This is a genomic window from Paraburkholderia sp. (assembly GCF_035501035.1).
Taxonomy (GTDB): Bacteria; Pseudomonadota; Gammaproteobacteria; order Burkholderiales; family Burkholderiaceae; genus Paraburkholderia.
On sequence record NZ_DATJWR010000278.1, the window covers coordinates 1 to 56,851 of the forward strand.

General features: G+C 64.8%; 51 protein-coding genes (1 of these 51 cut by a window edge). 23 read left to right on the plus strand and 28 right to left on the minus strand.

Annotated elements, in window-relative coordinates:
- Window positions 1-28 precede the first annotated feature (28 nt).
- The 10 genes from VMJ11_RS20405 (at window position 29) to VMJ11_RS20450 (ending at window position 10,983) form a co-directional block, all read left to right on the plus strand.
- Entirely contained in the window at window positions 29-697 is a 669-nt protein-coding gene (locus VMJ11_RS20405; protein WP_325621265.1) for a haloacid dehalogenase type II, read from the plus strand.
- A 91-nt stretch (window positions 698-788) separates the two neighbouring features.
- Window positions 789-2,063 carry an FAD-binding oxidoreductase gene (locus VMJ11_RS20410; RefSeq protein ID WP_325621191.1) on the plus strand — a complete coding sequence of 425 codons (1,275 nt, stop codon included), beginning with the start codon at window positions 789-791 and terminating at the stop codon, window positions 2,061-2,063.
- A gap of 82 nt (window positions 2,064-2,145) precedes the next feature.
- Window positions 2,146-3,774, plus strand: coding sequence for an ABC transporter substrate-binding protein (locus VMJ11_RS20415; protein ID WP_325621192.1), 1,629 nt, complete (start codon window positions 2,146-2,148; stop codon window positions 3,772-3,774).
- Between the two features lie 69 nt (window positions 3,775-3,843).
- Complete coding sequence (locus tag VMJ11_RS20420; RefSeq protein WP_325621193.1) at window positions 3,844-4,800, plus strand: ABC transporter permease; 957 nt, start codon at window positions 3,844-3,846, stop codon at window positions 4,798-4,800.
- Window positions 4,797-5,753: an ABC transporter permease gene (locus VMJ11_RS20425; RefSeq protein WP_325621194.1), complete on the plus strand. Its 957-nt coding sequence runs from the start codon at window positions 4,797-4,799 to the stop codon at window positions 5,751-5,753. The genes VMJ11_RS20420 and VMJ11_RS20425 overlap by 4 nt, the downstream gene beginning before the upstream one ends.
- On the plus strand, window positions 5,750-7,615 hold the full coding sequence (locus VMJ11_RS20430; protein WP_325621195.1) for an ABC transporter ATP-binding protein: 1,866 nt from the start codon (window positions 5,750-5,752) through the stop codon (window positions 7,613-7,615). Before VMJ11_RS20425 ends, VMJ11_RS20430 begins: the two co-directional genes overlap by 4 nt.
- Window positions 7,612-7,932 carry a (2Fe-2S)-binding protein gene (locus tag VMJ11_RS20435; RefSeq protein ID WP_325621196.1) on the plus strand — a complete coding sequence of 107 codons (321 nt, stop codon included), beginning with the start codon at window positions 7,612-7,614 and terminating at the stop codon, window positions 7,930-7,932. The genes VMJ11_RS20430 and VMJ11_RS20435 overlap by 4 nt, the downstream gene beginning before the upstream one ends.
- Window positions 7,911-9,464, plus strand: a complete 1,554-nt coding sequence (locus tag VMJ11_RS20440; protein ID WP_325621197.1) for an NAD(P)/FAD-dependent oxidoreductase — start codon at window positions 7,911-7,913, stop codon at window positions 9,462-9,464. The genes VMJ11_RS20435 and VMJ11_RS20440 overlap by 22 nt, the downstream gene beginning before the upstream one ends.
- Window positions 9,461-10,630, plus strand: coding sequence for an FAD-binding oxidoreductase (locus VMJ11_RS20445; RefSeq protein WP_325621198.1), 1,170 nt, complete (start codon window positions 9,461-9,463; stop codon window positions 10,628-10,630). Before VMJ11_RS20440 ends, VMJ11_RS20445 begins: the two co-directional genes overlap by 4 nt.
- Before the next feature lie 2 nt (window positions 10,631-10,632).
- Window positions 10,633-10,983: an AraC family transcriptional regulator gene (locus VMJ11_RS20450; RefSeq protein WP_325621199.1), complete on the plus strand. Its 351-nt coding sequence runs from the start codon at window positions 10,633-10,635 to the stop codon at window positions 10,981-10,983.
- A gap of 108 nt (window positions 10,984-11,091) precedes the next feature.
- Here the strand turns inward: VMJ11_RS20450 and VMJ11_RS20455 are convergent, their stop codons facing one another.
- The 5 genes from VMJ11_RS20455 to VMJ11_RS20475 all read right to left on the minus strand — a co-directional run bounded on the left by VMJ11_RS20455 (window position 11,092) and on the right by VMJ11_RS20475 (window position 16,052).
- Entirely contained in the window at window positions 11,092-11,436 is a 345-nt protein-coding gene (locus VMJ11_RS20455) for a cupin domain-containing protein (protein WP_325621200.1), read from the minus strand.
- Window positions 11,437-11,472: 36 nt separating this feature from the next.
- Window positions 11,473-12,444 (minus strand): succinylglutamate desuccinylase/aspartoacylase domain-containing protein, encoded by a 972-nt coding sequence (locus VMJ11_RS20460; protein ID WP_325621201.1) that lies wholly within the window; start codon window positions 12,442-12,444, stop codon window positions 11,473-11,475.
- Window positions 12,441-13,913 carry an NAD-dependent succinate-semialdehyde dehydrogenase gene (locus VMJ11_RS20465; protein WP_325621202.1) on the minus strand — a complete coding sequence of 491 codons (1,473 nt, stop codon included), beginning with the start codon at window positions 13,911-13,913 and terminating at the stop codon, window positions 12,441-12,443. The genes VMJ11_RS20460 and VMJ11_RS20465 overlap by 4 nt, the downstream gene beginning before the upstream one ends.
- Before the next feature lie 187 nt (window positions 13,914-14,100).
- A complete protein-coding gene (locus VMJ11_RS20470) occupies window positions 14,101-14,601 on the minus strand; it encodes an Lrp/AsnC family transcriptional regulator (RefSeq protein WP_325621203.1) in 501 nt (166 codons plus the stop codon).
- Between the two features lie 44 nt (window positions 14,602-14,645).
- Window positions 14,646-16,052 carry an aspartate aminotransferase family protein gene (locus tag VMJ11_RS20475; RefSeq protein WP_325621204.1) on the minus strand — a complete coding sequence of 469 codons (1,407 nt, stop codon included), beginning with the start codon at window positions 16,050-16,052 and terminating at the stop codon, window positions 14,646-14,648.
- A 209-nt stretch (window positions 16,053-16,261) separates the two neighbouring features.
- Between VMJ11_RS20475 and VMJ11_RS20480 the strand changes: the two genes are divergently transcribed.
- A complete protein-coding gene (locus VMJ11_RS20480) occupies window positions 16,262-17,746 on the plus strand; it encodes a sugar porter family MFS transporter (protein ID WP_325621205.1) in 1,485 nt (494 codons plus the stop codon).
- 65 nt (window positions 17,747-17,811) lie between these two features.
- On the opposite strand, the gene VMJ11_RS20485 is transcribed toward VMJ11_RS20480, so the two are convergent.
- The 3 genes from VMJ11_RS20485 to VMJ11_RS20495 form a co-directional block, all read right to left on the minus strand.
- Complete coding sequence (locus tag VMJ11_RS20485; protein ID WP_325621206.1) at window positions 17,812-18,351, minus strand: hypothetical protein; 540 nt, start codon at window positions 18,349-18,351, stop codon at window positions 17,812-17,814.
- A 229-nt stretch (window positions 18,352-18,580) separates the two neighbouring features.
- Entirely contained in the window at window positions 18,581-19,507 is a 927-nt protein-coding gene (locus tag VMJ11_RS20490) for a glyoxylate/hydroxypyruvate reductase A (RefSeq protein ID WP_325621207.1), read from the minus strand.
- 17 nt (window positions 19,508-19,524) lie between these two features.
- Window positions 19,525-20,400: a GNAT family N-acetyltransferase gene (locus tag VMJ11_RS20495; protein ID WP_414694434.1), complete on the minus strand. Its 876-nt coding sequence runs from the start codon at window positions 20,398-20,400 to the stop codon at window positions 19,525-19,527.
- Window positions 20,401-20,861: 461 nt separating this feature from the next.
- Here VMJ11_RS20495 and VMJ11_RS20500 point away from each other — a divergent pair, with 461 nt between their 5' ends.
- Entirely contained in the window at window positions 20,862-25,712 is a 4,851-nt protein-coding gene (locus VMJ11_RS20500; RefSeq protein ID WP_325621208.1) for an NAD-glutamate dehydrogenase, read from the plus strand.
- A 225-nt stretch (window positions 25,713-25,937) separates the two neighbouring features.
- Here VMJ11_RS20500 and VMJ11_RS20505 read toward each other — a convergent pair whose 3' ends face one another.
- Window positions 25,938-26,183 carry a hypothetical protein gene (locus tag VMJ11_RS20505; RefSeq protein ID WP_325621209.1) on the minus strand — a complete coding sequence of 82 codons (246 nt, stop codon included), beginning with the start codon at window positions 26,181-26,183 and terminating at the stop codon, window positions 25,938-25,940.
- Between the two features lie 108 nt (window positions 26,184-26,291).
- On the opposite strand from VMJ11_RS20505, the gene VMJ11_RS34520 reads away from it, so the two are divergent.
- A complete protein-coding gene (locus tag VMJ11_RS34520) occupies window positions 26,292-26,582 on the plus strand; it encodes a hypothetical protein (RefSeq protein WP_414694435.1) in 291 nt (96 codons plus the stop codon).
- Between the two features lie 48 nt (window positions 26,583-26,630).
- On the opposite strand, the gene VMJ11_RS20515 is transcribed toward VMJ11_RS34520, so the two are convergent.
- The 3 genes from VMJ11_RS20515 to VMJ11_RS20525 form a co-directional block, all read right to left on the minus strand.
- A complete protein-coding gene (locus VMJ11_RS20515; protein WP_325621210.1) occupies window positions 26,631-27,383 on the minus strand; it encodes a hypothetical protein in 753 nt (250 codons plus the stop codon).
- A 339-nt stretch (window positions 27,384-27,722) separates the two neighbouring features.
- Entirely contained in the window at window positions 27,723-28,106 is a 384-nt protein-coding gene (locus VMJ11_RS20520) for a BON domain-containing protein (protein WP_325621211.1), read from the minus strand.
- Window positions 28,103-28,441, minus strand: a complete 339-nt coding sequence (locus tag VMJ11_RS20525; protein WP_325621212.1) for a hypothetical protein — start codon at window positions 28,439-28,441, stop codon at window positions 28,103-28,105. The genes VMJ11_RS20520 and VMJ11_RS20525 overlap by 4 nt, the downstream gene beginning before the upstream one ends.
- Window positions 28,442-29,290: 849 nt before the next feature.
- Between VMJ11_RS20525 and VMJ11_RS20530 the strand changes: the two genes are divergently transcribed.
- Complete coding sequence (locus VMJ11_RS20530) at window positions 29,291-29,752, plus strand: hypothetical protein (protein WP_325621213.1); 462 nt, start codon at window positions 29,291-29,293, stop codon at window positions 29,750-29,752.
- Between the two features lie 278 nt (window positions 29,753-30,030).
- Here the strand turns inward: VMJ11_RS20530 and VMJ11_RS20535 are convergent, their stop codons facing one another.
- Complete coding sequence (locus VMJ11_RS20535; RefSeq protein WP_325621214.1) at window positions 30,031-30,357, minus strand: RcnB family protein; 327 nt, start codon at window positions 30,355-30,357, stop codon at window positions 30,031-30,033.
- A 608-nt stretch (window positions 30,358-30,965) separates the two neighbouring features.
- Here VMJ11_RS20535 and VMJ11_RS20540 point away from each other — a divergent pair.
- Complete coding sequence (locus VMJ11_RS20540; RefSeq protein WP_325621215.1) at window positions 30,966-32,243, plus strand: phospholipase A; 1,278 nt, start codon at window positions 30,966-30,968, stop codon at window positions 32,241-32,243.
- 121 nt (window positions 32,244-32,364) lie between these two features.
- Here VMJ11_RS20540 and VMJ11_RS20545 read toward each other — a convergent pair whose 3' ends face one another.
- Both VMJ11_RS20545 and VMJ11_RS20550 read right to left on the minus strand, forming a co-directional pair.
- Window positions 32,365-33,111, minus strand: a complete 747-nt coding sequence (locus VMJ11_RS20545; RefSeq protein WP_325621216.1) for a carbonic anhydrase family protein — start codon at window positions 33,109-33,111, stop codon at window positions 32,365-32,367.
- Window positions 33,112-33,359: 248 nt separating this feature from the next.
- Window positions 33,360-34,187: an alpha/beta hydrolase gene (locus VMJ11_RS20550; protein ID WP_325621217.1), complete on the minus strand. Its 828-nt coding sequence runs from the start codon at window positions 34,185-34,187 to the stop codon at window positions 33,360-33,362.
- A 479-nt stretch (window positions 34,188-34,666) separates the two neighbouring features.
- Between VMJ11_RS20550 and VMJ11_RS20555 the strand changes: the two genes are divergently transcribed.
- Window positions 34,667-36,238: an alpha/beta hydrolase gene (locus VMJ11_RS20555; protein ID WP_325621218.1), complete on the plus strand. Its 1,572-nt coding sequence runs from the start codon at window positions 34,667-34,669 to the stop codon at window positions 36,236-36,238.
- A 195-nt stretch (window positions 36,239-36,433) separates the two neighbouring features.
- Here VMJ11_RS20555 and VMJ11_RS20560 read toward each other — a convergent pair whose 3' ends face one another.
- Window positions 36,434-37,966 carry a phospholipase D family protein gene (locus VMJ11_RS20560; RefSeq protein WP_325621219.1) on the minus strand — a complete coding sequence of 511 codons (1,533 nt, stop codon included), beginning with the start codon at window positions 37,964-37,966 and terminating at the stop codon, window positions 36,434-36,436.
- 377 nt (window positions 37,967-38,343) lie between these two features.
- Between VMJ11_RS20560 and VMJ11_RS20565 the strand changes: the two genes are divergently transcribed.
- Window positions 38,344-39,132, plus strand: coding sequence for a hypothetical protein (locus VMJ11_RS20565; protein ID WP_325621220.1), 789 nt, complete (start codon window positions 38,344-38,346; stop codon window positions 39,130-39,132).
- A gap of 291 nt (window positions 39,133-39,423) precedes the next feature.
- Here VMJ11_RS20565 and VMJ11_RS20570 read toward each other — a convergent pair whose 3' ends face one another.
- A complete protein-coding gene (locus tag VMJ11_RS20570; protein WP_325621221.1) occupies window positions 39,424-39,984 on the minus strand; it encodes a hypothetical protein in 561 nt (186 codons plus the stop codon).
- A 240-nt stretch (window positions 39,985-40,224) separates the two neighbouring features.
- Between VMJ11_RS20570 and speB the strand changes: the two genes are divergently transcribed.
- The gene (gene speB, locus VMJ11_RS20575; RefSeq protein WP_325621222.1) at window positions 40,225-41,181 is read left to right on the plus strand and encodes an agmatinase; all 957 of its coding nucleotides are present in this window, start codon (window positions 40,225-40,227) and stop codon (window positions 41,179-41,181) included.
- Between the two features lie 195 nt (window positions 41,182-41,376).
- Here speB and VMJ11_RS20580 read toward each other — a convergent pair whose 3' ends face one another.
- The 11 genes from VMJ11_RS20580 to VMJ11_RS20630 all read right to left on the minus strand — a co-directional run bounded on the left by VMJ11_RS20580 (window position 41,377) and on the right by VMJ11_RS20630 (window position 52,771).
- Complete coding sequence (locus tag VMJ11_RS20580; RefSeq protein ID WP_325621223.1) at window positions 41,377-42,279, minus strand: LysR substrate-binding domain-containing protein; 903 nt, start codon at window positions 42,277-42,279, stop codon at window positions 41,377-41,379.
- A gap of 30 nt (window positions 42,280-42,309) precedes the next feature.
- Complete coding sequence (locus VMJ11_RS20585; RefSeq protein ID WP_325621224.1) at window positions 42,310-43,035, minus strand: amino acid ABC transporter ATP-binding protein; 726 nt, start codon at window positions 43,033-43,035, stop codon at window positions 42,310-42,312.
- A 28-nt stretch (window positions 43,036-43,063) separates the two neighbouring features.
- The gene (locus VMJ11_RS20590) at window positions 43,064-43,720 is read right to left on the minus strand and encodes an amino acid ABC transporter permease (RefSeq protein WP_325621225.1); all 657 of its coding nucleotides are present in this window, start codon (window positions 43,718-43,720) and stop codon (window positions 43,064-43,066) included.
- Window positions 43,717-44,484: an amino acid ABC transporter permease gene (locus tag VMJ11_RS20595; protein WP_325621226.1), complete on the minus strand. Its 768-nt coding sequence runs from the start codon at window positions 44,482-44,484 to the stop codon at window positions 43,717-43,719. The genes VMJ11_RS20590 and VMJ11_RS20595 overlap by 4 nt, the downstream gene beginning before the upstream one ends.
- A 43-nt stretch (window positions 44,485-44,527) precedes the next feature.
- On the minus strand, window positions 44,528-45,355 hold the full coding sequence (locus VMJ11_RS20600; protein ID WP_325621227.1) for a transporter substrate-binding domain-containing protein: 828 nt from the start codon (window positions 45,353-45,355) through the stop codon (window positions 44,528-44,530).
- A 79-nt stretch (window positions 45,356-45,434) separates the two neighbouring features.
- Window positions 45,435-46,508, minus strand: a complete 1,074-nt coding sequence (locus VMJ11_RS20605; protein WP_325621228.1) for an ABC transporter ATP-binding protein — start codon at window positions 46,506-46,508, stop codon at window positions 45,435-45,437.
- A 40-nt stretch (window positions 46,509-46,548) separates the two neighbouring features.
- Window positions 46,549-47,391, minus strand: coding sequence for an ABC transporter permease (locus VMJ11_RS20610; RefSeq protein ID WP_325621229.1), 843 nt, complete (start codon window positions 47,389-47,391; stop codon window positions 46,549-46,551).
- Window positions 47,391-48,305 carry an ABC transporter permease gene (locus tag VMJ11_RS20615; protein WP_325621230.1) on the minus strand — a complete coding sequence of 305 codons (915 nt, stop codon included), beginning with the start codon at window positions 48,303-48,305 and terminating at the stop codon, window positions 47,391-47,393. Before VMJ11_RS20615 ends, VMJ11_RS20610 begins: the two co-directional genes overlap by 1 nt.
- A gap of 4 nt (window positions 48,306-48,309) precedes the next feature.
- Entirely contained in the window at window positions 48,310-49,407 is a 1,098-nt protein-coding gene (locus VMJ11_RS20620) for an ABC transporter substrate-binding protein (RefSeq protein WP_325621231.1), read from the minus strand.
- A gap of 185 nt (window positions 49,408-49,592) precedes the next feature.
- Entirely contained in the window at window positions 49,593-51,062 is a 1,470-nt protein-coding gene (locus tag VMJ11_RS20625) for an aldehyde dehydrogenase family protein (protein WP_325621233.1), read from the minus strand.
- The gene (locus VMJ11_RS20630) at window positions 51,059-52,771 is read right to left on the minus strand and encodes a 5-guanidino-2-oxopentanoate decarboxylase (protein ID WP_325621235.1); all 1,713 of its coding nucleotides are present in this window, start codon (window positions 52,769-52,771) and stop codon (window positions 51,059-51,061) included. Before VMJ11_RS20630 ends, VMJ11_RS20625 begins: the two co-directional genes overlap by 4 nt.
- Window positions 52,772-53,085: 314 nt before the next feature.
- On the opposite strand from VMJ11_RS20630, the gene VMJ11_RS20635 reads away from it, so the two are divergent.
- The 5 genes from VMJ11_RS20635 to VMJ11_RS20655 all read left to right on the plus strand — a co-directional run.
- A complete protein-coding gene (locus VMJ11_RS20635; protein WP_325621268.1) occupies window positions 53,086-53,409 on the plus strand; it encodes a helix-turn-helix domain-containing protein in 324 nt (107 codons plus the stop codon).
- A 144-nt stretch (window positions 53,410-53,553) separates the two neighbouring features.
- A complete protein-coding gene (locus VMJ11_RS20640; RefSeq protein ID WP_325621237.1) occupies window positions 53,554-54,048 on the plus strand; it encodes an arsenate reductase ArsC in 495 nt (164 codons plus the stop codon).
- A gap of 23 nt (window positions 54,049-54,071) precedes the next feature.
- On the plus strand, window positions 54,072-55,142 hold the full coding sequence (arsB, locus tag VMJ11_RS20645; RefSeq protein WP_325621238.1) for an ACR3 family arsenite efflux transporter: 1,071 nt from the start codon (window positions 54,072-54,074) through the stop codon (window positions 55,140-55,142).
- A 19-nt stretch (window positions 55,143-55,161) separates the two neighbouring features.
- Window positions 55,162-55,914: an arsenical resistance protein ArsH gene (gene arsH, locus VMJ11_RS20650; RefSeq protein WP_325621240.1), complete on the plus strand. Its 753-nt coding sequence runs from the start codon at window positions 55,162-55,164 to the stop codon at window positions 55,912-55,914.
- Between the two features lie 375 nt (window positions 55,915-56,289).
- A protein-coding gene (locus tag VMJ11_RS20655; protein WP_325621242.1) for a YkgJ family cysteine cluster protein crosses the window boundary here: on the plus strand, window positions 56,290-56,851 show its 5' portion. The gene runs 224 nt beyond the window's last position; only the first 562 of its 786 coding nucleotides appear in the window; it begins with the start codon at window positions 56,290-56,292; its stop codon lies off the right edge, out of view.

A 56,851-nucleotide genomic window follows, 5' to 3' on the forward strand; every position in this document is an offset into this window, starting at 1 on the left:
GGGTTCATCACACGAAAGGATTGTCATCATGATCGATTTCGAGCCGAAGTACATCACGTTCGACTGCTACGGCACGCTGACGAAGTTCCGCATGGCCGACATGGCGCGCGAGATGTACGGCGACCGCCTCAAGGGCGCGGATCTCGAGAAGTTCGTCGCGTTCTTCGCGGGCTATCGCCGCGACGAAGTGCTCGGCGCCTGGAAGCCGTACCGCGACGTGATCGTCAACTCGGTGCGCCGCACCTGCAAGCGCATGAACGTGGAGTTCAGCGAAGCGGAAGCGGAGAAGTTCTACCTCGCCGTGCCGACGTGGGGCCCGCACCCAGACGTGCCCGAAGGGCTTTCGCGCCTCGCGAAGAAGTACAGGCTCGTGATCCTCTCGAACGCCTCGGACGATCAGATCCAGAGTAACGTGGACAAGCTCGGCGCGCCGTTCCATCGCGTGTTCACGGCGCAGCAGGCGCAGTCGTACAAGCCGCGCATGCAGGGCTTCGAGTACATGTTCGACCAGCTGAACTGCAACCCCGGCGACGTGCTGCACGTTTCGTCGAGCCTGCGCTACGACCTCATGACGGCGCACGACCTGGGCATCAAGCACAAGGCTTTCGTCAAGCGCGGCCACGAGCCGGGTACGCCCTACTATGAGTACTACGAAGTAGAAACCATTGGCGAGCTCGCGACGCAGCTTGGCCTGTGACCCGCAAAGGCTTGCGCCACAGCCCGCCGCATTTGGACCCTATGCACCGCTCACCTGATTCGCCCGTTGTTTCCAGAACCGAGGTTGCCCGATGAAGCTCGATTCCTACTGGCTCGATACCGCACCTGCCGGACTCCTCGCGAGCGAGGGGGCGGTGGATGGCCGCGTGGATATCGCCGTGGTCGGCGGCGGTTTCACGGGCCTTTCCGCGGCGCTAGCATTCGCGCGCCGCGGGGCGAGCGTCGCGGTGCTGGACGCGGGCCGCATGGGTGGCGGGGCATCAGGGCGCAACGGTGGGCAGTGCAACACGGGCGTGGCGCAGGACTACGCGGCGCTGCGCGAGCAACTGGGCGTAGAGCGCGCGCAGGGCTGCTACCGCGCCTATGCGGCGGCCGTGGATACGGTGGAGCGGCTCATTCGCGAGGAGGGCATCGATTGCGACTATCTCGCCTCGGGCAAGCTCAAGCTCGCTGCGAAGCCGCATCACCTCGACCACCTCGAACGCACGGCCGAGCTGATTCGCCGCGAGGTCGATCCGGACGTCGAGATCATCGGCCGCGAGCGCATTCGTAGCGAAGTGGACTCGGACAGCTTCTTCGGTGGTCTGCTCCAGAAGCACGGCGGCCAGATGCACATGGGCCGCTTCGCGGTGGGGCTCGCGAACGCGGCAGCGCGGCGCGGCGCGAAGCTGTATGAACACGCGGCGGTGGCGTCGATCGCGAAGGAGGGCGGCGCATACCGCGTGGAGTCCTCGCGCGGCACGCTGCGCGCGCAGCAGGTCCTCATCGCAACGGGGCCTTCGCGGCACGGGCCGTTCGGGTGGTACCGGCGGCGCCTCGCGCCGGTCGGCTCGTTCATCGTCGTGACGGAGCCGCTGCCCCCCGCCCAGCTCGCGCAGCTCTTGCCCCAACGCCGTTCGTACACGACGAGCCGGCTCATGCACAACTACTTTCGCGTGACGCCGGATTCGCGTCTGCTGTTCGGCGGCCGCGCGCGCTTCACGGCGTCGGAGCAGCCTTCCGATGCAAAGAGCGGCCGCATCTTGCAGCGCAATCTTGCACAGCTGTTTCCGGCGCTGGCGAGCGTGCGCATCGACTACTGCTGGGGCGGGCTCGTGGACATCACGGCGGACCGTTTGCCGCGCGCCGGCCAGCACGACGGCGTGTGGTTCTCGATGGGCTATAGCGGCCACGGTACGCAGATGTCGACGCACATGGGCCAGATGATGGCCGAAGTGATGAGCGGCAACGCCGCAGCCAATCCGTGGCGCGATTTCGCGTGGCCCGCCATACCCGGCCACACGGGCAAGCCGTGGTTTTTGCCGCTCGTCGGCGCGTACTACCAGATCAAAGACGCCTTTTACTGAACCCGCTTTTCCAGCAATTCCACACAAAACACAGCCTCGTTACGGCGAGCTGCGGCCCCCACATCTGACGCGGAGAAGTTTCATGAGCATCGATAAATCGCCTGTAGAACTGGTCGACTCGCTGGCCCACGCGGGCGTGCGGCTCGAGGAATTGACACGGCGTGGCGCGTCGCGCCGCGATCTGCTTCGCGTGATGCTCGCCGGCGGCATGATGTCGATGACCGGCGCGGGCTTGCTCGCCGCGAGCGGCGCGGCCCTCGCGCAGGAAAAGCCGAAGCAGGGGGGCAAGATTCGCGTGGCGACGCAGTCTGCGTCCGCATCGGATACGCTCGATCCCGCGAAGGGCTCGGTATCCACCGACTACGTTCGCGCGAACATGCTGTACAACGGCCTGACCGAGTACGACTCGCACCTTGGCGCGCAGATGGCGCTGGCGCAGTCGCTCGAGACGAAGGACGCGACGGTGTGGGTCGTGAAGCTGCGCAACGGCGTGCAGTTCCACGACGGCAAGACGCTCACGCCGGCCGACGTGGTCTACTCGCTGATGCGGCACAAGGACGCCGCCGTCGGCTCGAAGGTGAAGACGCTCGCCGACCAGTTCCAGGACGTCAAGGCGACGGGCCCGAACGAGGTGACGATCACGCTCCAGGGCGCGAACGCCGACCTTCCCGTGATCCTTGCCGACTCGCACTTCATGATCCTCAAGGCGGGAACCAGCGATTTCAAAACCGCTGTCGGCACTGGGCCGTTCAAGCTGAAGGAGTTCGCGCCGGGCGTGCGCACGGTCGTCGTGCGCAACGAGCACTACTGGAAGCCGGGCCTGCCGCATCTCGACGAAATCGAGCTGGTCGGCATCGGCGACGAATCGGCGCGCGTGAATGCGCTGCTCTCGGGCGACGTGCAGCTCATCAACCAGGTCAGCCCGCGCTCGACCGCGCGCATCAAGGGCACGCCGGGCTTCGCCGTGCAGGAGACGAAGACGGGCCAGTACACCGATCTCATCATGCGCGACGACGGCGGCATCACGGGCAACGAGGACTTCCGCCGCGGCATGATGCACCTGTTCGACCGCGAGCAGATCCGCAATACCGTGTTCCTCGGTTACGGCGAGATCGGCAACGACCAGCCTATCGATCCGACCAACAAGTACTACTACGGCGGCTTGCCGCAGCGCACGTACGACCCGCAAAAGGCGAAGTTCTACTTCCAGAAGGCGAAGCTCGGCAGCACGCCGCTGCAGGTGTATGCGTCGCCGGCCGCGGACGGCTCCGTCGAAATGGCCATGCTGCTGCAACAGGTCGCGCCGCAGGCCGGGCTGAACGTGCAAGTGGTGCGCACGCCGGCCGACGGCTACTGGTCGAACCACTGGATGAAGCACCCCATCACGTTCGGCAATATCAACGCGCGCCCGAGCGCGGACGTGATCTTCACGCAGTTCTTCAAGTCGGATGCGCCGTGGAACGAGGCGAACTGGAAGGATCCGAAGTTCGACCAGTTGCTGCTTGCCGCGCGCGGCGAACCCGACGACACGAAGCGCAAGAAGATTTACGGCGACATGCAGGTGCTCGTGCATAGCGACGGCGGCATCGGCATTCCGCTGTTCCTCAGCTCGATCGATGCGCGCACAACGAAGCTCAAGGGGCTCGGCTCGATTCCGATCGCGGGGCTCATGGGCTTCAAGTTTGCCGAGAACGTCTGGCTCGAGGCTTGATGTGCGCGGCCGGGCTCGCGCCCGGCCACCGAATCCCACGCTTCACAAGGTCCAGAGAGGCGATATCCGATGAAAGCTCACGCGCAACGACTCATTGCGGCGCGGCTCGGCCTCGCGGTGCTCACGCTGCTGCTCGTTTCGGCACTCGTGTTCGCGCTGACGGGCCTGTTGCCCGGCGACGCCGCGCAACAGGCGCTCGGCCAGGCGGCCACGCCCGAGCAGGTGGCCGCGCTGCGCCATCAGTTCGGCCTCGACCAGCCCGCGTTCACGCGCTACCTGCACTGGCTCGTGCAGGCCGCTTCCGGCAACTTCGGCACGTCGCTCTCGAACAACCTGCCGGTGAGCCAGCTCATCGCCACGCGCCTGCCGAATTCGCTCGTGCTGGCCGGGCTCACCACGCTCGTTTCTGTGCCGCTCGCGCTCGCCATCGGCATCTTTTCCGCCGTGTTCCGCGGCTCGCTACTCGACCGCGCGCTGAACGTGCTCACGCTTTCGGCCGTGGCCGTGCCCGAGTTCCTGGTCGCCACCATCGCAGTGCTGATCTTCGCCGTGAAGCTGCGCTGGCTGCCCGCGCTGTCGTACCTCTCGGAGGTGGACTCGTTCGGCACGCTGCTGCGCATCTATGCGATGCCCGTGATGACGCTGTGCTGCGTGATCGTCGCGCAGATGGCGCGCATGACGCGCGCCGCCGTGCTCGACCAGCTCGGCGCGCCGTATGTGGAAATGGCGCGCCTGAAGGGCGCCTCGCCCACGCGCATCGTGCTGCGCCACGTGCTGCCCAACACGATCGGCCCGATCGCCAATGCCGTCGCGCTCAGTCTTTCGTACCTGTTCGGCGGCGTCGTGATCGTGGAGTCGATCTTCAACTATCCGGGGCTCGCGAGCCTGATGGTCGACGCCGTGACGAATCGCGACCTGCCGCTCGTGCAGGGCTGCGTGATGGTGTTCTGCGCCGCGTATCTGGTGCTCGTGCTGATCGCGGACCTGTGTCAAATCGTATCCAACCCGAGGCTGCGTCAACGATGAACCGACCCGCCACTTCCCATGCCACGACCGTGCTCTACGCCGCCAGCGAGGGCGAGGACCGGTCCGGCGCCGACGCCGTCAAGGGCGCGCCGCAGGATGTTCCCACCCCGCCGCGCGGACCGTTACGCCGGCTCGCCGGGCGCCTTTCGGTACTCGGCCTGATCGGCCTCGCGATCGTCGTGTTCTGGCTCGGCGTTGCCTTCATCGGGCCGCTCGTCGCGCCCTACAAGGGCGGCGCCATCACCTCCACGGAGATCTTCGGCTCGTACAGCGCGGCGCATCTGCTCGGCACCGACTTTCTGGGCCGCGACATGCTGAGCCGCGTGCTGTTCGGCACGCAGTACACGGTGGGCCTCGCACTCGCCGCCACGCTGCTCGCAAGCGGCATCGGCACGTTTTTCGGCTTGCTCGGGGCGGTGTCGCCGCGCTGGTTCGACGAGGTCCTGTGCCGCGTGTTCGACGCGCTGATCTCGATCCCGAGCAAGGTGCTCGCGCTCGTCGTGATCGCGGCGTTCGGCTCTTCGGTGCCGATGCTCATCACGGTCGCAGCGCTCGCCTATATTCCAGGCGCGTTTCGTATCTCCCGCTCGCTCGCGGTGAACCTGATGACGCTCGAATACGTGCAGGTCGCGAAGGCGCGCGGCGAAGGGCTTTTCTATATCGCCCGCGTGGAAGTGCTGCCGAACATGATCCACCCCATGCTCGCCGACTTCGGCCTGCGTTTCGTGTTCATCGTGTTGCTGCTCTCCGGCCTGTCGTTTCTCGGCCTCGGCGTGCAGCCGCCGGACGCGGACTGGGGCTCGCTCGTGCGCGAGAACATCGGTGGCCTCGCGGAAGGGGCGCCCGCCGTGCTGATGCCGGCCGTCGCGATCGCGACGCTGACCATCGGCGTGAACCTGCTGATCGACAGCCTGCGGCGCCACAGCGGCCGCGCGCATGGAGGCAGAAAATGAACATGATCGAAGTGGCGGGCCTGCGTGTGGTGGCGGGCACGGCGCCCGATCCGGTCGTCGAGATCGTCAAGGGCGTCGACTTCACGGTGAAGAAGGGCGAAGTGCTCGCGCTGATCGGTGAATCCGGCTCGGGCAAGACCACCATCGCGCTGGCGCTGCTTGGCCATGCGCGCGAAGGCTGCACGATTGCGGGCGGCACCGTGAAGATAGGCGGCACCGATGTGCTCGCGCTCGACGAGCGCGGCCGCCGCGCGCTGCGCGCCCGCACCGTCGCGTATGTTGCGCAGAGCGCTTCGGCCGGCTTCAACCCGGCGCGCACAATCATGGACCAGGTGATCGAGCCCGCGCTCCTGCACAAGCTGATGTCGCCCGCGGCGGCGCGCGAGAAGGCGGTGGGCCTCTTTCGCGCGCTCGCGCTGCCTTCGCCCGAAACCATCGGCGCGCGCTATCCGCACCAGGTGTCCGGCGGCCAGCTGCAACGGCTCATGGCCGCGATGGCGCTCATTACCGACCCCGCCGTGGTCGTGTTCGACGAGCCCACCACGGCGCTCGACGTGACCACGCAGATCGAAGTGCTCGCGGCCTTTCGCAAGGTCGTGCGCGAACTCGGCACGACGGCCGTGTACGTGTCGCACGATCTCGCGGTCGTCGCGCAGATGGCCGATCGAATCGTAGTCCTGAATGCTGGTGCAGTGCGCGAAAATGGCACGACGCTCCAGGTGCTGGATGCGCCCACCGACGACTACACGCGCGCGCTGCTGGCCGCGCGCCGGCACCCCGATGCCGGACCACCCGCGGCGAGCCCGGCCGCCCAGGTGCCGCTGCTCGAAGTGCGCTGCCTCGATGCTGGCTACGGCCGCGTCGACGCGAATGGCGTGCCCGCCGTGCGCGTGCTCGAGGACGTGAGCCTGCGCATTGCGCGCGGCAGTGCGCTCGGTGTGATCGGCGAATCGGGTTCGGGCAAGACGACGCTCGCGCGCGTGGTGGCCGGCCTCGTCGATCGCGCGCGCGGCGAGGTGCTGCTCGACGGCGTGCCGCTGCCCGCAACGCTCGCGGCGCGCACGCCCGACCAGTACCGCCGCATCCAGATCGTGTTCCAGAACGCCGATACGGCGCTCAACCCGAGCCGCACGATCGCAGACATCCTCGCGCGGCCCATGTGCTTCTATCACGGCCTGCGCGGCGCGGCCGCACAAAAGCGCATGCTCGAACTGCTGGACCTCGTGAAGCTGCCTGCCTCGCTCGCCAAACGCCAGCCAGGCGGTCTCTCTGGCGGCCAGAAGCAGCGCGTGAACCTTGCCCGCGCGCTCGCGGCCGAGCCCGCGCTCATTCTTTGCGACGAGGTGACGTCCGCGCTCGACACCGTCGTCGGCGCGGCGATTCTCGATCTGCTCGCCGAGCTGCGCCGCGAACTGGGCGTCTCGTACATGTTCATCAGCCACGACATTTCGACGGTGCGCGCGATCTGCGACGACGTGGTCGTGCTGTACGGCGGCCAATGCGTCGAGGCGGGCCAGCGCGACGTGCTGGTCGCACCCCCTTATCACCCGTACACGGGGCTGCTGGTCGATTCGGTGCCGGCCTTGCAGCCGGGCTGGCTCGACGCGCGCCTCGCCACGACCGGCGCGGCGCTTCCGCCGCTCGGGCCTTCGGCCGAGGTGCGGGAACTGTGTGCGTTTCGCGCGCGTTGCCCGGTGCGTATCGACGGCGCCTGCAATCTCACGCCGCCGGCGATGAAGCGGCTGCCTGGCGGCGCGCAGATTCTTTGCCATCACCCGGCCGGCGAACTGGAGCGCCTGCAGAAGGCGCAGGCGGCGCAACTGGCCGAAGCGGCGGAAGCGACGAAGAGGGCCGCGGCATGAATGCACGCTTCGTGAGAGTGGCGGAGGCGGGTCGCCCGACGTTCGACATCGTGATCGACGGCCGCGTGGCGCAGGCCGCGGAGGGCGACACGCTGATGGTCGCGCTGCTCGCCGCACAAGACGCGCTGCGCGATTCCGAATTCGACGAGGGGCGGCGCGCCGGTTTCTGCCTGATGGGCGCCTGCCAGGACTGCTGGGTGTGGACGGCGCAAGGCGAGCGCCTGCGCGCGTGCACGACGCCTGCGGCGCCGGGCATGTCGATCGTCACGCGTAATTCGCTTGCCGGGGAGGGCGTATGGCCGCACGCACAGGGTTGAACGTGGTCGTAATCGGCGCGGGTCCGGCGGGCGTGCGCGCCGCGCAGACGCTGGTGGCCGCCGGGCTGCGGCCCACGGTCGTGGACGAAGGGCGGCGCGATGGCGGCCAGATCTACCGGCGCCAGCCCGAGGGTTTCAAGCGCAGCTACGAGACGCTGTACGGCACCGAAGCCGCTCGTGCGGAGGCGCTGCACGGCGAATTCGACGCACTGCGCGCGCGCATCGACTACCTGCCCGAGACGCTGGTCTGGAACGTTGGGCCGAAGGCCGTGCATCTTGTGAGCGGCGCGCGCTACCAGGAGCTTGCTTTCGATGCGCTGATCGTCTGCAGCGGCGCGACCGACCGGTTGATGCCGGTGCCGGGCTGGCATCTGGCGGGTGCTTATAGCCTGGGCGGCGCGCAGGTGGCGCTGAAGTCGCAGGGCTGCGCCATCGGCGCGCGCACCGTGATGATGGGCACCGGCCCGCTGCTGTATCTCGTCGCGGCGCAATACGTAAAAGCAGGTGCGACGGTGAGTGCGGTGCTCGATACGTCCACGTTCGGCCAGCGTTTGCGTGCGTTGCCCGACCTCTTGCGCATGCCCGCAACATTGCGCAAGGGCCTCACGCTCATGGGCGCGCTGCGTGGCGCCGGCGTGCCGGTGCATCGTGGCGTCACGCCGCTCGCTATCGAAGGCACGCCCGAGCACGGCGTGACGGGCGTGCGGGTGAAACTCGCCGATGGCGACGAGCTTCGCGTCGCATGCGATGCCGTGGCGCTCGGCTACCACCTGCGCTCCGAGACGCAGCTCGCCGATCTCGCCGGCTGCGCGTTCTCGTTCGATCAGGCCGCGCGGCAATGGCTGCCCGAAGTCGATGAGGACGGGCGCAGCAGCGTGCGCGGCGTCTATCTGGCCGGCGACGGCGCTCGCGTGCGCGGTGCCGATGCGGCCGAGCGCGCGGGCCGTCTCGTGGCGCTCGCCGCATTGCAGGACGCGGGCGCGGCGCCCTCCGGCACGCCCGCCGAGGCCGCGCGGCTGCGCAGCGAACTCGCGCGCTACACGCGCTTCGCGCAGGGCCTGCGCAACGCGTTTCCGTGGCCCGCCCACTTTGCGAAGGCGCTCCCGGATCACACCGTCGTGTGCCGCTGCGAGGCGATTACGGCGGGCGAGCTGCGCCACGTCGTGCGCGAGATGGGCGCGACGGAGGCGAATCGCGCAAAGGCGTTTTCCCGCGTGGGAATGGGGCGCTGCCAGGGGCGCTTTTGCGCGCATGCCGGCGCCGAGGTGATTGCCGCGGAGGCTGGCGTGCCGCTCGAAGCCGTGGGCCGGCTACGCGGGCAAGCGCCGGTGAAGCCGCTGACGATGATGGTTAGCGCGGCCACGCAAGGCGTGGACGACGCGCCGGGGCGCGCGCGAGAGGCTGGCCTCACGGCGCAAACGCAAGCACAAACGACAGCACAAGCACAAACGACAACGCAATCGGCCGCACGCGCATGCACGTCCCCGCAAACGCAGCACGGCGCGCCCTGCGCGAAGGAGTTCAGCGAATGAGCGATCGGGCCGATGTGATCGTGATTGGAGGCGGCATCATCGGGACATCGACGGCGTTTTTCCTGCGCCGCCGGAACCGCTCGGTGATCCTGCTCGAACGCGGGCTGACGGGACAGCAGGCGAGCGGCGTGAACTTCGGCGGCGTGCGCCGCCAGGGGCGTGCGCTCTCGCAACTCGCGATGTCCAACCGCGCGCTCGACATCTGGTATCAGGCGAAATCGCTGCTCGGCGAGGATGTCGAGTTTCTGCCGTCGGGCCACACGCGGGTCTGCTACCACGCGCACGACGCCGAGTACTTCCATCGCTATGCCGAGCAAGCGCGCGCGTATGGGCTCGACCTCGAAGTGCTGGACGGCGCCGCGATGTTCCGGCGCTTTCCGTTCCTCGGGCGCGAAGTGCTGGCTGCGTCGATCTCGCCGCGCGACGGCCACGCCAACCCGCGGCTCGCCGCACCTGCGTTCGGCCGGGCGGCCGCGCGGCTCGGAGCGAATCTCGTCGAGAACACCGAGATCGTGCGCGTGGAGAAGGAGGCCGGCGGCTTTCGCGTGGAGAGCGCGACGGGCGCCGTCTGGCGCGCGGAGCAACTGCTCATTTGCGCGGGCGCGTGGGCGAACGCCTTGTCCACGCAATTCGGCGAGCCGGTGCCGCTCGTGGCGCGCGGCCCGCAGATGGCCGTGACCGAGCCGGTGCCGTACCGCTTCATGCATTCGATGGGCGTCTACACGTCGATCAAGGAGGAGAGCGTGTACTTCCGGCAGATCCCGCGCGGCAATCTCGTGCTGGGCGGCGGCGCACCGGGGCCCGCCGACGCGACCACGCGCCGCGCCGGCGTGCTGCCGGGCAACACCGTGCAGCAGATCGCGCAGTTCCGCCGGCTCGTGCCTGGGCTCGCGCCGCTGCATGTGATCCGCGTGTGGAGCGGGGTGGAGAGCTATCTGCCGGACGCGGAACCGGTGATCGGACCGAGTACGACGACGGCAGGCCTCTTCTATGCGTTCGGCTTCAGCGGCTCGGGTTTCCAGATCGGGCCGGGCGTGGGCGAGACGCTCGCCGAGCTGCTCGACGACGGCCAAACCGCCATACCGCTCGAACCGTTTTCAATTGCGCGCTTCGGGCGCGCGGAACCTGTGGCGAGCGTGCACGCATCGACTGCCAGCGAGGCTTGATCATGAACACCGTCAACGCGCCAGCTACCGCGCTTCGCAACGCGCTGGCCTATATGGAAGCGAATTTCGACAGGTCGGTGAGCCTCGCCGAACTGGCCGAGGTGTCGGCGCTCAGCGTTTCGCGATTCGCGGCCGTCTTTCGTCAGCAGGTCGGCCTCTCGCCGTACAAGTACCTGTGCGGCGTGCGCGTGCGCCGCGCGCAAACCCTGCTGCTCGCCGGCGTGCCGGGCGCCGTGGTGGCGACTGAGGTGGGTTTCTTCGACCAGAGCCATCTGGCGCGCCATTTCAAGCGCTTTTGCGGCGTCACGCCAAGCGCGTTCCTGCAGCAGGCGAAGGCGCTCGAAGCGGCTTGAGCGCGCCTGGTCGCAGCGGTAGGGCTCCTTTGCGCACAACGTGAAACGGGCCGGGGAGAACCCGGCCCGCTACCTGACTAAGCGCGTTCGCGCCGCTTCACAGCATGCTCAAAGAATGACGTAGACCTTGCGCATCGCTTCATCGACTTCCCACGTGCCCTCCGTGTTCGCCGCGAAAAAGAGCGTGTCGCCGCCTCTGAAATGCACCGTTGCCTCGCCATCGGGCGTGAAGCGCCCGCTGCCGCTCAGGATGTGCATGACCTCTGCCTCCTTCACCGAGCGGCGGTAAGTGCCGCTCGTACATTCGAATAGCCCGGTGTCGACCGATTCCGTACCCGGAATCACCTTCTGCACGCCGGAAATGCGGATCGCCTGTGCGCCGGCAGCGTTGGCCGTGCCCCAGTCTTCGAGGCCCTGTACGGCAACGCTTTGCATGATCTGCTGGACTTTCATCGTTCGTTCGTCTGATGAGAAAAAGAGGCAGGCACGTCAGCGCGCCTGTTCGATGTGCTGCTCGATCTTGCCGAGGCGCACCACGGTCACGCCCGGCCGCAATTGACGCAGCGACGGCATCACGAGCATGCAGTCGTCGTAGGGCGTACACACCGGCTCGCCGTCGGACCATCCGATCACGGCGCCCGCTTTGGGGAACACTTCGAGCCCGGTGTAGTCGCCCGCGAAACGGAAGTCCATGCTCTTCGCGACCACGGGTTCCGTCACGCGCACCACACGCATGGCGGGCGGCAGCGGCTGGATCCAGCCCGCGGGCAGGTCTGCTTCTTCCACGACGGCCGAGAGCAGCAGAAAGCGCGCGGCCACGTCGCGCGCCACGGTCACGGCGCCCATTTCCCAGTGCTGTCCGCACTCGATCAGCAGCGCGTTCTTCGCGCTCGCCGGGTCGCCGAAGCCCTCGTAATCGCGCATGCGGCGGCCTTCGGGATGGCCTTCGTCGCAAATGACCGTGGCCGGGGCGCCCAGCCGCGCGGAAAGTTCGATGCCCTTGGCGAGCGGCCCCGCGACGATCAACGGCGCGCTCTTCTCGTGCATCGAATGCAGATCGAGCAGCAGATCCACATCGTCGATCACGGGCCGCATCGCGCGGGCCCGGCGCAGCTCGCTCGAATCGCGCGAGAGATCGTCGAGCGTGGCGGCGGTCCATACGCGGTTGAAGTCCTGGTCGACGAAGCGCGCGGCGTCAGGCCGTGCGGCGTCGAAGCGGCGATACGCTTCGACGTTCGCGAACGCGAGCGTGAGCTTGCCGCGCCGCGGGCGCAGGCGCGCGCGCAACAGCGCATCGACGACGAGCGCGCCGCACACCTCGTTGCCGTGCGTGAGCGCGTTGATCATCACGTGCGGCCCGGCCACGCCGGAGTCGAACGTATGCACGTAAGGAACCCCCGTTTCGCTGTGCTCGTGCGCGGCGATGTCGGGAAACGCGACTTCGATCGGATAGGTGCTCATGCAAGCCCTCCCTGGCAGAGGTATTTGATGGAGAGGTAATCGTCGAGCCCGTACTTCGAGCCCTCGCGGCCATAGCCGGATTCTTTCACGCCGCCGAACGGCGCGGCTTCGCTCGCAAGCGCCCCTTCGTTGATGCCGACGATACCGGCTTCGAGCTCTCGCGCAACGCGGTCGATGCGGCGCACGTCCTGGCTGTAGAAGTAGGAGGCGAGGCCATAGGGGATGTCGTTGGCGGCGCGGATCGCCTCGGCTTCGTCGTGAAAGCGGAAGAGCGGCACGACGGGGCCGAAGGTTTCTTCGCAGCTCAGCTGCATCTCGGACGTCGCGCCGGCGAGCACGGTGGGCGCGTACCAGTTCGCGCCCAGTTCGGTCAGGCGCCTGCCGCCCGTGAGCACGCGGGCGCCGCGGCTCACGGCGTCGTCCACGTGGCGGGCGATCTTGTCGACCGCGCGCGCGTTGATCATCGGGCCGATCTGCGCGGCGGGGTCGGTCGCGGGCGCGACCTTGAGCGCGGCGACGCGCGTGGCGAGCCCATCGGCGAAGCGTTCGTAGACGCCCGACTGCACATACACGCGGTTCGGACACACGCAGGTCTGGCCGCCGTTGCGGAACTTCGCGGCGATGAGGCCGGCGATGGCCGCATCGATATCGGCGTCGTCGAACACGATGAACGGCGCGTTGCCGCCCAGTTCGAGCGAGAGCTTCTTCAAGGTGCCCGCCGATTCCTTCGCCAGGTACTTCCCCACCGGCGTCGAGCCGGTGAAGGTGATCTTGCGCACGCGGCTGTCGGTGAGCCAGTCGCCGACGGCTGGCACCGCGTGCTCGCGCGAGGCGCAGATGAGGTTCAGCACGCCGGGCGGCACGCCTGCCTCGTGCGCGAGCATCGCGAGCGCTAGCGCCGTGAGTGGCGTGTCCTCGGCGGGCTTGCCGACCACGGTGCAGCCCGCGGCGAGGGCAGGTGCGATCTTGCGCGCGATCATCGCGAGGGGGAAGTTCCACGGCGTGATCGCCGCGACTACGCCCACAGGCTCCTTGACCGCGCTCATGCGCTTGCCGCGTTGCTGCTGCGGGATCAGGTCGCCATAGATGCGCGTGGCCTCCTCGGCGAACCACGCGACGTAGGACGCGCCATACATCACTTCGCCGCGGCCTTCGTGCAGCGGCTTGCCCTGTTCGAGCGAGATCAGGCGGCCAAGCTCATCCGCGTTCGCGACGATCAGCGCATGCCACCGGCGCAGCACCGCGGCGCGCTCGGCGGGGAGCGTGTCGCGCCAGGCGGCGAACGCGCGGGCGGCGGCATCGGTGGCGGCGCGCGCGTCGTCGGCGTCGCTATCGGCGACTTCGGCGATCGTCTCGCCCGTGGCGGGGTCGGTGACCGCGAAGCGCTTGCCGCCCGCAGCCGCCACCCATTGCCCGTCGATGAAGTTGTCGCTGCGAATCAGTTCGCTCAAGGCGTAACGCGTGGTCATGTGTCGATTCCTTTCCGGCCATTGCCGATAAGCAGGGATTGCATGCCCGGGACGGACGGCGCGCGGCGAGCGCGCCGAAGCGCCCGGCGTTCGAAGCGAAGCGCGCGCGCAAAGATGGCTGCCGCATTCGGGCAGTGAAGGAAGCGTTGGGAGCGCGAGGCGTTCGCCTTCCTCCCGTTGCCGGCGCTCAGGAATGGTGATGCGGTGAGAACAGCGATTCGAGCGGATAGTGCGTCTTGATGAACGACGTCTTGATGATGACGTAGCTGAAGTACTTCTCGATGCCGATGTCGCGCTCCAGCAGCCCTTCGACGATGCTCTGATAGTGGCTTACGCTGCGCGCGACGAACTTCAGCAGATAGTCGTAGCCGCCGCTCGCCAGATGGCATTCGACGACCTCGTCCACCTCGCGGATCGCCTTCTCGAACTTGATGAAGTCCTCGCGGCGATGGTCGGCCAGCGTGACCTCGGTGAATACCACCTGCACGTCGCCGAGTTTTTCGAGCTGGATCTGCGCACCGTAGCCGACGATATACCCCGCCTTCTCGAGACGTTTCACGCGGATCAGACAGGGGCTTGGCGACAGCCCGACTGCGTCGGCCAGTTCGACATTCGTGATGCGCCCCCGCTTTTGCAGTTGCGAGAGGATGCGCAGATCGATTCGGTCCAGCTTGCAGTCGTTGCTCATCGTGACGGGAGTGGCCCTGCATGTCGAATGATCGAATGATGTTATCACGCGGCGACACGGGCGCTGACCCCATTCTTTGCGTTGAGCGCGGCACGCACTTCGGGTTGGGCGAGCACGTCGTCGAGCGTCTTTTCGAGGCGCTCGAACAACAGGTCGAATTCGCTTTCCGTGTACGAGAGTGCGGGCGCGAAGCCGAGAATGCCGTCGCCGAATGCACGGAAGACGAGGCCGTTGCCATAGGCCGCGGCGGCGATCCGGTCGGGCAGGCCGAGCGCGGCGTCGAAGCGCTGCTTGCTCGCTTTGTCGGCCACGAGTTCGAGCGCGCCGAGCAGGCCGCGATGGCGCGAGTCGCCCACGAGCGGGTGCGCACGCAGCGCGTCGAGACCCTGTGCGAAGCGCGGCGCGCGCGCGAGGCCATTCGCGAGCAGGCCACCTTCGTGATAGAGCCGCATGACTTCGAGGCCGATGGCGGCACTCACCGGGTGCGCCGAATACGTGTGCCCGTGACCGATCACGGCGGCGGCGTCGCCATCGGCGATCCCCTGGTAGACGGCGTCCGACATCAGCACGGCGCCCATCGGCGCATAGCCCGCCGTGAGGCCTTTGGCTATGGTCATCAGGTCCGGTTCGACCTGTTCCGCCTCGCACGCGAACAGCGGGCCCGTGCGGCCGAAGCCCGTGATCACCTCGTCGGCGACGAACAGGATGTCGAGCTTGCGGCAAGCCTCGCGCATCGCTTTCAGCCAGCCGACCGGCGGCACGATCACGCCGCCCGAACCCTGGATCGGCTCGCAGAAAAATGCGGCGACGCGATCGGCGCCGAGCGCGGCCACTTTCGCTTCGAGCGCCGCGACGGAGGCGGCGATGAGCGCGGCGTCGTCCGCATGCTCGCTGCGATACGCATACGGCGACGGGATGTGATGCTGGGTGGCGAGCGGCACGTCGAAGTGACGGTGGAACGCGGGCAAGGCGGTGAGCCCGGCGCCGATCGACGAGGAGCCGTGATAGCCGCGTTCCAGCGCGATGATGTGCTTCTTCGTGGGGCGGCCCGTCGCGTTGTAGTAATGCGTGATGAAGCGCAGCGCCGAATCGACGGCGTCCGATCCGCCGAGCGTGAAGTACACGTGCTGCAGCGAAGCGGGCGAGCGTTCGACGAGCTGCGCGGCCAGCTCGATGGCGGGCTGCGAGCCGAAGTGGAAGTAGCCGGTCGCGTAGGGCAGGCGGGCCATCTGGCGGGCGGCGGCTTCGATGATGCTCTGGTGCCCGTAGCCGGTGTTCACGCACCAGAGGCCCGAGAAAGCGTCGAGTAGTTCGTTGCCGTTTGCGTCGCGCAGGAACACGCCCTGTGCGGAGTCGAGCACGGTCACGCCGCGCGCCTCGTGCGCGCGGTAGCTGACGACGGGGTGGATCAGATGTTTGCGGTCGGCTTCGATGAGCGAGAGATTCGGCATGGTTCGGTTCCCGGCTTGAGCGGTCTGAGGAGAGGGGCTGTTGACCGTTCCATGCTACCGGGCCGCCGCCGGTCGGCGCTTCGCCAAATCATTCGTGAAATAGCGCGATTGTGGCGTTTTGAGCGGCGGGCGCAGCATATTCTGCTGCGCGGACTGATGCTAACTCCGCTCTAACTATCGAAGCGGATCATCCGCCTGTGCGCCACGTCATGGAAAGCGGGCCCAAAACGAACTGCCCTGCGCAGCCAACCCTCTTCTGGCCGGCATCAACTCGAACTTATCAGGTGATTTCCTTGAGTACCTTATCCCAGCAAAGTGCCGGCACGACCGCGCGCTCGAGTCAGTACTGCCTCTTCGTATGCCTGATGGCGGCACTCGCCGGCCTGCTGTTTGGTCTGGACATCGGCGTGATCTCTGGCGCGCTGCCCTTCATCGCCAAAGAATATGCGGTCACTGACCGGGTGCAGGAGTGGATTGTCAGCTCGATGATGGTTGGCGCCGCCATAGGCTCAGTGGGCGCGGGCTGGCTGTCATGGCGCCTTGGCCGGCGTTACGCGTTGGGCCTCGCGGCTATCCTGTTCGTCGCAGGCTCGCTGTGGTCGGGCCTCGCGGGCGGTCCGGCTTACCTCATTGCCGCGCGGACCCTGCTTGGTCTTGCCGTTGGCATCGCTTCATTCACTGCACCGCTGTACCTTTCGGAGATCGCGCCTCGTCACGCCAGAGGCGCGATGATCTCAGCCTATCAACTGATGATCACCGTTGGCATCCTCGCAGCCTTTCTCTCGAACATCGGGCTTTCCTATATCGCCGACTGGCGCTGGATGCTGGGTATCATTGCCGCTCCCGCGCTCGTGCTGCTCGCCGGTGTGGCTGCCCTGCCGGATAGCCCGCGATGGCTGTTGCAGCGCAACCGCGAAGCCGAGGCGCGAGCCGTTCTGCAACGGTTGTATGAGCGCAATGAGGACGTCGAAACGGAAATTCGCGAGGTCACGGAGCAAAACGCGCAGCCCCAGCATGGCTGGGGGTTGCTTCGCTCGAACTCGAACTTCCGGCGCTCGGTCGCGCTTGGCGCCGTCCTGCAGATTTTCCAGCAGCTCACGGGCATCAACGTAGTCATGTATTACGCGCCGCGTATTTTCGGGCTTGCCGGTTTTGCCAGTCATGAGCACCAGCTATGGGCGACCGTTGTGGTGGGCCTCGTCAATGTTCTTGCCACCTTTGGCGCAATTGCGCTTGTCGACAAATGGGGGCGCAAACCGATTCTTTACACCGGTTGCGGCGTGATGGCCGTCGGCATGGGGCTGCTCTCGCTACTGCTCAAGCTCGGCCTGACGGATGTGGCTTCGCAACTGCTGGCCGTGAGTGCGCTCCTGTTTTTCATCGCCGGATTCGCCATGTCGGCAGGCCCCCTCGTCTGGATCCTCTGCTCGGAAATCCAGCCGCAGCAGGGCCGTGATTTCGGCATTGCCGTCTCGACTTTCGTCAACTGGACGGCCAACATGGTCGTGGCCGCAACGTTCCTCAGCCTGCTTTCGTTCGCGGGGGAGTCCAACACCTTTCTGATCTATGCACTGCTAAATGTGTTGTTTGCTGTCGTGGTGTTCTTCTACGTACCGGAAACCCGAGGGATATCACTCGAGCGGATTGGGCGGAATCTGATGGCAGGCAAACGTCTGAAGGACCTGGGAAAATAAGTGCGAATGCCCGACGGCCGCACAACGAATGTTGCGCGGCCGTATTGTCGTTCTGATCGCGCGGGTCACTTATCAACCGCATCGCCCCGTCTGTGTCCTGAGAATCCGCGCAGCACCCACTCAATCGCAAACCCGAGCAAGAGCACAATGAACGGCGGCGCAAGGACCAGGACCGCATCGCGGGCTGCCGGTTCGTACAATGCCTTGGAGTCTTCGTCGGCGAACTGTCGGTGAAGTTTGTCCGCGACCTCCTTCGCACTCACGTTTGGAGGTACGCCCTCAAGTCGCTCGCCATTCCCGAGAATGATCGTCAGCGAGCCATCGCTGGCAGTCTGGACGCTGACGTCGAGGCGTGGGTCCTGCTCACGGGGCTTGGCGGCGCACTTCGACGGCGAAGGCTCGTCCGCGTTCCTGGCATTTTCATTGCCGAGGCAGTCGAGCCGGTTCTGGATGTTCCTCTGAATCTCGATCGCACTCGGTGTTAGTGGCGCGTCAGCGGTGTAATGGGGCACTACGACCGACCATAGCGTGGCAATGATCCAAAGCAGCGTGGCCAGCGCCCATAGGCGCAGCAGTCCGCGCTTCCACTGGATGTCTCTTGGCATGGGGCTGTCTCCGGGCGCCGGTACGGTGACAGCACTGTAACGCACCGCCCAGATTTTGCTATGTTGGCCCGCTTCGGGGGTTCGGCCAGGGCTGCTGGGCGTGAGACGTCTCGAGACAATCGTGAAAGACGAGCCTTGCTCTGCACGCCAAGGGCAAATGGGGGCCAGCCTATTCGGCTGCGCCCTGGCCGAAGTCGCCGGGCAGTGTTGGAGCGCTTTGCCCGCGCGATCAGTAGCCGCGGCTGCGGTCGATCTGGCCGCGCATTGGCAGCCCGTCGCGGTGGCGGCGGATATTGTCGAGCACGACCTCGACCGCCGTCTCGGGCCGCGTCGCGCTGGCGATATGCGGCGTGAGGCGCACACGCGGATGCGTCCAGAACGGATGCGAGGGCGGCAACGGTTCGGGGTCGGTGACATCGAGGATCGCGTTTTGCAGATGCCCGCTATCGAGCGCGTCTAGCAGCGCCTGCTGGTCGAGCTGCGGTCCGCGACCGACGTTGATGAACGATGCGCGCTTCGGCAGCTTCGCGAAGAGCGTGGCGTCGAGCAGGCCGCGCGTCGCGTTCGTGAGCGGCAGCAGGCAGATCAGGATATCGGTGCGCGCGAGGAAGGCATCGAGCGCCTCTGTGCCCGCGTAGCAGTCGATGCCGGGCAACGCGTGCGCCGAGCGGCTCCAGCCTGCGCACGGAAACCCGAACAGGCGCAATCGTTCGAGCACGGCGCTGCCCAGCATGCCGAGGCCCAGCACGCCAACGCGGCGCGAAGCGGCGGCGCGCACTGGCAGCTCGCGCCACACGCGCTGCTCCTGTTGCAGGGCGTAATCGAAGAGATCGCGATGAATGGTGAGGACCGCCTGGGTCACATACTCGACCATGCCCTCGACGATGCCGGGCTCGACCATGCGCACGACCGCGATGTGATCCGGCACGCCGGACAGATCGAACTGGTCGATGCCTGCGCCCACCGAGAAGATCACCTCCAGATTGGGCAGCGTGCGCGCGGGGTCTTCGGGCGGCTGCCATGCCGCGAGATAGCGCACGGCCGCCGGGTCGCCGGCATCGGGCCACAGCCGGAACGGAATGTCGGGCGCCTTGCACGCGAAGAGCTGGGCCCATTGCTTGCCGCGTTCGGGATCGGCCTTGTAAAGGAGCGTCATGACGTGGTGCCTCGCAATCAGCCCAGCGCCTGGTTGACGATGGCGAACTGCAGCGCGGCCGGGTCGTGCGCGGGCGCGCCGTTGCGTGCCATCTTCACGACGGTGTCGACGCGCGCAAGGCCGATCGATTCGAGCCAGGGGCCGAGGCCCTGCTCGTCGGGCGTATCGATGCGCGTGAACGCGCCGGCGTTTGCCGCGAGCCGGTTTGCGATCAGTGCCTGGGCCCGTTGCGTCTGAAGGCCATTGTCGGCAAAGGCTACGACGGGGCCGATTGCGTGACCGCGTCCGAATGGGCGCAACAGCGCAAAGCCGAGCAGGGTGTCGCCGCGCGCGAGCGCGACGCCCTCGGATATATCGAGCAGCGCAGGCAGTAACGCATGGCGGTCAAGCCCGCTTGCACGCGAGGCGAGCTCGATCAGCTGCGGCGTATCGCGAGGTTCGAGCGCGCGCAGGTGCTCACCGGGTGGCGGCGCGATTGTCGGCGCGACAAAGCCGCTGCCCTGATGCTGGTGCAACAGGCCGACCTTCCTGAAGCCGAGCTTTTCGTAGAGCGGCTGACCGGCGGGCGTTGCGTGCAGTACGGTCATGCGCGGGCCGAGCGTGTCGAGCAGACGCTCCATCAGCATGCGGCCGATGCCGCGGCCCTGCTGGTCGCCAGAAACGATGACGAGCCCGAGCGTGGCCCCATGTTCTCCCCAGCGCCAGCAAAGCGCGGTGCCAACCACGCGCTCGCCTTCCTTGACCACGAAGCCCTCGCCGATGGCAGCGGCGAAGCGCCAATCCTCGGCGCGATGCGGCCAGCTGAATTGCTGGGAAAGCGCGTGGGCGCCCTCGATGTCGGCTTCCGGGAAGGGCAGACAGACGAGACTCGTGGGCTCGGGCAGTACGGACACGGCAGGCTCCTCGGGCGAAGTAGTTCAAGGGCGACTTTGACACGGCGGGCCGGGCGCGGATAGGACGATCTTATCGACGGATGGGATGCCGTTGTGCAACCCTCCAGTCGATAGCGACGGGTCTTGCCCTGGAAGATGAGACTTCGTCACATGTGGAGAGTAGGACTCCGGATTATTTTTCCGACGCCACACTCGCACCGTGTCGCACGCAAGCTCAACGAAATGGGGAGCGTTGCTGGACGGTCCCGTTAAGGCATACCGCCGGATGACGCGCCGCACAACGCGCCAACCGCTTCGCATGCAGCGAGCAAGTTCCGCGCCAAATCGCGCCAAATCGCGTAGGCGCGTGACGGCTCGCGGCGGCCGACATTGTGGCCACGCATTCATCGTTCGATCACCTTGCCGGTGCATAATGGCCGAACCGCCGATGCAGTCGATAGCGACCCGTCAAGGAGTCCGTCATGCTAGCGAGAAACGAGGAACTCGTCGCCCATCTTCTTTCCGATGTCGTGGAATTCGCGCGAGCGCGTTTACCCGAACCGACGTTTCAGATCGTCGAGCCTTTCCTGCGGCACTACTACGACTTCGTCGACGCCGAAGATCTGCGTAGCCGCAGCATCGCCGACCTTTACGGCGCCGCCATGGCGCACTGGCGCACCGCGCAGCGCTTCGTGCCGGGCACCGAGCGCATGCAGGTCTACAACCCGATCCTCGAGCAGCAAGGCTGGCACTCGGACCATACGGTCATCGAGATCGTCAACGACGACATGCCATTTCTCGTGGATTCGGTCACCTCGGCCGTGAACCGGCTGGGGCTCACGCTGCATTCGGTCATGCACCCCGTGTTCCGGATATGGCGCGGCAAGGACGGCGCGATCGAGCGCGTGGACGTGGGCGGCGCGGGCGCCGACGACGGACGATCGCAACTCGCCTCGTTCATCCACTTCGAAGTGGACCGCTGCGGCGATGCAGCAAAACTCGACGAGCTGCGGCGCGACATCGCCAAGGTGCTCGGCGACGTGCGGGCTTCGGTCGAAGACTGGCAGAAAATCGTCGAGGTCGCGCATGCCACCATCAAGACCATGAAGACGCGAGAGTCGAGCGCCGAAGATATCGAAGCGCGCGCGTTTCTCGAATGGATGGTCGACGACCATTTCACTTTCCTCGGCCAGCGCGACTACGCACTCGTACCGCACGACGGCGGCTATGGTCTGCGTGGAGTGGAAGGCTCGGGCCTCGGCATTCTGCGCGAATCGCTGCGAGCGCCCGGCTCGTCCGACGTCACGCCGCTGCCGCACGCGGCCGAAGACATCATCAGCGGTGCGTGGCCCATCTTCCTCACCAAGGCCAACTCGCGCGCCACAGTGCACCGGCCGGGCTATCTCGACTACGTGGGGGTGAAGCTCGTTGGAGCAGACGGCAAGGTGAGTGGCGAGCGCCGCTTCATTGGGCTCTACACCTCGACCGCGTATATGGAGTCGACCGCGGAAATCCCTATCGTGCGGCGCAAATGCGCGAACATCGTGCGGCGCGCAGGCTTTCTGCCGAAAGGGCACCTCGGCAAATCACTGGTCACGGTGCTCGAGACCTATCCGCGCGACGAACTGTTCCAGTCGAGCGAGGATGAGCTCTACGACACCGCGCTCGGCGTACTGCGCCTGCAGGAACACCAGCGCACGCGGCTATTCGTGCGGCGCGACCGCTTCAACCGTTTCGTCTCGTGCCTCGTGTACATCGCGCGCGACAAGTACAACACCGACTCGCGGCGCCGTATCGCGAACCTGCTGATGGAGTCCTTCAACGGCGTTTCCGTGGAGTTCACGCCGCTGCTTTCGGAGTCGGCCATCGCGCGGATTCATTTCGTCGTACACGCCGAGCCCGGCACGATGCCCGACGTCGACACGCGCGAACTGGAAGTGCGGCTCGTGCAGGTCACGCGCCGCTGGCAGGACGATCTTGCCGACGCGCTGCTCGACGCGTTCGGCGAAGAACAGGGCACGCGGCTCTTGCATCGCTACGCCGATTCGTTCCCGGCCGGCTATCGCGACGACTATCCGGCTCGCACGGCGGTGCGCGACATCGAACTGATCGAGCGCGTGCAGGGCACGCCGCACATCGCCATGAATCTGTATCGCCCCATCGAGGCGGGGCCGCGCACGTTCCGGTTCAAGGTGTATTGCGCGGGCGAAGCGATCGCGCTCTCGCGCAGCCTGCCGATGCTCGAACATCTCGGCGTGCGCGTGGATGAAGAGCGGCCCTACGTGATCGAGGTGCCCTCTTGCGCCCCGGCATGGGTCCACGACTTCGGCCTCGAACTCGCGGACGACGCCGAATTTGATATCGAACGCGTCAAGGACCTGTTCGAAGACGCTTTCGAAGGCGTCTGGAGCGGACGCATCGAGAACGACAATTTCAATCGCCTCGTGCTGCGCGCCTACCTGAGCGCGCGCGAAGTCACGATCCTGCGCGCTTACGCCAAATATCTGCGCCAGGTGGGCTCGACTTTCAGCGACGCGTATATCGAGCGCGCGCTGACCGGCAATCCCGCGATCGCGCGCCAGCTCGTCGAACTGTTCGCACTCCGATTCGATCCACGCGGCGATGAAGCGCGCGAAGGGCGCACGGCGCTCATGCTCAAGGCCATCGAAAGCGCGCTGGACCAGGTGCCCAATCTCGACGAGGACCGCATCCTGCGGCAGTTTCTCGGCGTCATCAATGCGACCGTTCGCACGAACTACTACCGGCGCGAAGCGAACGGCGCGCCGCGGCCTTCGCTGTCGTTCAAGTTCAACCCCGCGAAGGTGCCCGGCCTGCCCGAACCGAAGCCGATGTTCGAGATCTGGGTCTACTCGCCGCGCGTGGAGGGCGTGCATCTGCGCGGCGGACGCGTGGCGCGTGGTGGCCTGCGCTGGTCCGACCGGCGCGAAGACTTCCGCACGGAAGTGCTCGGACTCATGAAAGCGCAGATGGTCAAGAACGTCGTGATCGTGCCGGTGGGATCGAAGGGTGGCTTCGTCGTGAAGAATCCGCCGCCGGCGAGCGACCGGGAGGCGTGGATGCGCGAAGGCGTGGCCTGCTATCAGACCTTCCTGCGCGGCCTGCTCGATCTCACCGACAACCTCGTGAACAATGGAATCGTGCCGCCGCCCGACGTCGTGCGTGACGATCCCGACGATCCGTATCTCGTCGTGGCCGCCGACAAGGGCACGGCCACGTTCTCCGACTATGCGAATGCGATTTCGGCCGAATATGGCTTCTGGCTCGACGACGCGTTCGCCTCGGGCGGCTCGGTGGGCTATGACCACAAGAAAATGGCCATCACCGCGCGCGGCGCCTGGGAATCGGTCAAGCGGCACTTCCGCGAAATGGGCGTGGATACGCAGACAACCGACTTCACTGTGGTCGGCATCGGCGACATGTCGGGCGACGTGTTCGGCAACGGCATGCTGCTCTCGCCGCATATCAAGCTCGTCGCGGCCTTCGATCACCGGCACATTTTCCTCGACCCGAATCCCGATACGGCCGTGAGCCTCGCGGAGCGCACGCGGCTTTTCGCGCTCGAACGCTCCAGTTGGGCTGACTACGATTCCGCTGCGATTTCGGCGGGCGGGGGGGTGTTCGCGCGCACCGTGAAGACGATTCCACTCGCGCCCGCGGTGCAATCGGTGCTCGGTATCGACGCTGCCGCGCTCACGCCGAACGAGCTGATCCGCGCCATCCTGCAGGCGCCCGTCGATCTGCTCTATAACGGCGGCATCGGCACGTATGTGAAGGCGAAGCACGAAACCAACGCGCAGGCCGGCGACCGCGCGAACGACGCCGTGCGCGTGAACGGATCGGACCTGCGCTGCAAGGTGGTGGGCGAGGGCGGCAATCTGGGCGTCACGCAATTCGGCCGGATCGAATTCGCGAAGCACGGCGGCCACATCAATACCGATGCGATCGACAACTCGGCAGGCGTGGATTGTTCGGATCACGAAGTGAACATCAAGATCCTGCTCGGCCTCGTGGTGGCCGACGGCGAGATGACGACCAAGCAGCGCAACACCTTGCTCGCGGAGATGACTGACGAAGTCGGACTGCTGGTGCTGAGCGACAACTATTACCAGACCCAGGCGCTCTCGATTGCGGGGCGCTACGCGGTGGCGCTGCTCGACACCGAGGCGCGTCTCATGCGCTGGCTCGAACGCGCGGGACGGCTCAATCGCGTGATCGAATTCCTGCCTACCGACGAGGAGGTGGCCGAGCGCCAGGCCGCGAAGCTCGGCCTCACGTCGCCGGAACGCGCGGTGCTGCTTGCCTACAGCAAGATGTGGCTCTACGACGCGCTGCTCGACTCGGACGTGCCCGAAGACCCGCTCGTGGCCGGTTTCCTTTTCGACTATTTTCCGAAGCCGCTTCAGCAGCGCTTCAGCGAGCCGATGCAGCGGCACCCGCTGCGGCGAGAGATTCTCGCCACGCATCTGACCAATGCGCTCGTGAACCGCGTGGGCTGTGCGTTCGTGCACCGGCTCATGGAGGAAAGCGACGCGCGGCCCGATGAGATCGTGCGCGCGTGCATCATGGTGCGCGACGTGTTCGATCTCGACGAGATCTGGCGCGCGATCGACGCGCTCGACAACCGCGTACCCGACGACGTGCAGGCGCGCATGTTCGTCGATATCGCGCGGCTGCTCGAACGCGCGGCACTGTGGTTCCTGCGCCATCTGCAGACAGGCGGGGTGGACCGGGACGGCGTGGCTTCCCTGCTCGCGCGTTGCCGCGACGCCGCGCATCGTCTAGCGCCACAACTGCCCGCGCTATTGCCCGAAGCCGATCTCGAAGCGCTCTCGGTACGCCAGGGCGAACTCGTGAATGCGGGCGTGGAAAGCACGCTCGCGCTGCGCGTGGCGAGCGGCGGCATTTCCGTCGCGCTGCTCGATATCGCCGAAGTGGCGGCGGCATGCGGGCGGCCGCTGGAGTTCGTCACGGCCACGTATTTCGCACTGGGCACGCGGCTCAATTACGGCTGGATCAGCGAGCGCGCGGCAGCGCTGCCGACGCCGACACACTGGGACACCATGGCACGCGCGGCCGCGCTCGCGGAGGTGGCACGCCTGAAGCGCGCGCTCACGACGAGCGTGCTTGCGCAGGCGACACAGGCGACGGACTCGGCGGATGCACAAACGCTCGTGGACACCTGGTGCGGGCAGCACGAGGCTGCGCTGGAACGCTACGGGCAGTTGCTTGCGGAACTGCGTGCATCGAGCGGCGTGAGTCTCGCGGTGCTGCTCGTGATCGTACGGGCGATGGCAGTGCTCGAAAGGGCTTGATCGAGCGTCGCGTTTTCGCGGGTCGAGGGGTGCTGCGGCACGGAATGGCAAAGCAAGTGGCTTCTGCGTGCCGCAGCGAATTCAACCGCGCTGACGCGGGCCGTCGTCGCTGCGAGCTTCGTTGAAAATCGCGAGGCCGGGAATGCCGAGCGCATGGCAGCCCGTCACTTAACGTTGCAAAGCAACACGTTCAGGTTTGCGTTGCCCGTTCGCAGGGGGCATTCGTCAGGCGTCGAAGTGATAAAGCCGGTAGGCGCGCGGCGCAACTACCGAGAGATACCCGTGCACGGCATGACGCAACAAACGCCGCAGCGCGGTGACATCCAGCGGCGCCGCGCGCGTCATCAGCGCTTGCGAGACGAGGCCGTAGACCATGGCATGCACGGCGAACGCGGCGTCCTGTGTCGGTGCATCGACGGGCCACGCTTCGACGCACAATGGGGCCGGGTTTTCGGCACGCTGCCTGAGCATGACGCGCAGGCTAGGCTGCTCGAGCGCGCGTGGCCTGTCTGAAACCGCTCTCGCCGTGAGGACTACGATTGCAACCCAGGCACCATTCGGCAAAGAACAGCGCTCGCCATGAACATTGTTTCCGTGTTTGACAGCAACGTCCGCAAATACGCGGACAAACCCATGCGTACGGTACGCGTCGCGGGGCCTGGTGTCGATCTGCGCGTGGTCGGCATCGATGGACGCGACACGCAGGGCGGAGAGGTGGGCGAAATCTGGCTAAAGCCGAATCGGCGATGCACGGCTACCTCGACGACGAACGCGCCACGCAGGAAGCCTTCAGCGATGGCTGGGCGCGAAATGCTGCCGCGCACCGCGACGGGTAAGCTGATGAAGCATGGATTACGTGCTTCGGTCTGAAGCGCCGCCGCCGCGCAAATCGGCCTTTGGGCGGCGGATACCCGTGCATTAGCGGCTCAGTGCGGTCTGGGCCCGTTGCAGCCACTCGCTATTGTGTTCGCGGGCATGGCGTGGCCAATGCCTCGCGTCGTGGACGATATCCGCGTAGAGATCTCGCGCGCGCTTGCGGTCGGCCTCGTCGGGCTGTGCCGCGAGCCAGTCGGCGTAAAGGCAACGGGGCGCGGCGTCGCTCGCGTTGGCGAGCGCATTTTCGAACGCGGCGCGTGCGCCCGGTGCGCCGATCGCAGCCAAAGCCCGCGCATACAACAAGGCTGGCACCGGCTGCTGACGAGCGATGGGCTGGACGGAGAACAGCTTCTCCAGCGTTTCCTGCGTAGCCCCCGCATCGCCATTGGCAAACTGCGCGCGTGCCAGCCCTTCGAGTAAAGCCGGATCGGACGAGAACGGCCCACCGACGGCCGCCTGATAGTGTTCCAGGGCTTCCTTGGCATTGCCGGCATCGAGCAGCGCCGCGCCCAGGCGCATGCGGTGCGCGACGGTCGGCGCACGGTCGAAATCCATGCGCGCTTCGCGTACGGCCCGGTTTGGGTCAACCAGTTGCGAGATCGCCCTGCTCGTTGCCCTTGCTCCACGCGATTGGCGCAAGCTCGGCAAGTAAATCACGAAGAAGTAGACCAGACTGCCAAGACCGGGGAAAAGAAAGAGGATCAGCAACCAGTACATGTTCTGCTGGTTGCGCACGGCATGCACCGCAAAAAACAGGGCGATGATGACGTAAAGGCTTATTCCGAAAATGCGCATTGAGAAGAAGGGTGGTTGAGGTGTGTTGCCCGAGGTGGCTAGCGAAACGATAGAAAGCAGTGGCGAAAAAGCACGCTCCCGTGCTGGTTGACCTGACGACTGTTGGCGAAATCAATCATCGGGAAGCCGGTCGCATTCGCAACATAGGGAGATTAATCATTTCAATGGCTTTGTCAACTTGCGATAGCCAGACGATGACCGTGAAGGCCGCTCAGTTTCCAGGCGTCGTCCATCAAATTTTGTCACGCAATATTTCGAGCGGCGAGACGTTTGCGAGGCGAAGTGCTGCCGGGTCAGGTGAAAGCTCGACGAGACGATCGCCGTAAGCCTCCGTCTTGTTCACTCGCTTCGACCATGAATCATCCGGACTTCTAATTTATTTGACACATCCGTAACGCCCCGGACGGATTTCGCAGCGTTGCCGGCCAGCGCTATCTGCGAGCGCCGTGGCACTGTTCCTGTCAGCGTCACGACGCCCTCGTGCGACTCGACATGAATGCTCGAAAAATTCAGCCCCGGGGTGCGCGTGAAGGTGCGGCGAACGTCACGAACCAGCGTGCTATCCGGCCTGCTCGCGGGTGCAGACGCTGCGCCCGATTCCGGTTGCGCGGAAGCATCGGCCGGCGCCGTTGCACTGGTTTGCGCGCTGGCAAAGGTTGCGCAACTCGCGATAGCCAGTGTCAGTATCGCTTGGATCATTTTGCTCGTGCCGTTTGTTTTCATACTTCCTCCAGTGCCAGTTTTTGCAACGACGCATCGAGGCGAATGTTCCCTTCGCCGCGCCCTGTAGCCGATTTGCCATCGAGCGTGCAGAGGTTAGGAAACGTGATGAGCTGCGGTGGTGTCGATGCTAAGGCCGTGCCCTGTGGCGATGTGATCGCCGGCAGCACGGCGTCCGGCATCATCACTCGCTTGCCGATGGAGAGTCTGCGCGCGGCGAGGCCGGCACCGATGCGGCAATATGCGCATCGCGCCGGCGCTTTGCCGGAGAAGCGCAAGGACGGCCGCCCGGTACTGTTGATGCGCCGGTACCCTCCGGAAGCCATATTTTCACCCATTCGAGTCGGACAGCATGCGCGAATGCGCCGCAGCGTCTGAAAAAGCTAACGCAAAAGTACCAGCGTGCCGGTATCGGCATACGTCCAAGAGTATGGCAAATTTTCTTCGTCAATGCGTACAGGGGTTGCACGCATCCTTCGGCGGCGTCTCGCGGCGCCCGGCCCCTAGCGGTTCGCCACGTGGGCTTGGCGGGACAGACTCCCGGCTGTTGTCGGAGTTTCCGTGGACTGGAACGAACTGACCCAATGCAGCAGTTCAGGCAGCCAAAACAGGCGAGTGTGCAGGGGAATAGTAGATCGAGATCATGTGGGATTTCCGAGGCGTGCTCTCTTCGGTCGACCTTACTGAGCGCTTGAGGTTGCCATTGCGGCCGTGGCGCGCTAAAAGCGACATCGTTAGGACCTTCGAGATCGTAAGGTTGTCAGGTCAAGGTATCAAAAAACGTAGCACTCCAAAGTTAATTGGGAAGCCGATGTCAGGCGGCCACGTGGCGGTCTTGATGCTTGCGCGCAAGGGCGCCCGCTTTGCTTGATCTTTCCTGGTGCTGGCGCCCATTTACATCGCGGCGACGCTTTCCTATGCTTGAAAAATCGGCCGCCGGGCCAACGCTGTAATTCGGCAGGCTGATTGATCGATGGATCGATCATCGGGACGTGCAGTAGCGAGCGGGGCATACCTTTGAAGCGCGACAACGGTCATGATTGCCATGGCTGTCGCGGATGATTCGAAGTTTTCAAACGTTGCTGCCAATGTGCGAGTTGCTTGAAAAGCGATTAGTCTTCTGGCTTGAAGGGTCATTCGAAGGCCCAGAGAATATCCGCAACCGCATCACAAACAGGGAGAACGTCATGCGAGTCGTCGGTACTGCACTCATCGCTTCAGTCGCTGCTTCGCTTGCGCTATCCGGCTGTGAAACACCGACTTCCGCCACCACGTTTACGCCGGCCCAGGCGCAGCAAGCGCAGGTGGTAGAGATCGGTGTGGTCGAGACCGTGCGGCCCGTCACGATCCAGCCGGGCCCATCGGGCGTGGGCGCGGTTTCGGGCGCGGCGCTTGGCGGCATCGCGGCAGGCAGCAACATTGGGCGCGGTAGCGGCTCCGTTGCCGCGGGTATCGGCGGCGCAGTGCTGGGCGGCATGGCGGGCAATGCCGTCGAGTCGCGCGTCACGCGGCGAGCGGGCCTCGAAATCGGCGTGCGTCTGGAATCCGGACAGTTGATTTCCGTGACGCAGGATGCGGACCAACAGTTCTTTCCCGGCGATAACGTTCGCGTGCTGTGGGGCGCCAACTCGGTTCGTGTGAGCCGATGAGGCGCGACGCTCAGGGAGACGGTCTTCTCCGTTGCAACCGCTATCGCGGGACTACGCACACCGGCTGCCACGTTGCGCGTCGACGGGCACGATATGCGCACCGGCAGCTTCGAGCCGCTACGCCGCCTATGCAAATGTACCAGCAGGGCGCACGGGATAACAGCAGGCCACCTTGGCCGTAACCGGGAGCACTGGATCAGCGTGAATTGCGGCTGACGATGAACGGCGGCACACCACAGCGCCGCGCAATCGCAGCCGTCAATTCATGTCACACCGTGTCATTGTGTCCCGGCAACGATCTTCGCAATTTTCCAGTTGCTCTTCGTGACGAGCACGTAGTCACCATTTACCCCAAGCCATTGCTGGCCACGCGCCGGCGCGTCGAGATTATGGGACTTCCAGTCGTTCATGACGAAGTTGTAGTGCCGGTATTTCGAAGGAACCGGTTGGCCTTCGTGCCAGTCGCGGTGCGGCATGGTCGGCATGACCTGCTGGCGCCCCGTCCCCTGGCTCTGGTCGGCGCTGGACGCGCCTTGCGCCAACGCGGGTGTGGATACCGCGATGATGAGTGCAGCGACGGCAGAGAGAACGAGTTGGCTTTTCATGTTTCGATCTCCTGGGAGACAAGATGCTGATTGACTTCGTTCATCAGGTGGAACTACTTTTGCTATCCATATTCGACGACCGTTCCGGCGACCCGTGTTGCCACACTGCAAGCCGGGCACGCACCGTGCACAGAAAGCCCGGACCATGCTAGCTTCTAGCAAAAATATAAACCGTGGTCCGATTGCAAGAACTTTTACTTCTGAACGCATCACTGCGCCATCGGCAATCGCGCTGCTCTGAGCCGCCTCTCGTACGAGGTGGGCAGACGTAGCGCGTCTTAGGGTCTGTCTGTCAGCTCATGTCGCGCATCGTTGATCGGGACTCGAAACGGAAGAGGGGGCAGCGCCAGCAAGCCGATGGGAATCGCCTTGATCGTTGGATTCGCAGCGAATAAGTTAATTTCGTCATCCTATGTGTAGTGTGGAATGGAGTACGATTGCCCAAAGCACCGCGCTTCACTCGCACAGACAACCGGTTGGAATCGCTCGGGGCGATCCATTCCGGCAATACAAGGAGAGGCAACGTGGCGATTCGAATGGTATTTCGTACGGGGTCCTGTTTGCGCGCCGCTCAGAGCGCGGGCCCCCAGTGGGGAAGGCTGGCATGCATGGCGCTGGCCGTGGCCATGCTCGCAGGCCATGTCCCGGTGAGCCGCGCCGCTGTGTCCATCTTGCGTCCGCCTCGCGAAGCGAGGTCCGACGAACCGCTCGTGGTGACGATTGTGTACACGGGCGACGCGCCTGGCGGCACGTCGCTCGACGTGCCTCGCACGCTGAGCGTAACGCTGACCAATGGCGATGCGCTGCCGAAGGCCGTGCTTCTCACGCGTGAGCCCGGTGCGCCCGAACACGTGCGGCTTGCCAGCGGGGAAATGAAGGCCGTCAGCTACAGCGCGGCATGGCCGGAGTGGGCGCGCGGCGCGCTCAGGGTCGATGTGCCCGGCGTCGACGTTTCGCCTTCGGTGGTCCTGCTGACGCGCAAGCCGGAGAGCATGGCGACGGCAAGCGCCGCGCCGCCCGCCGCTGCTGTGGCGAGCGCATCGGCCCCGCTCGCCACGGTGCCGGCCGAAGGACCGATGGCGGGCAACGAGGCGCTCGCCGCGGGCATGCCCCCATCGAGCGTGAAGCCTTCGAATTCGGTGGTGCCCGACCTCGGCGCTTTCCTGGCGGGTCGGCTTTCCGCGTATCAGCCGACGTATTTCGCCGACGGCTGGTCTTCGGACGACAACGGTCTCGCAAAATTTCAGCTCAGCTTGAAATTCCGCTTTGTGTTGCCGGACGATCCGCGCTCACGAGGCTTTGTCGACAACCTCTATTTCGCCTATACGCAGACCTCGCTGTGGGACATTCGCGAGTACTCCGCCCCGTTCCGCGACACGAGCTACATGCCGGCACTGTTCTACTATCTCGCGGACACCGGGTGGAAGGCCAACTGGTTCACCCGTATGGGACTGGAGACGGGCTACGAGCACGAGTCGAACGGGCGCGACGGGCCGGAGTCGCGCGGCATCGACATTCTCTACGTGAAGCCGATCTGGGATTTCGGCGACATCAACGCCAACCACCTGACCATCGCACCGAAGATCTACGGGTATGCACACATCGCCGGAGAGAACTCGGATATCGCCGACTATCGCGGCTATGTCGATCTGCTGATCAAGTTCGGCAGCCCGGATGGCTGGCAGCTCGCAACCACGCTGCGAAAGGGCACGAAATCGACATACGGGAGCATTGACACGCAATTCACCTATCCGCTTGCCAAGCTGTTCGGCGATGCATGGGGCGGGTATCTGTGGATCGGGTATTTCAACGGCTATGCCGAAGATCTTCTCGATTACAACCAGCATCGCTGGGCCGCGCGCATTGGCTTCGCGTTGTCGCGCTGATGCGTGGCGTCGCGAGGTGCTGCGGCCGTTGCGCGCAAACCGCGTGCGCACGGCTGGTGTCTCCGGGAAATCGAAGCTTCGAGACACCGGCCATCAGCAATGTAATGCTGACGGCCTGGCTTCAGAGAAAGGTCACCTTTCCGTTTCGAATGTCGTACATCGATCCTGCAATTTTGATCTGCCCTTTATTTTCCAGATCTGCGAGGATTGGGCTTCCGGTTCGAATGACCGATATTGCGTGCACCACATTGGATCGAGCGACTGCGTCGACAAATTCCTCATTTTTACTGGTGCGCGCTCCGGAATATGTCGTTGCCTCGACCGCAGGCTGGATTTCCTGGAGCAAGCTGGTCAGATTCCCCAGTTGAACATTGTCGATCGCGCCTTTGATTGCTCCACATGCCGTGTGTCCCATCACCAGGATTACTTTCGCACCGGCCACTGCGCAGGCGAACTCCATACTGCCCAGAATGTCCTGATTCGCGATATTTCCCGCGACTCTCGCATTGAATGTGTCGCCGATACCCATGTCGAGAATGATCTCCGCAGGCGCGCGGGAGTCGATGCAACTCAGGATAATCGCTGCGGGATACTGGCCGGCAGCACTTGCTCTCTTCTGCGCGAGATAATCCTGCTGTTTCATTTTCCCAGCGCGAAACCGTTCGTTTCCAGCTTTCATCATTTCGATGATGTGGTCGGGAGTCAGCGCATTGCGCTGCGATTCAGTCAATGCTGCCGCCTGTGAATTGCCCGCAGCGAATTGCGTACCTGCCACGAGTGTGGCCACGCTTACGCCTGCCTTGAGCCATCTGCGACGTCCGCCATTCTCCGGGTCTTGCAGGACGTTAGTTGACGTGTCATTTTCCATGGGAAAGCTCCTCAATTTTCAGCGTTCTGTGGCGATCAGGATATCGATCACGTTGGCCCAACAAGCTGCTACAAAGCGAGTGGCTCGCCGCGAGGTAATCGGAGTATAGGCCACATGCCGAACCTTGATTCCAGGGTTCCCCGCCGGGAATCGATTGCGTATTCATTGCGCGCGCTCTGATTCGGCGGGTGCAGTACGCCCGTAGAGGGACGGCACACCGGCATGTCTCTTCCGCAAGCTGGCACTGGCTAGCCCGATATCAACTGCGTAAGCTCTTTCATCAGGAGACCTTCAGGTTGTGCGAGATCGTCGAGGACGGAGAAATGCGTGCATTCGGGGACATGGACGCGAGCAATTTTCTCTCCGGCGGCCTCGCAGGCTAGGGCGTATTCGTCCGTGTGGCGTACAAGTTCCGGTAACTCATCGGCGCCAACCGCGATTACCATAGGCGCGCCTTTTCCGATATGCCGGACGGGGCTATAGGAATCGATTTCGTTGCTGCTCAATTTCAGCTTTTCGTTGAGCCATGACAGGCTGATCGGTTCGAGATCGACGAGCGGGCTGATCGCGAGTGCCGACATCACGGCTTGATGGGACCGGTGTGCGGCGCTCAGGTGACCCCCGGCCGAATGACCGCTCAGGCACAATGGGCGGCCCGCGGTTCCCAGGTCGTCGCGGTCTTCCGAGAGGTGGTCGAGCAGAGTGCCCAGCTGCGAAACGATCCTCGCCATCGAGGCTTCGGGCGCGAGCGTATATTCGGCGAGTACCACGTTAAAGCCTTTCGCCAGCGGTCCCTTCGCGATAAAGGCGAAATCCTCCTTCGTGCAGTTTTGCCAGTATCCGCCATGAATGAATACGAAGGTCGGCGCGCCAGATTCTCCACATGGCAGCCAGTCGTAGCGCTCGCGTGCACTGCTCCCGTAGCGAAGATCGCGACGGCATGGCGTCTCGTTGTACAGCCTTTCGCTGCGGGCCTGGAAGTCCGCCAGCACTGTGGGAAAATCCGGGACGGCTTGCGTGTTGTTATAGGCGGCGTCAAGCGCTGCCTTGTCCATGCCACGATAAAGTGCTGTCATGTTTCAACCTTGAAGTCGACGTTTGTCGGCCAGATTCGTGGTCGAAGGATATCAGAGGGGATCGGCCCCGGTACCGGGCATATCCTTTCGCTTTCCCCCTAACGCGACGAATCCGGGCGATCCGTCAGCCGTACTGCAAGCCATTGAGACGAGCAGCCGTTCAGGCGAACGTTCGACTTCGCGAAACGCGGTGACCTGCGCACCCTTGCCGTTCTGGGAACGTATGTTTCTTTACTTCTCGGGTTCCACAGAAGCGTCGAAGCGAATAGAGTCAGCCAGCAGAGTGAGCATGCGGTCGCGACAATCAATACGTGTCGCACCTGCGACGCTGCGCGCTCTCTTGCGGGGCGACGCAGCTTCGAGCGTTAGCCACTTCGTGCGAGATGAGGTATCTTGGTGGAGCGGCAGAACGCAGGCTATGCACAACGAGAAACGCGCGGCCCCTCCGGGTTTTTGAAGCTGCTTTCAAGAGAAAAAGAATGCTACGCATCTCGCTGAAGACAATCAAGATAGGTGCATTGATCCTTGTCCTCATCGCGATACTCGCGTTGGGTTTGCGAGCGTGGTCTTCACTGCGCGGGCCGGAATTATCTGTGTGGCACACCTATGTACCGCGCGAGATGAGTGTCGAAGAAATCGACGCCGGCGACTGGAACACCTACACAAAAGAAGAGGCACGGATTTTTGAGGACGTACGTGTCAACGTCGTCGAGAAGATCGAGCCAGCCGAGCGCGTCCCGTCCAACCGATACTACGAGGGCTCGCCGATTTATCCGGAGCACTTTGCTCAAGACTGGAATCGCTCTTACATACTGGAACCATCGGGGCCACCGCTTGGTGCAGTGGTGCTGCTGCATGGCATGACGGATTCGCCATATAGTCTGCGGCACATCGCGCGCAACTATCGTGACCGGGGCTTCGTCGCAGTTGCCATTCGCTTGCCTGGTCACGGCACCGTGCCAGCGGGGCTGACCAACGTCACGTGGCAGGAGTGGGCCGCGGCAACGCGACTCGCGGTTCGCGAAGCGCGCCGGCGCGTGGGGCCGGACAAGCCGCTCGAAATGGTGGGCTTCTCGAACGGCGGCGCGCTCGCTCTGCAATATGCGATGGACGCTATCGAGAACCCCGCGCTAACAAGGCCCACCCGGCTCGTACTCATTTCACCGATGATCGGTGTGACGCGCTACGCCAGATTCGCAGGTCTCGTCGGGCTGCCCGCGGTATTGCCGGCATTCGCGCGGGCGGCGTGGCTTGGCATCGTGCCCGAGTTCAACCCCTTCAAATACAACTCGTTCCCGGTGAACGGCGCGCGCCAGTCCTATCTGCTCACTAACGCTATCCAGGAGCAGATTGCGAGGCTGGAGCGCGAGAATCGGTTGAATGGGCTTCCCCCCATATTGACGTTCCAGTCGGTTATCGATTTCACGGTCAGCACACCCGCTGTGATGTCCTCGCTTTACGACAAGCTTCCCGAAAACGGCAGTGAAATCGTGTTGTTCGACGTGAACCGCAGTGTGAGCTTCAGAACCTTCCTGCGTGTCGCTTCTTATAACGCGCTCTCGCGGCTGCTGCGTGTCGGTCCGCAGAACTATCGCACTACCGTCATCGCCAATGCGTCGGGGGATTCGACTCATACGGCCGAGCGGAGTATCGACGCCGACAGCGTGGAGACACACATAAGGCCTCTGAGCATTGACTATCCGCCGGATATTTTTTCGCTCTCGCATGTTGCAATCCCGTTCCCGGTGACCGATGCACTGTACGGTATTGCGCCAAACGATGATGAAAATTTCAACGTGAGTCTTGGTACGCTCGCCCCGCGTGGTGAGCGAGGCACGTTGATTCTGACGCTCGACTCGATGTTCCGGATTGCGTCGAATCCGTTCTTCCCTTATCTGCTGCAACGCGTCGACGAAGGCATCGGCAAGATGCCTCCACCCATCGTCAATGCTCCCCATCGCACGCATGAGACCGCTGCCGGGCAACCGGAGAGTCCTGCAGATGAGTTGCGTGAACTCGAGCAACTCGGCACGGACTCCGATGAACCATAAGGCCTTCGCGTTCCGTTGAGCGGCAGCATGCTCGCGCGTTGATCGCGCTGGCGCTGGCGCCGGCGCCACGCCTCGCGCGGTCATCACAGCCAACGATTCCGGCTGGCGTAGCGGCTCCCATTGGTGCACGAGAGGATTGCGAACATACATCGCGTTGTGCGATGCAGCGCGCTAACTCGTGCGTGGCGGAAGGGGCTACAAGAGCGACTCGATTGGAAGAATCGATAGCATCCAGACACCGAGCCGGCCGTACCAGGTCGAATTGGGCTCTACGTCGTAGCGGATTTCGGTGTCGCCATTGCGTTCGATCCAGTAGAGCTTGCCGTTCTCGTCGAGCCGCACCGAATACGCGACCACAGGCAGCAGTGCGAGGAATTTGGTGTCGATGCGGGTCGCGAGCGCTGGGCTGTCGATCACGAGGCCAAGTTCCGTATTCAGATAGGCCGAGCGCGGATCGAAATTGAACGAGCCGACGAACACCCGCTCGGAATCCACCACGAAGGTCTTCGCATGCAGGCTGGAGCCCGAACTGCCGAAAGGACCCGGTGACTGTTCTTTCTTGAGAACGGTACCCGGCGTGCGCCGCAATTCGTACAGGTGAACACCGCCCTTGAGCAATTCGACGCGCCGCTTCATATAGCCGGAGTGCACGGCGACGACGTCGGTCGCTTCGAGCGCGTTCGTGAGCACGCGCACCTCGACGCCTTTCTGGGCGAGGCCAGTCAAATATTGCGTGCCCGAACTCGCCGGCACGAAATACGGCGATACGACGTCGAGTTCGCGCGTCGGTTCGCCGAGCACTTCCCGCATCTGGTGCCCAATGAGCGCTTCGGGGGGCGCGTTGTTCAGGCCTTTGGCGGGGTCGTCGCTGATCATCTGCGTCGTTGCCCAATCGAACGTCAGCTGGTCGTCCAGCATTTTTTGCACGACGTGCGGACCGCGCAGCGCTGCCATATACGCCTCGGCTGCGGGATCACTTTCGATGGCCTGCGCTTTGCGTTCGAGTTCGACTAGCTGGTCGACGCTTCCATACGGAAGAACGCGCTCGGCCGGATAGGCCGACGCGCTGGCCCAATAGCGGTCGAAGTCGCGCGAGACGTCGGCGGCAGCGGGCCCCACCGCGAGTACGTCGAGGTCTGCGAAGACGACGCCGTCGGTTGCGTCGAAATACTCGTCGCCGATATTGCGTCCTCCAAGAATCGTCGCGTTGCTGTCCGCAGTGAGCGACTTGTTGTGCATGCGGCGATTCGCGCGCGGGAAGTCGGTCAGAAAACCAAGGAATTTCGGATGGCGGACCACGAACGGGTTGAACAATCGGACCTCGATGTTCGGATGCTCCTCCAACGCCGCCAGGGTGGGGTCGAGGGACGAGGGGGTGCCAAGATCGTCCAGCAGGAGCCGCACGCGTACACCGCGGTCTGCGGCCTCGTGAATCTGCTCGAGAAGGAGCGTGCCGGTGATGTCGTCGCGCCAGATGTAGTACTGGATATCGAGCGTACGCTGCGCCGCGCGGATGAGATCCATCCGCGCGGCAAACGCCGTGTGCGCATCCGCAAGCGGATAGATGCCGGAAAGCCCCGGGTGTGCGGCAAGTTCAGGCGCGATCGCGCGACCCAGATCGGTACTCGCCGCCTGTGTTGGAGTCAGCGCGGTCGAGGCCGTGCGATTTTCGAGTGGCGGCAAGGTGCAACCACTGAGCAGACCGGCGCACAGCAGCAAGGCAGGCACTGCGCCTCGCCATTGGCGAGGCAGGCAAAAAGCGCGAAATTTCGGCGATTTCACGGAGTTCGAACGCTCCTTTGGACGGTACGCGCTGAAACACAGTTCAGGAATGAAAGCGTCGTCGAAGCTTTGCTTGTGAACTATTATTTACCCCGGCATTTGCTGCTCGTTTACCGTGCACTCATCCGGTTTGACCCTTGGCATTGTGCGGGAAAAAGCAAAGTCCTGTGTGTTTTCCGGCATCTGCCGGCCAATCTTGCTACGGAAACCCGGATGTCCGATGATACGGACATACCGCGCAATTTCGCATTGCGACCGGCCCCGGCCAGCCCAAGCGGTGCCAGCGTCTGTTGAATGCTTCGTCGAATTCGGAGCTGACCAACGTGAACATTACCCGATTGCTATTTGGCGGCGTCATGCTTTTCGTCGTGGGCACGGCGTTGCAGCTGGCGTGGCCGCTCGTGCAAGCGGCGTCCTATCACCACTTCGCCGACGAGCGCTCGCTGGGCTTCATACCGAATGCAGCCGATGTGCTGTCGAACGTCGTGATTCTTGCTGGGGGCTTCGCCTGTCTCGGCTGGGTGAAGCGCAATGCTTCACGGCAGCCGCCGCAATTTCCGGGCATGGCCGTTGCCGGATTCGGGCTCGTGCTGACTGCGATCGGCTCGGCCTACTATCACTGGGCGCCGTCGGACGCGACGCTCGTCTGGGACCGCCTGCCGATGACGATCGTCTTCGCCGGCATTCTGGCGATGCTCTGGACTTCGACCACTGCGCAGCGCGTAGGCTGGCTGCCGTTGCTGATCCTCGTCGCCGTGTCGTTGGGCACGATCGAATACTGGCTCGCATTCAACAGCCTCTGGCCTTACGCGATCCTGCAGTTCGGCGGGCTCGCCTTCATCGTCGGCTTGACGCTCACGCGCAAGGTGGACAGCGTCTTCGGCTGGATGATGGTGATCGTTTTCTATGGCGTTGCGAAGATTTTCGAAAGCCTCGACTGGCAGGTGTGGGAACTGTCGCATCATGTGATTGCGGGCCATGCGCTGAAGCACGTGTCGAGCGGCCTGGCCGGCGCGGCGCTGATTCTCGTGGCAAACGCGGCGCCGCGCTTCGTTGCGGGCATGCCCACGCCGAGGCCAACCCGGATCGACCATTCGAGCCCGTCGCGCTGACTTGTCGGCGTGCCGCCGTGGCGCCGCTGGGCGGCGTCAACCCAGGGGCGGGGGGCAGCATGAAGAACCGGGTTCAGGTTGTCGAACCTGACGTGGAACAGGTGCACACTCCTCGCCACCCGCGGAGGTCCGGTGGTGTTTCGCGAGCTTACGCCTCAGGTGGTTTTCGGCTTTTGGCGGCAGCGCGAAATGTCGGACGAAACGCTCGAAAGAGACTCTCTCGTGGTCGGTGCCGGGGCCGCGGGGATGGCGTTTGCCGACGCGTTGCCTATGGCTGGGCGATTTTTATCGCTATTCCTCTGGCGTTGGCTCAACGCTCTGGCCGGGCGTCGGTTCGCCGGGCGTTACGAACTCCAGCTGAAGGTTTTGTCCCGGAATCGGCTCGACGTTCTGCACGGTGGGCGATGGGACGCTCCTGGTGACCGCGGGTGGTTCAGCAGCGGCCGCCGCCGGCGCCGCAGGCGCACCGTGCTGCTCCGCGCTCAATCCGCTGCTCAGGCCCGTGCCGACGTTCGACGTCGTGGTGTTTTCGCTCTTGAGGACGCCAGACGTGTCGAACAGGAACACGGCCGCAGACGTGTGCGTGTCGGTGCCACCAACCAGCGCGCCGACGAACGGAATAAAGTTTTCGGGGTGGGGCCGCGATGTCACGTACGTGTAGACAAGCAATGTCGAACCGTCGTCCAGCGCCGTTTGTACCGATGCCGGGCCGAGCGCGGCTACCACCTGTTGCAGCGTCGTCACGCCGGGCCTGAAGTGCGACATCTGATCGGGGCTCACTTCGACACCGGCCGACATGCATCCGGCAAGCAGTGCGCCGCACAGCAGCCCGAAGACCTGTACTCGCTTCATGTTGCCTCCCTGCAATCATTCTACGGCGAATGGGGCCGGCCGGCAGCCCGCGCCAGGTTAAATTGCCAGATTGTCCGCGAAGGTCGGAACGCGAACGTGCCAGCGATGCCATTTTGCGTGCCATGACAGGGGCTCATGACGCCCATGAGGATATTTCGGTTGTTCGTGAGATCGGGTTTTTCTACATTTGCTTTGTAGTCCGATCCGAATTGATACGACGCGCGCAATGCGCGGGGAGAGATGATGACCACCGAGTATTTTCAACCGCTGGGCGGCAACGTCATGCCGCGCTGCGGCGGCATTGCCACCATGATGCGCCTGCCGAACGTTCCGACGGCAGAGGGACTCGATGCCTGTTTCGTTGGTGTGCCGTTCGATCTCGGCACGTCGAACCGTACCGGCGCACGCTTTGGCCCTCGACAGATCCGCAGCGAATCGGTATTGCTGCGCCCTTACAACATGGCGACGCGCGCGGCACCGTTCGATTCGCTGCAAGTGGCCGACATAGGCGACGTAGCGATCAATCCGTACAACCTGCACGATTCGATCGCGCGAATCGAACGCGGCTACGACGACATCCTGCGCCACGGTACGAAGCCGATCACCCTTGGCGGCGACCACACCATCGCGCTGCCGATTCTGCGCGCGCTGCATCGCAGGTACGGGAAGGTAGGGCTGATTCACGTCGACGCCCACGCGGACGTCAACGACACGATGATGGGCGAAAAGATCGCGCATGGTACGCCGTTCAGGCGCGCGGTCGAGGAAGGGCTGCTGGACACTTCGCGTGTCGTGCAGATCGGTCTGCGCGGCACCGGCTATCCGGCCGAGGACTTCGACTGGTGCCGCGAACAGGGTTTTCGTGTGGTCCAGGCCGAAAGCTGCTGGAACCGCTCGCTCGAACCGCTCATGGCCGAGGTGCGCGAACGTGTGCGCGGCGGCCCCGTGTACTTGAGCTTCGATATTGACGGTATTGACCCCGCATACGCGCCGGGCACCGGCACACCGGAAATTGCAGGGCTCACCGTGCCGCAGGCGCTCGAGATCATCCGTGGCTGCCGCGGCCTCGATCTCGTCGGCGCGGATCTGGTGGAAGTCGCGCCACCCTACGATCCGTTCGGCACGACGGCGCTGCTCGGCGCGAATCTCGCGTACGAAATGCTTTGCGTGCTGCCTGGCGTGAAATACCGGGACTGAACCGAATCCACTCACATCGGGCAGTTGCGAGCTGCCCTCCACACGGTCCGGTCTCCCGTTTCGGGGGCGCCGGCCGGCACTGCGCGGCAGTCGGTCAGGCGATGAGGCCATGTGTCTTGCGGACACGGGCCAGGGCGTTCATTTGGCCTAACACGCCGCCGAACTTCAATCGAATGATTCTCCTGTGGACCGCCCTTACTTCATGGCGACTTCGGTCGCCGCCGGGACTTCGCGGTTGCGCGCGATCCACTCGCTGAAGAGCTTCACTTTCTGCTGCTGCGCCACGCACTCTGGATAGACGAAGTAGTAGCGGTGGCCGGTCTCCACGGCCAGGTCGAACGGCGTGACGAGCCGGTTTGCGGCGATGTCCTCGGCGACGAGGGTCCGGTCGCCGATCGAGACGCCGAAGCCCTGCATGGCCGCGCTCGTCGCGAGGTCGAGCGACTGGAACGTAGGCCCGACGTTCGCGTCGACTTCGGTTGCGCCGGCGCGCGTGAGCCACAGGCGCCAGTCGACGTGGTCGCGCGTGGGGTGCAGCAGCGTGTGCTGCGCGAGGTCGCCGGGCTGCGTGAGCGGATGCGCCCGTACAAGCTCGGGCGTGCACACTGGCGTCAGGTATTCGTCGAAGAGCGGCACCGCATGCACGTCGGTGCCGGGCGAAGAACCGTAGATGATGGCCGCATCGTACGGTTCGGCCTGGAAGTCGACTTCGTGATGCCACGTCGTGGTGATCTGCACCTGCAGGTCGGGATGTTCGGTCTGAAAACGCATGATGAGCGGAAGCATCCAGCGCATGACGCAGGTCGGCACCTTTAGCGCGAGTTCGGTGCGCTGCCGCGTGAGCCGCACGGAAGCCTCCTCGATGCGGGCGAAGCCTTCGCGCACGGCCGGCAGCAACTGTTCGCCCTCGGCCGTGAGCATGAGGCCCTTCGGCGCCCGCTTGAAGAGCGGCAGGCGATAGTAGTCTTCCAGCGCGAGGATCTGCCGGCTGACTGCGCCCTGCGTCAGGCAGAGATGGTCCGCCGCGCGCGTGAAGCTGCCGTAGCGGGCCACCGTTTCGAAGATCTGCAGGGCGTTCAGAGGAGGTAGGCGTCTCATGGCGGGGGCTCCAGGCTCGTGGCTGGCCCTTCAGTGCAGGATCTTCGCGAGGAAGTCGCGCGCGCGGTCCGAGCGCGGCGCTGCAAAAAAGGCGTCCTTCGTGTCATCTTCGACGATGATGCCACGGTCCATGAAGATCACACGATGCGCCACCTTCTTCGCGAAGCCCATTTCGTGCGTCACGCACATCATCGTCATGCCTTCCTGCGCGAGTTCGACCATCACGTCGAGCACTTCGTTGATCATCTCGGGGTCGAGCGCCGAAGTCGGTTCGTCGAACAGCATCGCGATGGGATCCATCGACAGCGCGCGTGCAATCGCCACGCGCTGCTGCTGCCCGCCCGAAAGCTGGCCCGGAAATTTGTCGGCATGCGCGCGCAATCCCACGCGGTCTAGCAGCTTGAGGCCCTTGTAGGTGGCCTCGTCCTTGCTGCGGCCTAGCACCTTGACCTGCGCGAGCGTGAGGTTCTCGGTGATCGAGAGGTGCGGGAACAGTTCGAAGTGCTGAAATACCATGCCCACCTTCGAGCGCAGCTTCGGGAGGTTGGTTTTTCTGTCGCCGACCGACTGGCCGTTCACGCGGATCTCGCCGTGCTGGAACGGCTCGAGTCCGTTGACGGTCTTGATGAGCGTGGACTTGCCCGAGCCCGAGGGCCCGCAAACGACGACCACTTCGCCCTTGTTCACCTGCGTCGTGCAGCCAGTGAGGACCTGGAATGGGCCGTACCACTTGGAAACGTTGTCTATGGCGATCATATCGATACCTGCATCTGCAAAAAGGGGCTCAGCGCGCGCGCGCCGCGCGGTAGCGGCGTTCGAGCACGCGCGCATACCAGGTCAGCGGAAAGCACATGGCGAAGTAGATCAACGCGACCATCGCGTAGATCGGGAACGGGCGGAACACGGCATTGGTGATGATCTCGCCCGTCTTGACGAGTTCGGTCAGGCCGACGATCGAAGTCAGCGCGGTGCTCTTCACCACCTGCACGAGAAAACCGACGGTGGGCGGCACCGCGATCTTCCACGCCTGCGGCCAGATCACATGGCGCAGCTGCTGCGGCCAGGTCATGCCGAGGCTCGCGGCCGCGCCCCATTGACCGCGCGGGATGGCCTCGACGCAGCCGCGCCAGATGTCGACGAGATACGCGCTGGTGTAGAGCGTGAGCGTGACGGTGGCGGCGGCCCACGGCGTGACGTCGACGCCGAGCAGCGGCAGCCCGAAGAAGCCAAGGAAGAGCTGCATGAGGAGCGGCGTGCCCTGGAAGACTTCGATATAGCCGTTGACGACACGATGCAGCGCGGGGATCGGCGAGACGCGCATAGCGAGCAGCACGAGGCCGGCGAGGCCGCCGCCGACGAAGGCGATCAGCGAGAGCAGCACGGTCCAGCGCGCGGCGAGCAGCAGGTTGTACGCGATGTCCCAGGTCGAAAACTCGATCATGACATGCCCTCCGTGGAGATGGATGCGCGTGCGGCGCGCTTGCGCAAGCTGAAGCGCCCGAGCACTCTGCGCGTCGTGCGGGCTCGGGTCACGCCGTTCGCGACGCGCCCGGCGAAGAGGCGTGCGCCGAGGCGGTTGAGCAGCCAGCGCAGCGCGATCGAGAGGAACAGGTAGATCGCCGTGACGATGATGTAGGTCTCGAAGGCGCGGAAGTCGCGCGACTGGATGTAGTTCGCCGCGTAGGTGAGGTCCTGCACCGAGATCTGCGAGACGACGGCCGAGCCGAGCATCACGATCAGCACCTGGCCCACGAGCGCGGGAAAGACGTTGGCGAGCGCCTGTGGCAGCACGATGTGGCCGAACAGTTGCGGCCCGCGCAGTCCGAGCGCCAGCGCAGCCTGCGTCTGGCCGCGCGGGACCGAATCGATGCCCGCGCGCACGATCTCGATCGCATAGGCGCCGACGTTCACGGTCATCGCGAGCACGGCGGCCTCCACTTCGTCGATATGGACGCCGAGGCTCGGCAAGCCGAAGAACACGAAGAACAGCTGCACGAGAAAAGGCGTGTTGCGGATCAGCTCGACGTAAGTCGAGACCACGGCACGGACCCAGCGCGGGCCCGCGACCGCGGCGAGCGCGCCGGCCGCGCCGACGAGGCCGCCGAGCGCCGTGGACACGGCAGTCAGGCCGAGTGTGACGGCCGTGCCGTGTGCGAGCATGCCGGCATAGGTGCCGATGTCGCCAAAGTCGAAGACATAACTCATCGCGGTACCTCTCGAAGCCGGAGCGTAGGACGGGCGCGCTGCATCACAGGTCCGTGGGCAGCGGCGCGCGCAGCCACTTCTGGGAGATCGTGTTGAGCGTGCCGTTCTTCTTCGCGCTCGCGATGGCGTCGTTCACCTTCTGCATCAGGCGCGGCTCGTTCTTGTTCAGCCCGACATGATCGGGAGAGCTAAAGAGCGAAAACTTCTGCTCAGGATCGATGGAGGGGTGACGCGCGATGATGGTCGCACCCACGTCGTTGCCGACGACGAGCAACTGCGCCTGGCCCGAGAGGAACGCGGCGATCGCGCCGTTCGGGTCGTCGAAGCGCTTGATCGTCGCGCTGGGCGGCGCGACCTTCGTCACGCTCAGGTCTTCCAGCGTGCCGCGCGCAACCGCGATGCTCTTGCCCGCGAGATCGGCCGCGCTCTTCACGGGGACGTTTTTCGGGCCGAACACGGCCAGATAGTACGGCGCGTACGCCTGCGAGAAGTCGATGACCTTCGCGCGCTCGGGCGTTTGACCGACCGACAGCAGCATGTCGGTCTTGTGATCGGCGAGGTAGGCCATGCGGTTGTCGCCCGTGACCTGCACGAGTTCGACCTTCGCATTGAGCGCCTTGCCAATCAGCGCGGCCATGTCGATATCGTAGCCTTGCGGCTGCATGTCGGGACCGATCGAGCCGAACGGCGGGTAGTCTTCGAATACGCCGATGCGCACGACGCCCGACTTCGCGATCGTATCGAGCGCGTCGGCGTGCGCGGCCGGCGCGACGGCGGCGAGCATGCCTGCGCAGGCGAGCGTCACGGCCGCGCGGGCGAGCAATCCGCGGGCGAAGCGGGCACGGTGGGTGATTTGGGACGAGGCGTTCATGGTGAGCTGTCTCCTTGGAAGATTCGGTGTGTGGATCGTTTCGTTGTGCTATTCGTGCGGAGCGCGAAGGTTGCGGGCGTCAAGCGGCTGCACGCGCGGCAATGAGCTTGCAGGCGTGCGGCGGCAATTCGGCGAACACGGGCATGCCCGTGTGCAGGTCGGGCGTTTCGCGCGGCGTCGTAGTGGCGGTCAGCGTGAAGCCTTCGCACGCAATGGTGGCCTCGATCGAAACGCCCACGTCGCGCACGAACGTCACCACGCCGGCGAACGTGTTCGGCGCGGCGGCGTCGCCGCGCGATCGCACGCATACGTCTTCCGGGCGGATCAGCAGGCGCACGTCGTGTTGAGCCCCCGCCGCCCGGCCCACGTTCGCCACGGCGAGGCGCTGGCCGCCGCGCAGCACGATCTGGCCGTCGCCGGCGCCTTCCACGGGCAGGATGTTGCCGAGGCCGATGAAATCGGCGACGAACTCGTTGACGGGGTCGCGATAGATGTCGAGCGGCCTGCCGATCTGCTGGATGCGGCCTTTCTCCATCACGACGATCTCGTCGGCCATCGTCATTGCTTCGCGCTGGTCGTGCGTGACCATGATCGTGGTGATGCCGAGCCGTTGCTGCAGTAGCTTGATCTCGACTTGCATCGCTTCGCGCAGCTTGGCGTCGAGCGCGGAAAGCGGCTCGTCGAGCAGCAGCAGGCGTGGCGACGTGGCGATCGCGCGCGCAATCGCCACACGCTGGCGCTGGCCGCCGGAGAGTTGCGTGACGAGCCGGTCCGCGACGTGCGGCAACTGGATCAGGTCGAGCAGCTCGGCCACGCGGCGCGACTGCGCGGCCGTATCGGTCTTGCGCAGGCGCAGCGGATACGCGATGTTCTGCGCGACCGTCATATGCGGGAACAACGCGAGCGACTGGAACACCATGCCGAAGTTGCGGCGGTTTGCGCTCACGCGCAGCAGGTTTTCGCCGGCAAACGTCATCGAGCCGGACGTGGGCGTTTCGAGCCCGGCGATGATGCGCATCAGCGTGGTCTTGCCGCAGCCCGAGGGGCCGAGAAAGCACACGAGCTTGCCGTCGGGGACGCTCAGGTTCACGTGATCGACGGCGTACGCTTCGTTGAAGCGTTTCGTCACGTCCTGCAGTATCAGCTGGGTCATCGTCATTCCTTGGTCGGGGGCGGGAGGGCGCAGCGAGCGCCTAGAGCGCAACGCCGTTGTCGCCGACGAGCTTTTCGAGCAGCCAGATCAGCGCGAAGTCGATCGCAACGATGAACACCGCAAAGGCGAACACGGTCGGGTCGAGCGACGAGACGGTGCGGCTATAGAGCCAGACCGGCAGCGTCATCGTGTCGATGTTGTAGAGAAAGAACGTCACCGTGAACTCGTTGAACGACACGATGAACGCGAACAGCATGCCGGCGAGAATGCCGGGCCGCATGAGCGGCAGCACGACGTCGCGCAGCGCGCGGCCCGGGCTCGCGCCCATCAGGCAGGCCGCTTCCTCGAACTCGGGACCGATCGAGGCCACCGAAGCCGCACAGTTCTTGACCGTGAACGGCAGCGTGAGGATCACGTGCGCCGTGATGAGCCGCACCACGCCGAGTTCGACGGGCAGCGCGTTGAAGACGAGCAGCAGCGCGAGCCCAAGCATGACGACCGGATAGACGATCGGCAGCGCGACCAGTTGCTCGACGAGCATGCGACCACGAAAGCGGTAACGCGCGAGCGCGTAGGCGGCCGGCACGGCGGCCACCGTCGAGACGACCATCGTGGCGATGGCGACGACGAGGCTCGTGGTGAGCGCGGTGCCCATCGAGAGCGTGTCGGTTGCGTCGGGCGAGACGAACGTGTGCCACGCGGCGCGGTACCAGTGCAGGCCGAAATGCGCGGGCGGAAATTCGAGCGTATCGGCCGTGCCGAACGACATGACGATCATCGTGAGGATCGGCAGCGCGGCGAGAAACAGCACGAGGCCGGCGAGCGAGGCGGTCGAGCGGCCGAGGCGCCCCGGCAGCGCCGGGTTGGGGAGGAGGCGGTTCATCAGCGGGGCTCCACGGTGTGTTGCAGGCGGCGCGCGAGGCGCTGGGATATGGCCATCACCGAGAGCGTCGTGGCCATCAGCGCGACGCCCGAGGCCGAAGCGGCCGGCCAGTTCAGCAGCGGGGCCACCTGGTCGTGCACGAGCACCGCGAGCATCGGCACGCGCCGGCCACCGAGCAGCAGCGGAACCGCAAACGCACTCGCGTTGTAGGCGAACACGAGCAGCGCGCCGGATACGATGCCCGGCATCGCGAGCGGCAGCGTGACGTACCGCAGCGTTTGCCAGCGCGAGGCGCCGAGCGTGGCCGAGGCTTCGTCGAACGAGCGCGAGACCGCGCGCAGCGCGCTCGACATCGGCAGAACGGCGAGCGGGAAGGCGGTCTGGATCAGGCCGAGCAGCACGCCCTGTTCGCGGTACAACCACATCACCGGACGCCCCGCGAGGCCGGCCGCCTTCAACGCATGGTTCAGCAGCCCCGCTGGGCCGAGGATCACGAGCCAGCCGTAGCCCTGCAGCAGCAGGTTCACGAGCAGCGGCAACAGCACGCAGGCCAGGATGAGGCGGCGCGCGAGCCGCGATTCGGTGCGGGCCATCGCTAGCGCCACGGGAATTGCGAGCAGCATCGCGAAGACCATGCTCTCGAACGCGAGCCGGACCGTGAGCCAGAGCGACTTGAGGAAGTAAGCGTCCGCGAGGTCCGCGTAATTCTGCAGCGTGAACGTGTGCCATTCGTTGCCGGACACGCCGAAGCTCATGCGCAGCACGACGAGCGTGGCGGCGACGAGCACGGAGAGCACGGCGACGATCGGCGCGAGCAGCAGCCATGGCGGCACGCGGGGCAGCGCGGGCTGGTCGCGCGCCTCGCTCGTGGACGATGCGGCCGGCTGCGCGGTGGGTGATGAAAGGGCGGACATGGCGTCAGGCGGCGAAGAGGCCGGTGTAGCGCTTGATCCATGCGGCCTGGACGGCGGCGAGCGCCTTGTCGTCGTGCAGCACGGCTTTTTCGGCGATCTGTTTGGGCGAGGGCACGAATGCGCGGCTTTCGGCCGGGATCACCGCGCGGCCGTTGACAGGGCCGTTCAGCACGTCGGCCGCCATGCGGCCCTGCACGCCCGCGTCGAGCGAGTGGTTGATGAACGCGTGAATGAGGTCGAGGTCGCCAGGGTGCGCTTTCGGAATCACGGTGAACATCAGCTGCGTGGCGAAGCCTTCCTTCATGCCGTACGTGATGCCCATGTTGTATTCGGGCTTGCGGATCTGGTCGGGGAAGAACGCAGCGGAATAGATGCCGCCGATGTCGAGCGAGCCGGTGCGGAACAGGTCGGCAATCTGGTTCGGGTTCTCGCCGAGCGTCATCACGCGGTCCTTCAGTTCGGCGAGCTTGTGAAAGCCGGGCTCGATGTTCTGTTGCGAGCCGCCAGCGAGTTTGGCCGCGATGATCGTGAGGTCCACGGCTTCGGCCCATTCCGGCGGCGGCAGGAAGAGGCGGCCCGAATACTTCGGATCCCAAAGCGCCTCGTAGCTTGCGGGCGGCGTCTTCACGGTCGAGGTGTTGTAGACGAGCCCGTCCGACCACAGGAGATAGCCCACGCCAAAGCCGTTCGCGCCGGTTCGGTAGGCAGCCGGAACGTCCTTCAGGTTCGGCAGGCGGTCGAGATCTGGCTTGGCGAGGAGGCCCGCGTCGGCAAGACCGGAAGCGCCGACGCCGGCAAGCGTGATGACGTCGTACGTGGGACGGTCGCCCGCGGCCTTGACCTTCGCGACCATGCCGGACGTGCCGTCGGCGCGGTCCGCGATGACTTTCGCGCCCGTCTGCTTGCTGAACGTCTCCGCGATGTTGCGCAGCGCGGCCGCGCCGGTATCGTCCGACCACGTCAGAAGACGCAGCGTCTTGCCGGCGAAATTATGATTCTGGGCGCGGGCCGTCTGAACGAACGGCATCGGTACGGCGCATGCACCGAGCGTCGCGCCGATGACCTTAATGGCCTGCCTTCTGCCGGGTTTGAAACTCTGCATGATGCTCTCCTGTGGAATGACGCGGCCTCGAAGGGGTTCCGTAGGGGCCTGGACGGGGCGTTGACCGCTGTCCCGCGGCGCGGGGGTTTGAAGAAAATGTAGGTGGCCCAAATTCCCCCAACAATCGAAATCTCCTCATGCGTGCCATGAGATTCCCTCATGGCGCGCTGGGAGCGAGGGCGCGCTCAGGCGGGCCGCACCACCTGCTTGATTTCCTGAAACGCGGCGAGGCCAAACGGGCCGAGTTCGCGGCCGAGACTGCTCTGCTTGTAGCCGCCCCATGAGGTCTGAGGAAAGATCACCTGGGGCGAGTTGAGCCACACCACACCCGCTTCGAGCGCGGCGGCCATGCGCGTGCCGCGCGCGGCGTCGCGCGTCACCACGGTCGCGACGAGGCCGTACTGGGTATCGTTGGCCGTGGCGATGGCCTCGGCCTCGGTATCGAACGCGCGTACGCAGAGCACGGGGCCGAAGATCTCGTCGCGCCATAGCGCGCTTTCGGTCGGCACGTCGGCGAAGATGGTCGGGCGTACGAAGTAACCGGGCCGTTCGGGCGGCGTGCCGCCCGCGACGAGCCGTGCGCCGCTCGCGCAGCCTTCGGCGATCGCGTGCGTCACGCGCGCGTACTGCGCGCAGCTCGTGAGCGGGCCCATCTGGACGCCTGGCGCGAACGGATCGCCGACTACGAGGTTTTCGGCGCGCTGCGCGAGGCGTGCTAGCAATTCGGCGGCAATGGGCTGCTGCACGAGCACGCGCGATGTCGCCGAGCACATTTGTCCGGCGTTGAAGAAGCCGCCGCCTGCGATCAGATCGACGGCGAGGTCGAGGTCGGCATCGGCGAAGACGACGATCGACGATTTGCCGCCCAGTTCGAGGCCCACGCCCTTGATCGTTTCGGCGGCGGTTTTCATGACCTGCGTGCCGACGGCGGTGCTGCCCGTGAAGGACACTTTGGCAACGCTCGGATGGGCCGCGAGCCGGGCGCCGACTTCGGGACCGGTGCCGGTGATCACGTTGAGCACGCCGGGCGGCAGGCCCGCTTCCATGGCGATTGCGGCCAGTTCCAGTTCCGGCAGCGGCGTGACCTCCGACGGCTTCAGCACGACCGTGCAGCCTGCCGCCAGGGCAGGCGCGAGCTTCCACGCCGTCGTCACCATCGGGAAATTCCAGGGGACGATCAGCGCGGCGACGCCGGCCGGCTCGCGCCGGATCCACGCACGGAAGTCCGTGCCGGGTAGTTCGACCTCGGTTTCGCCGAGCGTGTCGAGCCCTTCGGCGAGACTGGCGTAATAGTCGAACGTGGCGACGACATCGCTCACGTCGATGTCGGCTTCGGCGAGCGGCTTGCCGTTATTGAGCGACTGCAAAGCGGCGAGGCGTTCGCGCTGCGCTTCGACACCACGCGCGATCGAGCGCAGCCGCGCGGCGCGTGCCGCGCCCGTCGTCGATTTCCAGCCTTCGAATGCGTGTGCGGCGGCGCGAACCGCGCGCTCGACGTCGGCCTCGCCGGCCGCGTCGACTTCGGCGATCACGGTTTCCGTCGACGGATTGATCACGGGCAGTCGTCGGCCGTCGGCAGAGGCGGACCAGGATCCGCCGATGAGGAGCTGCGTGTGCAGCGGCACGTCGTACTGGCTGAGCGCGGCCGTGTTCATGCGACCACCTTCGCGAACCAGTCCGCTTCATGAATCTCGATCACAGTCGGCACGCTCAGAGCCGCCGCGTCTTCCAGCGCCGCGGCGAGCGCGGCGGGACCGTTGGCGCTGCGCGCCGCACAGCCGAATCCGCGGGCGAGGGCGAGGAAGTCGGGCGTGTACGGATCGACGCCGACCGGCGTGATGTCGCGGGCGACCATGTACTTGCGGATCTCGCCGTAGCCCTTGTTGTTCCAGACGACGACGATCACGGGCACGCCGGCTTCGACGGCGCTGGCGAGCTCGGGCAGCGTGAACTGAAGGCCGCCGTCGCCGATCAGGCAGACGACGGGGCGCTGCGGCGCGGCGAGCTTGGCGCCAATGGCGGCTGGCAGGCCGTAGCCCAGCGTGCCGTAACCCGTCGACGAGTTGAACCACGAACGCGGCGCGGCCGCATCGTAGGTGAAATTGCCGGCATAGACCGGGCTCGTCGAGTCGCCCACGACGATCACGTCGGGCAGCGCGGCCGCAAGGGTGTCGAGCAGCTTGGCCTGGACGCGCGTGGATGCGTCGTAGCCGGCGGCGATGGCGGCGCGCACGGACGCGACGCGCGTGGCGCCCCAATTGGCGGATGCCGCGCGCGGCTCGCGCGTTTCGCGTGTTTCATGCGAATCGAGCGTGGCGAGCAGGCCTGAGAGCGCGCTGCGCGCGTCGCCGACGATCGCGCAGTCCGGCCAGAAGTTGCGCATCAACTGCTCGGCGTCGATGTCGATGCGGATCAATTGCCCGTCGATGGCGAAGCCGCCATTGAACATGACGTCGTAGTCCGTTTCGCCCAACTCGGTGCCGATGGCGAGGACGACATCGGCTTCGCGCACGAGCGCGCGCGTTTGCGGCAGCGACTGCGTCGAGCCGAGCAAGAGCGGATGATCGGGCGGCAGCAAACCCTTTGCATTGATCGTGAGCGCGACGGGCGCCTGCAGGCGCTCGGCCAGCGCGCGCAGCGGCGCCCCGGCGTGCGCGGCGCCGCCGCCAGCGAGGATCAGCGGACGTTTCGCCTTGGCGAGCAGGGAGGCGGCTGCCTCGATCGCGCAGGCGTCGGGCGCGGGCTTCGAGGCCCGCACGACCGGCGCTTGCGCGAGACCCGGCGCGGGCGCGACGATCACATCGAGCGGAATTTCGATGTGAACCGGACGCGGTCGCTCGCTCGTGAAGACGGCGAACGCCCGCGCGAGCACTTGCGGCAGGTCGGCCGCATCGAAGAGCGTGTGCGAGAAGGCCGTCATGCCCGCGAAAACCTGCTGCTGCGAGGGCAATTCATGCAGCCGGCCGTCGCCGCTGCCGAGTTCGCGCCGCGCATTGACGCTCGAGATCACGAGCATCGGGACGGAGTCCGCGTAGGCCTGGGCCATCGCGGTAGCAATGTTCGTCATGCCGGGGCCCGTGATGATGAAGCAGACACCAGGCTTGCCGGTGACGCGCGCGTAGCCGTCCGCCATGAAGCCCGCGCCCTGTTCGTGGCGCGGCGTGACGTGGCTGAGCGACGAGGCGGCGAGGCCCCGGTACAGCTCGACGGTGTGCACGCCCGGGATCCCGAATACGTATTCCACGCCATAGCGTTCCAGCAGCGCGACGAGTGCCTCACCACAGGTTGGCACGCCGCGCGGCGTGGCGATTGGCGAAGGGGCGAATGCCTCCTTGAGGCATGGGGAGAAGTTTTGTGAATTCATCGATCGTCGCTCATCGTTGCTCCCGGCACGGGAGGGGCCGGTGCGGCGCGTGCTGGTCGGCACCTGGATCTGGCCTGTCACCGCGCATGCGCTGCACCGGGGTTGGGGCAGCGTCTTGCGACATTTTCAGAGTGGCCAGGGGCCGCGAACAATCGATTAGTTCGCATGACGCGCATGCATTTTCGTCATGCCGCGCATCGAAAGTGGATGACGTTCGTTCGATAGCTCCGACTGGCACGGGGCGACCGGGAACGAGACGTCGCCGGCAATCAGGATTGCTTGCGCTCGGCCATCATTTCGAATATATTGGAAATATGGAAGAAAACGATGTCATCCGCGCCCTTGCGGCGCTTGCTCACGGGCTTCGCCTGCGTGTGTTCCGGATGCTGGTCGTGGCCGGCCCCGAGGGACTGACGCCGGGCGCCATCGCCGAGCAGCTCGATGTTCCCAACGCGACGCTTTCCTTTCATCTGAAGGAACTGATGCATGCCGGGCTGATCACGCAGGAGCGCGATGGGCGCAGCTTGATCTATCGGACCGCCTTCGAGCAGATGAATGCGCTGCTGGGCTTTCTGACCGAAAACTGCTGCCAGGGCCAGGCTTGCCTCGAGCCGGGCGTGGGCTCATGCAAATGCTGACGCAGCGCCGCCATGAAGCGGTATCACATTCGCGTCCAGGTCCACGCTGACAATCTTGCCACCGGTGCCGCGTTCTACACGATGGTCGCCGTGGCCGTGCGCAAAGCCATACATAGCATCGGCAAACAATAAGGTTTCCTACGCATGACCACTAACGTACTCATTCTCTGCACCCACAATTCCGCGCGCAGCGTGCTTTCAGAGGGCATGTTGAACCATTGGGCGCGCAAGCTCGGCAAGGATGTCCGCGCTTATAGCGCAGGCAGTGCGCCAAGCGGCCGGATCAATCCGTTCGCGCTCGAAGCGCTGACGAACGCCGGCATCGATACGGAAGGCTATCGCAGCAAAAGCTGGGACGAGTTCGCGAAGGAAGGCGCGCCGCAAATGCGCATCGTCATCACGGTGTGCGATAGCGCAGCCGCCGAACAGTGTCCGTTCTGGCCGGGAAGCCCGGTCAAGGTCCACTGGAGTTACGCCGATCCTTCGAACGCGCCGGGCGGCGATGAAGGCAAGCGGCAAGCGTTCGAACGCACGCGCCAGGCAATCGGCTATCGCATGCTGCAATTGCTTGAACTGCCGCTGGATCGCTTGAGTGACGCCGAACTCCAGCATGCGCTAAACGACATCCTGCAAAGCTGAACCATTCCCCGCCGAGTCGTCCCATGAACACCCCCAATGTCGCCGCTTCGAGAAAGAGCGCTGCGAAACCGGCCATCAGTTTCTTCGAGCGTTACCTGACCGTATGGGTCGTGCTGTGCATCGTCGCGGGCATCCTGCTTGGCCAGGTGTTGCCCGGTGTCTTCCAGGCGATTGGCCGGATGGAGTACGCCCATGTCAACCTCCCGGTCGGCCTGTTGATCTGGGTGATGATCATCCCGATGCTCGTCAAGGTCGACTTCGGCTCGTTGCATGAAGTCCGTCAGCACATCAAAGGAATTGGCGTCACGCTCGTCGTGAACTGGCTGGTGAAGCCATTTTCGATGGCGTTTCTTGCCTGGATCTTCATCAAGCATCTCTTCGCGCCGATGCTGCCCGCCGCGCAACTCGACAGCTACGTTGCGGGCCTCATCCTGCTTGCGGCGGCCCCTTGCACGGCGATGGTGTTCGTCTGGAGCCGGCTGACCGGCGGCGATCCGCTGTTCACGCTCTCGCAGGTGGCCCTGAACGACAGCATCATGGTGGTCGCTTTCGCGCCGCTCGTCGGCCTGCTGCTCGGCATGTCGGCGATCACGGTGCCATGGGCGACGCTGCTCACCTCCGTTGTGCTCTATATCGTCATCCCGGTGATCCTCGCGCAGATCCTGCGCATGGTGCTGCTCGCGAGAGGGCAGGCGGCGTTCGAAGCGGCGTTGGCGAAGATCGGCCCCTGGTCCATCACCGCGCTGCTCGCCACGCTGGTGCTGCTGTTCGCGTTCCAGGGCGAAGCCATCCTGAAGCAGCCGCTCGTCATCGTTCTGCTGGCCATTCCGATCCTGATCCAGGTGTTCTTCAACTCGGCCCTTGCGTACTGGCTCAATCGCGCGGTCGGCGAAAAACACAATGTGGCCTGCCCGTCGGCGCTGATCGGCGCATCGAACTTCTTCGAACTCGCTGTGGCCACTGCGATCGGCCTGTTCGGTTTCAATTCAGGTGCCGCGCTTGCCACGGTGGTGGGCGTGCTGATCGAAGTGCCGGTCATGCTGCTGGTCGTGCGCATCGTCAACCGTTCAAAAGACTGGTACGAATGTGCCTGAAGGATAAGGAATCAATCGCATGAGCAACGGCATCATTCATCGCAACCCTGAATCCGATCTCACGGCTGAACTGCCGCAGGTTGACCCTTCGCTGTTTCGGGTACCCGATATTGGTCGCCTGCAGCCCGCGAACGCTTCGCCCCATCCGCCGCGCATCCTGCTTCTCTATGGTTCCCTGCGCGAGCGCTCGTTTAGCCGCTTGCTGACCGAAGAGGCCGCGCGCCTGCTCACGGCCATGGGGGCCGAAGTCCGAACCTTCAACCCAAGCGGCTTGCCCCTGCCGGACGACGCGCCGGACAGCCATCCCAAAGTGGCCGAATTGCGGGACCTGGTGCTGTGGTCCGAAGGCATGGTCTGGTGCTCGCCGGAACGGCACGGCGCGATGACGGGCATCATGAAGTCGCAGATCGACTGGATTCCGCTTTCGGTCGGCGCGATCCGGCCGACCCAGGGCAAGACGCTCGCCGTGATGCAGGTGAGCGGCGGGTCGCAGTCGTTCAATGCCGTCAACCAGATGCGCGTGCTCGGACGCTGGATGCGGATGCTGACCATCCCCAACCAGTCGTCGGTGGCCAAGGCTTTCATGGAGTTCGATGAAGCCGGGCGCATGAAGCCGTCGGCGTATTTCGACCGCGTCGTGGACGTGATGGAGGAACTGGTCAAATTCACATTGCTGACCCGGGACATGGGTCCTTATCTGGTCGACCGGTACAGCGAACGAAAGGAAAGTGCCGCGGAACTGACGAAGCGCGTGAACCAGGCGAGTATCTGACGTATGCCAGCCCCTGCTCCCTGGAGAATGGAGTAAATGACAGGAACAAAAAAGGTAAATGTATGGAAGCAATAAGAATTGCTTAAGCGATTTGCGCTATTCTCCGCGGGGCTATCATGATCAGCCTCTAGCCCCGATCTCACATACAGGTGATCGATGCGATTCGCCGTTCCGGTCACCGAGCCAGATTGATTTCCATACGGGTTCAGCTAACGTGTCCAGGCTGATGTGCAGTCGACATCGCGTCGCGATGGACTCGCACGTCAGACAGTTGCGCAGCAAGCGGGTGCGGATGCCGCTCGTGTCTCGCCGTGGTCATGTCCTTCGGCAATGATCGGATAGCGTCCCGCTCCAGACAAACATGCCGGAATTTCCATGAGTCATTCAATACACTTTTCCTGCACGAAATGCGGAAAATGCTGCCACGATCTTGGCCTGCCTCTGAGTGTCGAAGAGGCGATAGCGTGGTTACGCGCCGGGGGCGACGTCAAATGCTTTTCCGAAGCGATTTCGTGGCCGGTGGAGCCCGATGTTGCCAATCTGCCGGCGCAACACAAGCGCAAGCGATCCTTCCCGGCGCAAAGTGGCAAGCTTCCCGTACGCGTGACAGTTACCCTTGTCGCGTTGTTTGATGGCCCCTGCCCAAATCTGGGCGCAGACATGCGCTGCGGCATTTACTCCGAACGCCCCCGGGTGTGCCGCATTTACCCTGCTGAAGTCAATCCGCTGATCAGGCTGGATCCTGTGAGCAAGGCCTGTCCGCCAGAAGCGTGGACAGTCGACATGCCGCTTTTTGCACACGACGGTCGCGTGGTTGATACGACGACGGAGTCGTTGATCGAGGCATCCAGACGCGCGGATTCTGCCGATGTCGCGGCCAAGGAAATCCTCTGCCAGTCTCTCGGGATCTCAATCGCGGCCATGGCCAACGAGGGCG

Coding starts and splice junctions, on each gene's coding strand:
- VMJ11_RS20405 (WP_325621265.1), top strand. CDS start 29: ATGATCGATTTCGAGCCGAAGTACATCACGTTCGACTGCTACGGCACG.
- VMJ11_RS20410 (WP_325621191.1), top strand. CDS start 789: ATGAAGCTCGATTCCTACTGGCTCGATACCGCACCTGCCGGACTCCTC.
- VMJ11_RS20415 (WP_325621192.1), top strand. CDS start 2,146: ATGAGCATCGATAAATCGCCTGTAGAACTGGTCGACTCGCTGGCCCAC.
- VMJ11_RS20420 (WP_325621193.1), top strand. CDS start 3,844: ATGAAAGCTCACGCGCAACGACTCATTGCGGCGCGGCTCGGCCTCGCG.
- VMJ11_RS20425 (WP_325621194.1), top strand. CDS start 4,797: ATGAACCGACCCGCCACTTCCCATGCCACGACCGTGCTCTACGCCGCC.
- VMJ11_RS20430 (WP_325621195.1), top strand. CDS start 5,750: ATGAACATGATCGAAGTGGCGGGCCTGCGTGTGGTGGCGGGCACGGCG.
- VMJ11_RS20435 (WP_325621196.1), top strand. CDS start 7,612: ATGAATGCACGCTTCGTGAGAGTGGCGGAGGCGGGTCGCCCGACGTTC.
- VMJ11_RS20440 (WP_325621197.1), top strand. CDS start 7,911: ATGGCCGCACGCACAGGGTTGAACGTGGTCGTAATCGGCGCGGGTCCG.
- VMJ11_RS20445 (WP_325621198.1), top strand. CDS start 9,461: ATGAGCGATCGGGCCGATGTGATCGTGATTGGAGGCGGCATCATCGGG.
- VMJ11_RS20450 (WP_325621199.1), top strand. CDS start 10,633: ATGAACACCGTCAACGCGCCAGCTACCGCGCTTCGCAACGCGCTGGCC.
- VMJ11_RS20455 (WP_325621200.1), bottom strand. CDS start 11,436: ATGAAAGTCCAGCAGATCATGCAAAGCGTTGCCGTACAGGGCCTCGAA.
- VMJ11_RS20460 (WP_325621201.1), bottom strand. CDS start 12,444: ATGAGCACCTATCCGATCGAAGTCGCGTTTCCCGACATCGCCGCGCAC.
- VMJ11_RS20465 (WP_325621202.1), bottom strand. CDS start 13,913: ATGACCACGCGTTACGCCTTGAGCGAACTGATTCGCAGCGACAACTTC.
- VMJ11_RS20470 (WP_325621203.1), bottom strand. CDS start 14,601: ATGAGCAACGACTGCAAGCTGGACCGAATCGATCTGCGCATCCTCTCG.
- VMJ11_RS20475 (WP_325621204.1), bottom strand. CDS start 16,052: ATGCCGAATCTCTCGCTCATCGAAGCCGACCGCAAACATCTGATCCAC.
- VMJ11_RS20480 (WP_325621205.1), top strand. CDS start 16,262: ATGGAAAGCGGGCCCAAAACGAACTGCCCTGCGCAGCCAACCCTCTTC.
- VMJ11_RS20485 (WP_325621206.1), bottom strand. CDS start 18,351: ATGCCAAGAGACATCCAGTGGAAGCGCGGACTGCTGCGCCTATGGGCG.
- VMJ11_RS20490 (WP_325621207.1), bottom strand. CDS start 19,507: ATGACGCTCCTTTACAAGGCCGATCCCGAACGCGGCAAGCAATGGGCC.
- VMJ11_RS20500 (WP_325621208.1), top strand. CDS start 20,862: ATGCTAGCGAGAAACGAGGAACTCGTCGCCCATCTTCTTTCCGATGTC.
- VMJ11_RS20505 (WP_325621209.1), bottom strand. CDS start 26,183: ATGCTCAGGCAGCGTGCCGAAAACCCGGCCCCATTGTGCGTCGAAGCG.
- VMJ11_RS34520 (WP_414694435.1), top strand. CDS start 26,292: ATGAACATTGTTTCCGTGTTTGACAGCAACGTCCGCAAATACGCGGAC.
- VMJ11_RS20515 (WP_325621210.1), bottom strand. CDS start 27,383: ATGCGCATTTTCGGAATAAGCCTTTACGTCATCATCGCCCTGTTTTTT.
- VMJ11_RS20520 (WP_325621211.1), bottom strand. CDS start 28,106: ATGAAAACAAACGGCACGAGCAAAATGATCCAAGCGATACTGACACTG.
- VMJ11_RS20525 (WP_325621212.1), bottom strand. CDS start 28,441: ATGGGTGAAAATATGGCTTCCGGAGGGTACCGGCGCATCAACAGTACC.
- VMJ11_RS20530 (WP_325621213.1), top strand. CDS start 29,291: ATGCGAGTCGTCGGTACTGCACTCATCGCTTCAGTCGCTGCTTCGCTT.
- VMJ11_RS20535 (WP_325621214.1), bottom strand. CDS start 30,357: ATGAAAAGCCAACTCGTTCTCTCTGCCGTCGCTGCACTCATCATCGCG.
- VMJ11_RS20540 (WP_325621215.1), top strand. CDS start 30,966: ATGGCGCTGGCCGTGGCCATGCTCGCAGGCCATGTCCCGGTGAGCCGC.
- VMJ11_RS20545 (WP_325621216.1), bottom strand. CDS start 33,111: ATGGAAAATGACACGTCAACTAACGTCCTGCAAGACCCGGAGAATGGC.
- VMJ11_RS20550 (WP_325621217.1), bottom strand. CDS start 34,187: ATGACAGCACTTTATCGTGGCATGGACAAGGCAGCGCTTGACGCCGCC.
- VMJ11_RS20555 (WP_325621218.1), top strand. CDS start 34,667: ATGCTACGCATCTCGCTGAAGACAATCAAGATAGGTGCATTGATCCTT.
- VMJ11_RS20570 (WP_325621221.1), bottom strand. CDS start 39,984: ATGAAGCGAGTACAGGTCTTCGGGCTGCTGTGCGGCGCACTGCTTGCC.
- speB (WP_325621222.1), top strand. CDS start 40,225: ATGATGACCACCGAGTATTTTCAACCGCTGGGCGGCAACGTCATGCCG.
- VMJ11_RS20580 (WP_325621223.1), bottom strand. CDS start 42,279: ATGAGACGCCTACCTCCTCTGAACGCCCTGCAGATCTTCGAAACGGTG.
- VMJ11_RS20585 (WP_325621224.1), bottom strand. CDS start 43,035: ATGATCGCCATAGACAACGTTTCCAAGTGGTACGGCCCATTCCAGGTC.
- VMJ11_RS20590 (WP_325621225.1), bottom strand. CDS start 43,720: ATGATCGAGTTTTCGACCTGGGACATCGCGTACAACCTGCTGCTCGCC.
- VMJ11_RS20595 (WP_325621226.1), bottom strand. CDS start 44,484: ATGAGTTATGTCTTCGACTTTGGCGACATCGGCACCTATGCCGGCATG.
- VMJ11_RS20600 (WP_325621227.1), bottom strand. CDS start 45,355: ATGAACGCCTCGTCCCAAATCACCCACCGTGCCCGCTTCGCCCGCGGA.
- VMJ11_RS20605 (WP_325621228.1), bottom strand. CDS start 46,508: ATGACCCAGCTGATACTGCAGGACGTGACGAAACGCTTCAACGAAGCG.
- VMJ11_RS20610 (WP_325621229.1), bottom strand. CDS start 47,391: ATGAACCGCCTCCTCCCCAACCCGGCGCTGCCGGGGCGCCTCGGCCGC.
- VMJ11_RS20615 (WP_325621230.1), bottom strand. CDS start 48,305: ATGTCCGCCCTTTCATCACCCACCGCGCAGCCGGCCGCATCGTCCACG.
- VMJ11_RS20620 (WP_325621231.1), bottom strand. CDS start 49,407: ATGCAGAGTTTCAAACCCGGCAGAAGGCAGGCCATTAAGGTCATCGGC.
- VMJ11_RS20625 (WP_325621233.1), bottom strand. CDS start 51,062: ATGAACACGGCCGCGCTCAGCCAGTACGACGTGCCGCTGCACACGCAG.
- VMJ11_RS20630 (WP_325621235.1), bottom strand. CDS start 52,771: ATGAATTCACAAAACTTCTCCCCATGCCTCAAGGAGGCATTCGCCCCT.
- VMJ11_RS20635 (WP_325621268.1), top strand. CDS start 53,086: ATGGAAGAAAACGATGTCATCCGCGCCCTTGCGGCGCTTGCTCACGGG.
- VMJ11_RS20640 (WP_325621237.1), top strand. CDS start 53,554: ATGACCACTAACGTACTCATTCTCTGCACCCACAATTCCGCGCGCAGC.
- arsB (WP_325621238.1), top strand. CDS start 54,072: ATGAACACCCCCAATGTCGCCGCTTCGAGAAAGAGCGCTGCGAAACCG.
- arsH (WP_325621240.1), top strand. CDS start 55,162: ATGAGCAACGGCATCATTCATCGCAACCCTGAATCCGATCTCACGGCT.